This window comes from Arsenophonus endosymbiont of Aphis craccivora, assembly GCF_013460135.1.
Classification (GTDB): domain Bacteria; phylum Pseudomonadota; class Gammaproteobacteria; order Enterobacterales; family Enterobacteriaceae; genus Arsenophonus; species Arsenophonus nilaparvatae.
Genome location: NZ_CP038155.1, coordinates 918,127 through 975,797 on the forward strand (window position 1 = coordinate 918,127; position 57,671 = coordinate 975,797).

A 57,671-nucleotide genomic window follows, 5' to 3' on the forward strand; every position below is an offset into this window, starting at 1 on the left:
CACTGAACGCCGGTGATAACCCACTTTCTTTTTCCACATATCATTACTCCTGCTCAGACGCTGATTCGCCACCGCATGGTTACGTTCATGGTACTTGTCCGGCCAGTATTTCGCTCCGCTTCGCGGCGGGATAAGGGGCCTGATTTTCTTTCTTAGCAACGCATCGTGGTAGTAACAGGCGTCATAAGCACCGTCTGCTGACACTTCCCTGATTTTCCGGTGGGTTTGGTTAATCAGGCCCGGCAGTGCCTGCGCATCTGTCGTTCCGCTGAGCGATAAGTCGGCACAGATAATCTCATGAGTCACACTGTCTGCTGCCAGATGAAGCTTGCGCCACACTCTTCGTCTGTCAGCCCCATGCTGCCTGACTTTCCATTCACCTTCGCCAAAGACCTTCAGACCGGTACTGTCGATGACCAGATGCGAGATTTCACCACGCGTTGGCGTTTTTATGCTGATGTTGACGCTCTTTGCTCGTCTGCTGACCAGCGAGTAGTCCGGACAGCACAGCGGCAAAGACATGAGTTTAAAAATCGAATAAACGAAGCCCTGTAATGCCCGGAGCGACAGGTTAAACACACGCTTCATCATCAGGACAGTGGTAACAGCCATATCGCTGTAGTAAAGCGGCCGGCCACGACCTTCAGGCGAAGAACTGTCAGTCCATCCAGCGATGGCCGACTCATCAAGCCAGACCGTCAGGGAACCGCGTTGTCTGAGTGCCTTGTTGTACGCGGGCCAGTTGGTAATTTTAAACTTTTGCTTTGCCATGGGGACCTGATGTTGAAACGAATTTAGCGATCAGCTCCGCCAATCACCTAAAAGTTCGATTTATTCAACAAAGCCTGTCTTTATATGAAACAAAAACATAAAATATTTACAACAAATTAAATTACTTAAAATTAACAAAAACAAAACAAGAGAAGAGGATGAGTAGCATGAAAATAAGGCGTATTGCATTGTTAATGTTAGTATTTCCCGTCACTAATATTGCCAACGCAGCTGAAATATATAATCAAGATAGAAATAAGCTAGATCTTTACGGAAAAATTGATGTGAGAAATCATATTGGTAAAGGTAAAAGTGGCGGAGATGATTCAAGAGTTCGGGTTGGAATTAAAGGCAGCACCGAAATTTCCGATAACCTTACTGGATTTGGTCAATTTGAATGGGAAACAATGGTTAATAAAACAGAGGATAACCATATCGATAAAAATCGATTAGCCTACGTTGGAATTAATCATAAATATTTAGGTTCTATTGATTACGGCCGTAATTATGGCGTGCTATATCATATTGACGGCTGGATTGATGTCCTGCCAATATTTTTGGATGATGGCATATCAATGCCGGATAATTATATGAACGGTAGAAATAGAAATTTACTTACCTATCGCAACAATAATTTATTTGGCTATATTGATGGATTAAACATTGCATTACAATATCAAGGAAAAAATACGGATAATAATAACTCAGGTGTAAGTACAGCCAAGCAAAATAACGGTGACGGCTACGGTCTATCAGTGATTTATAATACTGATTTTGGACTAAGTTTTGGCGGCAGTTATAGTAATTCACACAATGTCAATAATGACACGGTTAATTACTATGCCAATGGCACACGCGCAGAAACTTGGAGTATTGGTGCGAAATATAATGCCAATAACGTCTATCTGGCATCAACTTATATTGAAACACGTAATACGACACCTTTTGGCTCGACAAATACCAACATTGCACCTAAAACAGAAACTTGTGAAATTGTCGCTCAATATACATTTGATTATGGTTTGAAACCATCATTAGCTTATATTCAGGCTCGATGGAAAGGTCTTGGAGAATATGGAAATAATTACTTAAATAAATTCATATCACTAGGCTCATTCTACTATTTTAATAAAAAATTTGCTGCACTGTTAGATTATAAAATTAATTTATTAAATAAGAATAAATTTACTGAAAATTACGGCATTAGCACTGATAATGTTTTAGGCATAGGCTTAGTCTATTATTTTTAATTATATTTAATATGGCTTTGTTGAATAAATCGAACTTTTAGGTGATTGGCGGATCTGATCGCTAAATTCGTTTCAACATCAGGTCCCCATGGGCTTTGTTGAATAAATCAGAATTAGCCGACAGGATGGCTCCCTCTGCTACACCTGTTATCCGATCCTGACGCTGTGTGGCATACCCAACAACGTCATACGGTTCAGCGCTTTGACCATCGCCATTACTTCACCTACCTGAGCCTCATAGTCACGCCGGCTCAGATGGCCACCCAGCAAAGTTTTTATGCGGAACATCGCTGTTTCTGCCACTGAACGCCGGTGATAACCCACTTTCTTTTTCCACATATCATTACTCCTGCTCAGACGCTGATTCGCCACCGCATGGTTACGTTCATGGTACTTGTCCGGCCAGTATTTCGCTCCGCTTCGCGGCGGGATAAGGGGCCTGATTTTCTTTCTTAGCAACGCGTCGTGGCAGTAACAGGCGTCATAAGCACCGTCTGCTGACACTTCCCTGATTTTCCGGTGGTTTTGGTTAATCAGGCCCGGCAGTGCCTGCGCATCTGTCGTTCCGCTGAGCGATAAGTCGGCACAGATAATCTCATGAGTCACACTGTCTGCTGCCAGATGAAGCTTGCGCCACACTCTTCGTCTGTCAGCCCCATGCTGCCTGACTTTCCATTCACCTTCGCCAAAGACCTTCAGACCGGTACTGTCGATGACCAGATGCGAGATTTCACCACGCGTTGGCGTTTTTATGCTGATGTTGACGCTCTTTGCTCGTCTGCTGACCAGCGAGTAGTCCGGACAGCACAGCGGCAAAGACATGAGTTTAAAAATCGAATCAACGAAGCCCTGTAATGCCCGGAGCGACAGGTTAAACACACGCTTCATCATCAGGACAGTGGTAACAGCCATATCGCTGTAGTAAAGCGGCCGGCCACGACCTTCAGGCGAAGAACTGTCAGTCCATCCAGCGATGGCCGACTCATCAAGCCAGACCGTCAGGGAACCGCGTTGTCTGAGTGCCTTGTTGTACGCGGGCCAGTTGGTAATTTTAAACTTTTGCTTTGCCATGGGGACCTGATGTTGAAACGAATTTAGCGATCAGCTCCGCCAATCACCTAAAAGTTCGATTTATTCAACAAAGCCTATTAAGTATTAAAATTTTTGAGCATCGTTGATAATTATAAAGCGCTTGTTTTTTTATTGGCAACATATCAACTTTTGCTGGAAAAAATCCTCTTTCTAGAAACCAGTGAGTACTTCGGGTTGTTAATACAAAAAGTTTTTCTAAATTTAAATTGTTGGCTTGTAGAGTAATGTGTTTAAGCAGTTTTTCACCCCTTGATAAATTAAGATAATCAGGATGTACAGCCAGGCAAGCCATTTCTCCAGACTTTTCTTCTAAATAGTCATAAAGTGCTACGCAAGCGATGATCATATTTTCTCGCTCGATGATAGTAAATTTGTCAATTTCTATTTCTAATTGCTCACGTGAACGGCAAATTAATATTCCTTGCTGTTCCAACGGTTGAATTAATTCTAATATTTCTGCTATATCATTGATATTAGCTAGACGAATTTGTTCACAATTTTCCATGATAATTTGGCTACCGATACCTTCATGAGAGAAAAGTTCTTGTAATAAAGCACCATTCTCTTGATAGCTTATCAAATAGCTACGACGAACACCTTGCCGGCATGCTTTAATTGCGCTATATAAAAAATGCAGTATGTCAGAATGATTATTTGGCTGTTTTTCCAATTCAGCAATATACTTTTCAGCTTCATTCGGCGAGAGTTCCGATAATCTATTGCCATTTTTATCACTAATTCCTTGTGAAGAGCAAAATCCAATTAATTTTTCTGCTTTTAATTTTATTGCCAATTGTGTTGCGATTGTTTCTGTAGACAAATTAAAACTTTCTCCGGTGACCGAAACAGCAATTGGGCTAATTAATACAATGTAGCAGTTTTTTACATGATGGTTGATGGATACTTCATCGATTCTTCGTATACCTCCGCTATGGCAGTAATCAACACCATCGTCAATCCCTAAAGGTTGAGCAATAATAAAATTACCACTGACGACATTTATATGGGCACTTTGCAATGGCGTATTGTTGAGACTAATTGATAACAGAGCAGTAATATCTAATTGTAATGTCACCGATATAAGGTATTTGCATCAGTGACGCAAATATTTTTATGGTAGATTATAGGATATTGTTGGTTTATGAGTTTTTTATCTATCTGTGGGCGTATGCCGGCTTTGTTGAATAAATCAGAATTAGCCGCCAGGATGGCTCCCTCTGCTACAGCTGTTATCCGATCCTGACGCTGTGTGGCATACCCAACAACGTCATACGGTTCAGCGCTTTGACCATCGCCATTGCTTCACCTACCTGAGCCTCATAGTCACGCAGCCTCAGATGGCCACCCAGCAAAGTTTTTATGCGGAACATCGCTGTTTCTGCCACTGAACGCCGGTGATAACCCACTTTCTTTTTCCACATATCATTACTCCTGCTCAGACGCTGATTCGCCACCGCATGGTTACGTTCATGGTACTTGTCCGGCCAGTATTTCGCTCCGCTTCGCGGCGGGATAAGGGGCCTGATTTTCTTTCTTAGCAACGCATCGTGGCAGTAACAGGCGTCATAAGCACCGTCTGCTGACACTTCCCTGATTTTCCGGTGGGTTTGGTTAATCAGGCCCGGCAGTGCCTGCGCATCTGTCGTTCCGCTGAGCGATAAGTCGGCACAGATAATCTCATGAGTCACACTGTCTGCTGCCAGATGAAGCTTGCGCCACACTCTTCGTCTGTCAGCCCCATGCTGCCTGACTTTCCATTCACCTTCGCCAAAGACCTTCAGACCGGTACTGTCGATGACCAGATGCGAGATTTCACCACGCGGTGGCGTTTTTATGCTGATGTTGACGCTCTTTGCTCGTCTGCTGACCAGCTAGTAGTCCGGACAGCACAGCGGCTAAGACATGAGTTTAAAAATCGAATCAACGAAGCCCTGTAATGCCCGTAGCGACAGGTTAAACACACGCTTCATCATCAGGACAGTGGTAACAGCCATATCGCTGTAGTAAAGCGGCCGGCCACGACCTTCAGGCGAAGAACTGTCAGTCCATCCAGCGATGGCCGACTCATCAAGCCAGACCGTCAGGGAACCGCGTTGTCTGAGTGCCTTGTTGTACGCGGGCCAGTTGGTAATTTTAAACTTTTGCTTTGCCATGGGGACCTGATGTTGAAACGAATTTAGCGATCAGCTCCGCCAATCACCTAAAAGTTCGATTTATTCAACAAAGCCGCGTATGCCATAAACAATAACTAGCCGAATACCTAGACTGTGTAATAAACCGATATCGCTAATGATATGAGCAAAATTTTATCTGCGATAGCGTTACCGTTTAATGTAATAACAAAGGTTTTATCGCGATGTATATTAATATAGGGAACAGAGTGGCGAAATTTATTAACTAAATCAGTACGACGTCCTTTCATATGTTCCTCATATAAATGACTGTTCTTAATGAAAGTATTTTTATGATTTTTGACACCAAATAGCAAGAAGAAATGCATGAAAAATCATCATTATTGCTTCAGAATATATTAGTAGCTAATTATTCATAAAGAGCAATTTATTAATGACAGCTCATTAATGATTGGTTAAAGTTTTCTATAGTTATTTTTTTGTTGTTGATAATATTGAGCGGTTTATAATTATTTGATGCTTTAAGTGGATTTTTCGATGGATCATTCAAATCACGGTTTTTCAAGACGACGTCTTCTGCAAGGTGCAGTGGCTACTATGCTGTTAAGTATTAGTCCATTCGGGCTAGCTTCATCTTCCAGTATAGTTGCTATTCGTATCTGGCCTGCCTCTAATTATACCCGAGTAACGTTAGAATCGAATATTGCTTTAAAATATCGTCAATTTGCTTTATCTGGGCCTGATCGTATTGTTGTTGATTTAGAAAATATGCAGTTAAATAGTGTGTTGCAGGGCATTAGCCAGCAAATCAGTTCACGTGATCCTTATTTAAAATTAGTCAGAGTAGGCCAATTTGATCAAAAAACGGTTCGCTTAGTTTTTGAAGTAAAAACTCATGTTGAACCACAAATGTTTACTATTGCGCCTGTTGCTGGTTTTAAACATCGTTTAGTGGTTGATTTTTATCCTGCTTCAGGTGTTTACACTGATGATGATCCGTTGTTAGCGCTATTAGAAGATTATAACAAAGGTAAATTGGATAATACGTTGCCGGTTAAAGCGAAAAAACCAGCGGGTAAAGCCGGGAGAGATAGGCCAATTATCATCATGATCGATCCTGGTCATGGTGGAGAAGATCCTGGTGCTATAGGAAAATATAAAACGCGGGAAAAAGATATAGTATTGCAAATTGCACGTAGATTAAAAATATTAATTAATCGTGAACCTAAGATGAAAGTTTATATGACTCGTAATGAAGATGTTGTTATTCCTTTAAAAGTGCGAGTTGCAAAAGCGCGGAAAATGCAAGCTGATTTATTTGTTTCTATTCACGCTGATGCCTTTACTAATCGTAAGGCGAGAGGTTCCTCAGTATTTGCATTATCGACCAAAGGAGCAACCAGTAATACCGCCCGTTATTTAGCTCAAACACAGAATGAGGCCGATCTGGTTGGTGGTGTCAGTGTCAGTAACAGTGGTGATAAATATCTTGATCACACCATGTTTGATTTAGTTCAGACGGCGACTATTAATGATAGTTTGAAATTTGGGATAGAAGTGCTTAAACGGATAGGTAACGTTAACAAATTACATAAAAACATTGTTGATCAAGCTGGTTTTGCGGTATTAAAGGCACCAGACATCCCGTCAATTCTAGTTGAAACTGCTTTTATCAGTAATATTGAAGAAGAGCGAAAACTAAAGACAGCAAAATTCCAACAGCAGATGGCAGAATCCATTTTTCGGGGTATTAAAGCTTATTTCGACAACGGCGGAAAACTGGCTTTGCGTTAAGTGAGTTAATTAGATAGATAATAGTCCTGTAGGGAAACTAATTTGATATTTAATGAAAGGTGGTTGCGGGGGTCGGATTTGAACCGACGACCTTCGGGTTATGAGCCCGACGAGCTACCAAGCTGCTCCATCCCGCGTCCGATAGCGGCTCACTATACTCAGGATCAGATCCGATGCAAGTTTTTTTCTTAAATATTGCGATATTTTTTTATATTTTGTACATAAAAGAGACTTGATGATTGTTTTTTGTTCTTTTATGCAAATTAGCCATCATGATTATTGATATACTTTGTCAGCAAAAAATCGATAGCGAAATATGTAATCAACAAACATAAATTCATAACTTTTTTAATGGTCATATAAAAATAGTTATTTAATGATTAGCTTAAATCAGTAAAATATTTTATCGGAAATTATCTTATCAAATGGGGTAGTGTATAATTTATTGCTAATTTAAAAATACAGAATAAGATGCAATTCAGTTGATAAGTATGATAAAGATAATATGCTCTAGTCGTTATCACATGATTGACTATGCCATGCAGATGAATAGATAACGAATTAGTTTTTGTTATCATAATAGATTAATCAGGATTTGAATTAATAAATTAGTTTCTTTTTTATTATTGGTGAACACGCTATTTTTGTTAGCTAAGGTTAGACATGCAATTACTTCTTTCAGATGCTTGGTTGCGGCGCTTCGCAGGTATTGGCCGCCTCTATGGTCAAAAAGCATTAATGCTTTTTGCTCGTTCTCACATTTGTGTTGTTGGTATTGGCGGCGTAGGCTCATGGGCAGCGGAAGCATTAGCAAGAACCGGGATCGGCACTATTACTCTGATTGATCTGGATGATGTGTGCGTGACAAATATTAATCGACAATTGCATGCATTAAGCAACACTATTGGTCAATCAAAAGTTGAAGTGATGAAATCACGTATTTTGCAAATTAACCCTGAGTGTCAAGTTAATATTATTGATGATTTTGTCTCGGCCAGCAATCTAGCTGAGTTGATATCTATTCAATTTGATTATGTGATTGATGCTATTGATAGCATGCGGCCTAAAGCTGCTTTATTAGCTTATTGTCGCCGTCATAAAATACCTGTCGTCACAACTGGAGGGGCTGGTGGGCAACTTGATCCGACACAGATCCAAGTCAAAGATTTAGCAAAAACGATCCATGATCCCTTAGCAGCAAAATTACGTGAAAGATTAAAAAGTGATTTTAAAATAGTTAAAAATAGTAATAGTAAAGGTACATTGGGTATTGACTGTGTTTTCTCAACCGAACAGTTAGTGTACCCACAAAGTGATGGAACCGTTTGTAAGGCTAAAAGTAATGCCGGAGGAACAATGCGTATGGATTGCGCCGCTGGTTTGGGTGCGGCAACGATGGTAACTGCTAGTTTTGGTTTTATTGCTGTTTCTCATGTATTAAAAAAATTGCAGCGTAAAATGATAGCTAGCTAAAAAGTATGAAATAATTTTTTTAATTATTAGCGATCAAAGCTCGTGTTGGGCAATTTAGCGAGTTGATTTTCAGTCTAATCTGTTAAGGCAATAGCGTAATTTTCAGCTTGTTGCCAATTAATGGCTTTAATCCAGTCTATAACAGTGTTGAACGCTAACACTCCGGCAATATTTGGCGTACCTGCTTCAAATCGATACAGATACCTAATCCTATTGGGTCATACAGTTTATGGGCTGAGAAGACAAAAAAATCAATGTCTAAAGCTTGTACATCAATACCACGATGCACAATACCTTGTGTACCATCAATCATGACTAAAATATTATGTTGATAAGCTAGCCTAGTGATAGCCTGAATATCGGGTTATTCACCGGTAACATTCGACATTTAGCTAATGGCAATGATCCGAGTTTTTGTGTTAATAAGTGTTGTTAGGTGTTTAATTTACAGTTGTTTAAGTTCTTATAATGGCCATTTAACGACTTGAGCACCAGTCTGTTCAGCCATTATCAACCATGGGATCAAATTGGCATGATGTTCAATTTCGCTAACAATTATTTCGTCATTAGGTTGCAGGCGAGCGCGAAAATAGCCTTGTGTAATAAAATTAATCGATTCAGTACTACCTTTTGTCCAAATAATTTCCTCGGCTTGATTGGCATTGATCAGTTCAGCAACTTTCTTGCCAGTTTGTTCATAAATATGTGTTGTTGTTTGTGCTGTAGGATTTTGGCATAGATCAACGGAGGTATTAATATGTTATTAGTAATCAACCGTGGCCGCGATCATACTCTTGGGCTTAAGGGCTATTGCTGCGCTGTTTAGAAAAATAGTTTTGTCTTGTTGTTGAGTAGCAGGAAAATATTGGCGAAATTGTGTTATAGAAAATGTTTTTGTCATGAAAACGGCTTTGTTGAATAAATCAGAATTAGCCGCCAGGATGGCTCCCTCTGCTACAGCTGTTATCCGATCCTGACGCTGTGTGGCATACCCAACAACGTCATACGGTTCAGCGCTTTGACCATCGCCATTGCTTCACCTACCTGAGCCTCATAGTCACGCAGCCTCAGATGGCCACCCAGCAAAGTTTTTATGCGGAACATCGCTGTTTCTGCCACTGAACGCCGGTGATAACCCACTTTCTTTTTCCACATATCATTACTCCTGCTCAGACGCTGATTCGCCACCGCATGGTTACGTTCATGGTACTTGTCCGGCCAGTATTTCGCTCCGCTTCGCGGCGGGATAAGGGGCCTGATTTTCTTTCTTAGCAACGCATCGTGGCAGTAACAGGCGTGATAAGCACCGTCTGCTGACACTTCCCTGATTTTCCGGTGGGTTTGGTTAATAAGGCCCGGCAGTGCCTGCGCATCTGTCGTTCCGCTTAGCGATAAGTCGGCACAGATAATCTCATGAGTCACACTGTCTGCTGCCAGATGAAGCTTGCGCCACACTCTTCGTCTGTCAGCCCCATGCTGCCTGACTTTCCATTCACCTTCGCCAAAGACCTTCAGACCGGTACTGTCGATGACCAGATGCGAGATTTCACCACGCGTTGGCGTTTTTATGCTGATGTTGACGCTCTTTGCTCGTCTGCTGACCAGCGAGTAGTCCGGACAGCACAGCGGCAAAGACATGAGTTTAAAAATCGAATAAACGAAGCCCTGTAATGCCCGGAGCGACAGGTTAAACACACGCTTCATCATCAGGACAGTGGTAACAGCCATATCGCTGTAGTAAAGCGGCCGGCCACGACCTTCAGGCGAAGAACTGTCAGTCCATCCAGCGATGGCCGACTCATCAAGCCAGACCGTCAGGGAACCGCGTTGTCTGAGTGCCTTGTTGTACGCGGGCCAGTTGGTAATTTTAAACTTTTGCTTTGCCATGGGGACCTGATGTTGAAACGAATTTAGCGATCAGCTCCGCCAATCACCTAAAAGTTCGATTTATTCAACAAAGCCTATTTAGTCTTCAACAAAAAATAACTAAATAGCCAGACTACTATTTGATATTACACAGAAAAATATTGCTATATGCAGATTAAAGCAAAATAAATACAAATAATTATCAACATTAATTTAATTTTAATTAACAAAGTTGCATTATATTTCCCAAAATTAAAATATATATCACTAAAATTTAATTATTTTATTTTAATCTACTATTAAGATCACATTTTTATATCAATCAACTGACTTTCATTTTTTTATTTTGCCAACCTAGGCTTATATTTTTTCGTTTAGTAAATCAAAAAACATTTTATTCGTGAACAAACTCATAAAAACAAAAATTACCATTAGATAAATATATCTGTTTTTATCTAAAGTTATATGCAAATTGAAACGATTCAGCTTGCATAAAATAAAACCTAAAATAGCTTTTGTGGTTTGACTGTATAAAAACTGCAGCGTTCACTCATTTATGTGAATAGGAGAAAACATGTTTGATGTGCCTAAAAAAGATATCCATTTAGCACAAATTGCCGATCATAAACAACATGCCATCGCACAAGTTGCCCAAGCATTGATCAATGCGGGTTACGTTACGCCAGATTATCTAATCGGTATGCAAAAAAGGGAAAATCAAGCGTCAACTTATTTAGGCAATGGTATTGCGATTCCTCATGGTACCGTAGAAACGCTCCATAATGTATTACAGACAGGTGTACAAGTATTTCAGTTTCCACAGGGCATAGATTGGGATAATGGCCACAAAGCTTATATTGTCATCGGCATCGCCGCTAAATCAGAGGAACATTTAACATTATTACGACAACTGACACATATTCTAAGTGATGAAAATATTGCCAAGCGATTGGCAACCACGACATCAATAGACACAATATATAATATATTGCTTGCCCAAGAGTCGATTGATGACTTCATTTTCAACGCTTCCATGATCTCTTTAGATGTTGATACCGACCATATCATGACACTACAAGCGTTAAATATTAATCACTTACAGGATGCAAATGCCAGCAATAATGATTTTATCGTTGATGTGATCACTAATCCACCGCTTTATTTAGGCCAAGGTATCTGGCTGAGTGATAGTAAAAAAGGTAATCTAAAAACAGCAATGGCCATTGCACGCCCTAAAGAGCCTTTATCTTATCAAGATCATCAACTTTGCCTACTTATCACGCTATCATGCAAAGATAATCTAGCTAATAATACTTTAAATCACCTGGCCAATTTATTGATCGATAAAAAAATAGCGAAATTATTACAAGCATCAAATGCCGTACAAGTATTTAGCTTGCTAACGACTGAAACAAACGAAGAAAAAGAGACACTATCCGTGGAGTTTACGTTAAACAATAAACATGGATTACATGCACGCCCAAGTTCACAATTAGTTAATACAATAAAAAAATTTAATAGCAAAGTCACTATTACTAATTTGGATGGAAGCGGAATTCCCGCCAATGGCCATAATATAATGAGTGTCATTGGATTAGTTGCACGTCAAAATCATCGTATCCAATTTAAGATCAGTGGCCCTGACGCCCAAGCAACCTTACATGCTATTGAACAGGTCATTAGCGCTAATATGGATGAGGAAATTGCATGAAAAGTAAGGTTGCTACCATTACATTAAATCCCGCCTATGATTTAGTCGGTATGCTAGACAATATTGAAAAAGGTGCCGTTAACTTAGTTAAAACCCATGGATTATATCCAGCAGGTAAAGGCATTAATGTTGCTAATACATTAAAAAATCTAAATATTAATGTCACTGTTGGTGGTTTTTTAGGGAAAGAAAATTTAACCGGTTTCCAACAGGATTTTAAGGAACGCGGGATCATAAATCGTTTTCATGTCATCGAAGGTAGAACTCGAATTAATTTCAAATTGACAGAAAAAAATAGTGTAGTTAGTGATTTTAATTTTTCCGGTTTTGAAGTCAACAAACAGGATTGGCAGCATTTTGCTCAAGATTCACTGAGCTGGTTAAGCCAATTTGATATGGTATGTGTAAGTGGTAGTTTACCCAAAGGTATCGATTTAGATGATTTTACTGACTGGATGAAACAGCTACGTGATCAATGTATGTGCGTCATATTTGATAGTAGCCGAGAAGCATTGATTGCTGGTTTAAAAGCCAATCCTTGGTTGGTAAAACCAAATCGACATGAATTAGAAAGCTGGATTGGCCACCCCTTACCTAGCTATCAAGAAATTGCCAAAGCAGCACAGCAATTACGCACTCAAGGCATTGCTCACGTTGTCATTTCCTTGGGTGAAGAAGGTGCAATGTGGGTCAACTCGTCCGGTGCCTGGTTAGCCGCGCCACCGAAATGCCAGGTCGTTAGTACAGTTGGCGCAGGTGATGCCATGGTAGGCGGTTTAATCTATGGCTTAATGATGCAAAAAACCAGTGAGCATACATTGCGTTTAGCAACCGCTATCAGTGCCATATCAGTCAGCCAAGGTAATGTTAGGGGCATGGATCGGCAACAACTGACAAAAATGATGAACCGTGTTGAGCTGATCCCATTTCAAATATAAGGAATATCCTGATGAAAACAATTGCTATTGTCCATTCACCAGAAATGCCACCAAGAACCTATCTTGCTAAGCAAATATTATGTCAACAGATATAACAACAATCCTTAAAATTAACGGATAATATTGCAGAAGCGGAACTAATTATTGTTATTGGTGAAAATATATCTAATGAATACCAATTAACTGGTAAAAAAGTTTTTTTACTGATGAAGCACAGACAATATGTAAGTCAGAAAAAATTCTCTCTATAGCCAAAAAAGCAGCGATTAGTGTGGAAAAGGTCAATTTTAGCAAACCAGCGGCGGCAAAAAATCAGCGTGTTTTAGCCGTGACTGCTTGTCCTACTCGGGTAGCTCATACTTTTATGGCAGCAGAAGCCTTAGAAATTGAAGCTAAAAAGCGCGGCTGGCAAATCAAAGTAGAAACACGTGGTTCGGTAGGAACAGGCAATGAAATTAGCTCAGCAGAGATTAATAACGCCGATTTTATTATTGCTGCTACAGATATTGAAGTTGATTTAACGAAATTTGCCGGTAAACGTATTTATCATACCTCAACAAGTGCCGCCTTAAAAAGAACAGCACAAGAAATGGATAATGCATTAACTACAGCTGAATATTATCAACCTCACAAAGTAAAAAATAGCTCAGACAAGTTAACTGAGAAAACAGCAACTCAAGGCATCTATCGTAATCTACTTACTGGTGTTTCTTACATGTTCCCCATGGTAGTAGCCGGTGGGCTTTGTATCGCTCTCTCTTTTATGTTTGGTTTAGATGCAGCCGAACAACCAGGCACATTAGCTGCTGCATTAATGCAAATTAGTAAACACACTGCTTTAGCCCTCATGGTACCGATTTTATCTGGTTATATAGCTTACTCGATTGCCGATAGAACTGGCTTAACGCCTGGATTAGTTGGTGGCATGCTAGCGGTTAGCACCAATGCCGGTTTTCTTGGTGGTATTATTGCCGGTTTTCTGGCTGGCTATGTCGCCAAATTACTCAATCAACACTTTCCATTACCTAAAAGTATGGTGTCCCTAAAACCAATCTTAATCGTGCCATTGTTCGCCACATTAATAACTGGCTTAGTCATGATCTATATTATCGGTAATCCCGTTTCCTGGGTAATGACAGCTCTTACCGAATGGCTAACCAACATAGGTACAACTAATGCGGTGATCTTAGGTGTTATTTTAAGGTGCGATGATGTGTACAGATATGGGAGGACCAGTTAATAAAGCTTCTTATGCATTTGGTGTCGCGTTATTAAGTGCCCAAACTTATGGACCTATGGCAGCCATTATGGCGGCTGGTATGGTGCCCCCTTTAGCAATGGGCCTTGCAACATTATTTGCTCGTCATAAATTTTCATCTAATGAACGTGAAGGCGGCAAAGCAGAGTTCATATTAGGTCTATGCTTTATTTCTGAAGGCGATATTTCCTTTGCTGCTCGTGATCCGATGCGGGTATTACCTATCTGTATGCTCGGCGGGGCAATTACCGGTGCATTATCGATGTATTTTCATGTAACGCTAATGGCGCCGCATGGTGGGCTGTTTGTTATGTTGATCCCTGGGGTGGTACAACCAATTATTGCTTATCGGTTAGCAATTATCAGTGGGACTTTAATCAGCGCAATATTATATGCGTACTTAAAAAGATCAGAAGTCGACGCTTCATTGAATAAAAAAATACTCAACTAATTATTTTGTCATTAACAAAAAATATATTGTTAATGACAAAAATAATCATTAATCGATATTCAAACTAAACAAAGAATATTGTAGTATCAATCTTACTTACCGGTTCAGGCTCTGTACTAATTTTGATGCCAAATGTCTTAAAATAAATAGATGTCTGATTGCTGACTAAATAGAGATCTCATTTATTTGATATTGATTGTCACTAGCAGCCAATTTACCATTCAACCAGCCACTCACTAACATATGTACATGAGTTAAATCTTTATTTACTCATAAATCACTAAATTTAAATTTAAATTTAGTAAAAATAATCCTATTCTATCAGCAATTAAATCATGTTGATTTACGCTAATATAGATAGATTATATTATTATAATATTTTCTTATTGCTGCCGAAAAGGGCTTTGTTGAATAAATCAGAATTAGCCGCCAGGATGGCTCCCTCTGCTACAGCTGTTATCCGATCCTGACGCTGGGTGGCATACCCAACAACGTCATACGGTTCAGCGCTTTGACCATCGCCATTGCTTCACCTACCTGAGCCTCATAGTCACGCAGCCTCAGATGGCCACCCAGCAAAGTTTTTATGCGGAACATCGCTGTTTCTGCCACTGAACGCCGTTGATAACCCACTTTCTTTTTCCACATATCATTACTCCTGCTCAGACGCTGATTCGCCACCGCATGGTTACGTTCATGGTACTTGTCCTGCCAGTATTTCGCTCTGCTTCGCGGCGGGATAAGGGGCCTGATTTTCTTTCTTAGCAACGCGTCGTGGCAGTAACAGGCGTCATAAGCACCGTCTGCTGACACTTCCCTGATTTTCCGGTGGGTTTGGTTAATCAGGCCCGGCAGTGCCTGCGCATCTGTCGTTCCGCTGAGCGATAAGTCGGCACAGATAATCTCATGATTCACACTGTCTGCTGCCAGATGAAGCTTGCGCCACACTCTTCGTCTGTCAGCCCCATGCTGCCTGACTTTCCATTCACCTTCGCCAAAGACCTTCAGACCGGTACTGTCGATGACCAGATGCGAGATTTCACCACGCGTTGGCGTTTTTATGCTGATGTTTACGCTCTTTGCTCGTCTGCTGACCAGCGAGTAGTCCGGACAGCACAGCGGCAAAGACATGAGTTTAAAAATCGAATCAACGAAGCCCTGTAATGCCCGGAGCGACAGGTTAAACACACGCTTCATCATCAGGACAGTGGTAACAGCCATATCGCTGTAGTAAAGCGGCCGGCCACGACCTTCAGGCGAAGAACTGTCAGTCCATCCAGCGATGGCCGACTCATCAAGCCAGACCGTCAGGGAACCGCGTTGTCTGAGTGCCTTGTTGTACGCGGGCCAGTTGGTAATTTTAAACTTTTGCTTTGCCATGGGGACCTGATGTTGAAACGAATTTAGCGATCAGCTCCGCCAATCACCTAAAAGTTCGATTTATTCAACAAAGCCTAGAAAATAGTAATACTCAATCTACTTTAATGATTTGATCTCTTTTTGATCAAACTTTTGGGTTAATTATGTTAGTTTTCAAAATTCCCCTTAGATTAAATATAATCCTTCAGTTGCCGCTAATTTATCCGTTTATTACTAGGCTTGATTGTCTTTAGCGCTTTTAATTAACCCACTAAGCTGATGCAGCTACATTGGCATAATTTGCCGCTAAACTTCCCATTAGCCAATTGGCCTAATAGATTGAAAATGATAATTGAATAGCAGTTGGTGGCAAGGCTGATTGGAAGCTAAACCGGCTACTTTAGATTGACTTGGATTATGGATGAGTATGTGTTTTTTGGTTGATAACACTTCTTCTAAAAAAATAATTATCTCTTACACAAACTGGAGCAAGATAACAATATTTTGATGTTGTAAATAAAAACTCAGTAAAGTGGTACTACATACTACTTTGTGATTAAGGTATTGAGAATATTCAAGCAAATAATATAATGGATGAATATTAACCGAAGACCGCCAAATAGTTTTACCATTCAATATATTAAATAAAATTTCTAGATGAATATTCCCATTTAATTCTTTCAAAAACAAAGATCAAACTTAACATCAGAAAAATTAGGTGTCATAGTAGAGAAATTAACGTTAAGTATCACCTTGATAAAGGATTTCTATGGCGGTCCCAACTTATGATAAATTTATTGAGCCTGTATTGTGTTTTTTAAAACATCATCCTGAAGGCGTAGCCGCGAAAGTGGTTCATGAAGGTGCAGCAGAACTTTTAGGGCTTGATGAAAACCAACGCTCTGAACTTGTTTCCAGTGGTCAACTCATTTATAAAAATCGTTCAGGTTGGGCACACGATCGACTAAAACGCGCGGGACTTTTACAAAGTTTATCACGCGGAAAATGGTGTCTAACGGATGCAGGTTTAGAATGGATTAAAAACAACCCTTTTCCTCTTAGTAAAGAGCAGATCGACCACCTTGCCTTTGATTTTATAGACGTGAGGTTAAAAACAAATCCAGATGCAGTAAAAGAAATTCGCGATGCGATAGCCATTGATTTGCTGGAAAATTTACTTCAAGTATCTTATAATCGATTTGAAGTGATCGTTTTAGATGTTCTTCACAAGCTTGGCCATGGCGGTCATCGCGATGACCTACAGCGTGTAGGTGGCACAGGAAATGCTGGCATCGATGGTATTATTTCGCTAGATAAGCTAGGACTGGAAAGAGTTTATGTACAGGCGAAACGTTGGCAAACTACTGTCGGACGCCCTGAACTACAAGCATTCTATGGAGCCCTTGCAGGGCAAAAAGCGAAACGTGGTATTTTTATTACCACCTCAGGCTATACCGCTCATGCTATCGATTTTGCCAAATCGGTTGAAGGATTAGTGCTAATTGATGGCAAGCGTTTGGTTAATTTAATGATGGATAATGAAGTTGGCGTTAGCTCACAACTAATTAAACTGCCAAAACTTGATATGGATTATTTTGAACAATAATTTTAACTATCAATTTCTTCAAAGCTTAATAAAGATGACTGTAGGTCTAACATAAAAGATATTGAAGATCACTAGCCTGCACACCATCAGGTTTTCCAGCCAGAAAGTGGAGTACTGGCTCAATAAATTTATCGTAAGTAGGAACTGCCATAGATACATCCCTGATAATGTTTTTATTAGATTGGTTATCAAACCAATCAGCTATAAATTAGTTAGTTGCTCAGCAACCAAATGTACTTGCAACTTATGAAGAAGATGAAGACGAAGATGAACATATACACCACGGTTCCCCATTTTGCTGACCAAGGGAAAATCTAATCTCCACATCATAAATCAGAAAATATCACCCCCGCCATCTAATCCAGCCGCGTTTTTATAATTTCCCATTCCGGCATAACCTGCCCCATTAGCCGATAAAAGAGCTCGCTGTGATTATGTTCGGCGATATGGCACAGCTCATGCAGGATCAGGTAATCGATGCATTCGCGCGGAGCTTTGACTAAATAGGGATTTAGTGTCAGCCGACCATTAGGTGAACAACTGCCCCATTGAGTCTGCATGGTTAAAAGGCGCAGTTGAGGACGTTCACTTACCCATAGCGCCTGCTCAAGCATCGCATCCAATCGTCTGCTAAAGACCTCTTTAGCTCGGATTTTATACCAGTGAATCAACAACTGCCGGACCTTTTCTGCGTCCCCATGGTGCGAAATGACTTCCAGTTTGCCTCGTAGCATTTTTACGCCCCGTGTACTGGCGGGCTCTTCCAAAACCTTTAACTGATATTGTTTACCCAAGTAATAGTGGCTTTCCCCACTAATATATTTGCGTGGAGTGATGTAAGCCAGCTGTTGGCGAAAATCACGCAATTGCTGATAAATCCAACTGCGACGTTTTTTCACTGCATTTAGTACTGCTTGAGCGTCGGCTCCCTCAGGGGCGGACACTATCACCCGGCAATTCGGGTGCACTTTAATTAACACGCGCTCGGTTACCTGGTGGCGGGGAATGCAGTCGAAGTAAATTCGCTCATTACCATAGAGAAAACACATTGAGCGCGGTGAACATTGAACAGACAAAACTTAAATCCCACTCAACCCGACACGGGTAATTTGCACGATCATTTCCACAATCTTTTTGGCTTGTTCCATCCCACCACCAATAACTTTGAACTCTTTAAACATCAATGGCAGCAGCTTCTTACGAATATCCGCCTCAATGTTTTGTGGATTAATCTAGTTTTCTGCAACCGAACGATCAACCAGTTGATCGAGGGTAAATGCCAACTTCACCCACTGTTCCTGTATCTGGGGGTCGGAAATGGTGAAAACCTCCGGCAAAATCTTTCTAAATACGCCAAAATAAGCCTGAGCATGATGATTACCGTAAAACGCATCGGGAATATCACTAAGCTGACGCCTCTGCACTTGCTCTTCGAACTCACGGAACAGCAAATATTGTTTCAGCGGATGGTGAAAAAGCTTTTCTGCTTCCTCAATTGCCTGACGCAACAGTTTAGAAAAAGCCTCCTGCGCGTAGGGGTCGTCATATAGTTGCTGCTCGATCATACGGGTGACGCGGGTTTTAATAATATCGGTTTCGTTGCGGGTTTTCTCCTCACTCCACTCTTCTGGTTGCTGACGTTGCCCCATTAGTCTAACTTCATACACCCCATCAGGCTCGCGGACTTCCACGCCAACCACTTGCTTATTCAACAGTTTTTTCACCTGCTCAGTGTACACGTCGTAATCAATGCGTTCACCAGCATCCTGCTGCACTAGCTGACGAAAGCTGGAGAACTGCTTCACCGTCTCCTTATAGAGACGGCGATCGTCATCACTAAAGCTCTTATCCTCAAAGAAAGTGGCAGATTGCAACGCCACCTTAAGGCAACTGGCAAACGCCGTCAGCGCTTCATAGAAATCTTCAGTACCTTAAGATGGATATCCACCAGTTCGCCGTCATGCTCTTCAATACGCGGTATCAGTACCTGGCGCAGTTGCTCAATGTCATGTTTATTCTTTACAGCCGCAAAAATCGCCCACAGGTTTTTATGCAGTTGGGGCAAACGTTTGTATTCCGTGCTCATCTGGTTGTAAAGGCCTACCAGATCGTTGATGTCGTAACCGCCCTGGGTGCGGGATGCAAGCTTCTGATATTTCTCAATCGTAGTATCCAGCTCGCTAAGAATGCCACGATAATCGATTAACAAGCCAAACTTCTTTTGCGGATGCAGACGGTTAACACGAGCAATCGCCTGGATCAGGTTGTGACCTTTTAGCGGCTTGTCGATATAGAGCACCGCATTCTTCGGCTCATCAAAGCCAGTCAGTAACTTATCGACCACAATCAACATTTTCAACGTGTCGTCTTTTTCAAAACGTTCAATAACATGCTGCGTATAAACCTGCTCATTCTGCGAACCGATATTATCTTTCCACCATTGAGTTACTTCAGGCGTGGTAGCTTCATCAACCTCAGTATTGCCTTCACGGCTATCAGGGGGACTGATGACAACCGCCGATTCAAATAGCCCGGCTTCATCAAGGTACTTTTTATATTTTATAGCAGAAGCTTTGCTGTCACAGGCCAGCTGGCCTTTTAAACCATCGTCAATGTTCTTCACGAAGTGATTGGCGATATCTAGTGCAATCAGGCTGATACGATCGTCGGTACTATAAATTTGCCCCTTTCGGGCAAACTTACGCTTAAGGTCAGTTTTTTGTTCGTCACTCAGACCCTCGGTAATAAGTTCAAACCAGCTATCAATTGCGCGTTCATTAACATCAAGATCAGGAATACGCTCTTCGTAAAGCAGTGGGGTGACCGTTTTGTCCTCTACCGCTCGCTGCATGGTATAGGCATGCACAATAGGGCCAAACTTATTGGTGGTTTTATCTTCTTTCAACAACGGCGTGCCGGTGAAGGCAACAAAGGCAGCATTAGGCAGCGCCTGCTTCATTCGGATATAATTTTCACCCCCCTGGCTACGATGGCCTTCATCAATCAATACGATGATATCCGAGCTGGTATTAACGCATTCAGGCAACCGGGTAGCGGTATTGAACTTCTGAATCAACGAAAAGATGATGCGCTCAGTCCCTTTACCAATCTGCTCCGCCAGCCGCGTGCCGGAGGTAGCGATAGCTGACGCTTTATCTCGCTTCCCTGACAGTTCGCCACCCGAAATAAAAGTGCGACTGAGTTGTTTCTCCAGATCGATACGATCAGTCACTACCACAATACGGCACTGCTTTAGAGTTTCATGTAGGATCAGCATCTTACTCAGGAAAACAATAGTGAATGATTTTCCGGAACCGGTGGTATGCCAGCTAACTCCGCCTTCACGGCCGCCATCAGGTCGATGGGTGTTGATACGTTCAAGCAGGCGCTTTATGCCAAACCCCTGCTGATAACGGGCTACCACTTTACCCACTTTTTTATCAAACAGAGTGAAGAAACGCGTCATCTCCAACAAACTAGTAGGCGACAATAGGCTGATTAACATCTGATCCTGGCCGGTGACAGCCAATTCACCATTAGAAACCAGTTGTTGATACCAGGCCACAACCTCAGCTGAACGATGACTGAACAACCTAGTGAATTGTTCAGTAGAGCACAAGCGATTCTTGATGGCATACATTTCCGCGTCGGAGATGTCTTCTTCGCGCCAGTTTGCCCAGAACTTGGCAGGCGTACCACAAGTAGCATAGCGACCCTCATGACCATTGATGGATAACAGCAACTGGCTATAGACAAACAAATGCGGAATTTCATCGTGGCGCTGATTACGCAGGCTTTGCGAAATCCCTTCATCAATAGTTAGCCCTTTTTTAGCATTGCCATCAGGCCGCTTGGCTTCAATCACAACTAGAGGAATACCATTAATACAGCAAACAATATCCGGCCTGCGTGATTAAATTCCAATGGAACGGGTGACATTGAACTCTTCAGTAAACACATAGCTATTATTGGTAGGGTTATGCCAGTCAATCAGAGCAATCGTAGGATTAGCCTTTTTACCGTCGATAAATTCAGTGACAGAAATGCCATACATCAGGTGGTTATAGAGCCGCTCATTGGCAGTGAGCAAACCTTCATTTAGTGCCGGACTATTTACTTCGGCTACCAAGTTATCGATGGATTTATCAGAAAGTGGGTAATCCCGAACGGCAAAGGTAAAAGTACGCTTCGCCAGTTGTTGGCGCAAAATTTGGCTTAATAACACTTGATCTGGCTTATTACCTCGGACAATCAGCGACGCTTCAGGTGTAAGATATGACCAGCCGAGATTAGAAAGCAATGCCAGCGCCGGGCCTTTAGCGCTGTACTCCTCCTGAAATTTTGGCGGGTGCTGTATATTCATGACTCATCCTTAGCTTTTGGTTTAGCTTGCCACTGCAATAACTCGCTGATATCCCGCTCGCCTTCAGCCTCTTTTAAACGACGCCGCTGTTCAGCAAAATGTTCATATTCAGCCTGGGCTTTGTTGTTTGCCATTTTTTTACTGATTGAGCCTTGCACCTTGCAATAAGTTGCGATCGTTCAATTGCAGAAATTGATCCAGCTTTTCCTGCCAGTCACGTAAAAATATCTGCTGCCGTCGTCGGGCCTGATCTTCGGCAAAATCCAGCCACATATTGACCACCAGGTTTAGTTCATTAATTTCATCTTGATTGAGATAATTTTTGCCGACAGTTACATCTCCTTTGCGCACTTCGCCACCCTTAAAACTGGTCAGCCCCAATGCGGAAGACTAGCATCGGCCCGCTGGTGGATAAGCTCAGCGGCCGTTTTCCCTGTACAAGCGAAATGCAGCTTATTCTGAATGGCCTGGAAAAAACGGCTGGTCTCTTTCAGTGAGGGCTGATAGTCCGCCGCCAGGGCAAAGATTTCCCGTACCCGCAAATAAACACGTCGCTCACTGGCACGAATATCACGGATGCGTTCCAGCATCTCACCAAAGTAATCGGGTATTATCGATGAGCCGAACGGCGGATTTTTCAGTCGCTCATCGTCCATAACAAAACCTTTAATCAGATATTCCTGCAAGATTTGAGTGGCCCATTGGCGAAACTGGGTACACGAGTGGAACGAACACGGTAACCGACTGCCAGTACAGCTTCAAGGTTATAGTGGTCAATCTCCCTAGCAACCTGCCGCTTACCCTATAAACGAACTATCCGGAATTTCCGGATAGTTGAAGTTTGAGCAAGTTCACCTTCAGCAAAAATGTTGACCAGATGTTCATTGATGGTGCGCACATCTTTAGCGTATAGCTCTGCCATTGTTGCCTGAGAGAGCCAGAGCGTTTCCGCTTCAAATCGGCATTCAACCCGCACACGGTCATCGTCACTTTAAAATAGCAGAAATTAACCCGCCGGGGCCAACTGTTTATCCATTATGCCGCCTCCTTTTTCACCCGGCGTTTACCGGTTAGCAGTTGCTGCATCAGGGCTTTTTTTTCTTGTTTTAGGTGGTGGAGTTTTTTTTCTAAAGTGATAGTTTTTTTTCAGACAACCTAAGGACTTTACCTATCTCATGCTGTTCCTCTATTGACGGGTATGAAATCATGACACTTCTGAACCCATCTTGAGATACTACATACCTCTGGCCACTCCCGTCTGCAAGCAATGAAACTTGCCTTCTGAACGAGGGGGTGGAAAAGGCAAATGCTTTAAAGTTTAAATCCCAAACTTCTTTAATTCTGAATCTGACTATATGATAGCTATAGCAACAGCTGTCAATATCAGTTGCAATCACAGCAGACATACCTACTTCATCCCTGGTTTCTGACGATGGAGTGAAGAATACGTCACCCTTCAGTACACTACACCCATCAACCTTAGCATATGGCGCAGTAACCCAATGATTGATGTCATTAGAGAATATGAATGTTTTCTTGAATACGTCGGTGAAATTTAACAAACGAACAGGTATTTCACCTTCTACAATTTTTTTGTCAACACCTGCACTTTTTATTTCTCCAATATCTCGGCTTTGTTGAATAAATCAGAATTAGCCGATAGGATGGCTCCCTCTGCTACAGCTGTTATCCGATCCTGACGCTGTGTGGCATACCCAACAACGTCATACGGTTCAGCGCTTTGACCATCGCCATTGCTTCACCTACCTGAGCCTCATAGTCACGCAGGCTCAGATGGCCACCCAGCAAAGTTTTTATGCGGAACATCGCTGTTTCTGCCACTGAACGCCGGTGATAACCCACTTTCTTTTTCCACATATCATTACTCCTGCTCAGACGCTGATTCGCCACCGCATGGTTACGTTCATGGTACTTGTCCGGCCAGTATTTCGCTCCGCTTCGCGGCGGGATAAGGGGCCTGATTTTCTTTCTTAGCAACGCATCGTGGCAGTAACAGGCGTCATAAGCACCGTCTGCTGACACTTCCCTGATTTTCCGGTGGGTTTGGTTAATAAGGCCCGGCAGTGCCTGCGCATCTGTCGTTCCGCTGAGCGATAAGTCGGCACAGATAATCTCATGAGTCACACTGTCTGCTGCCAGATGAAGCTTGCGCCACACTCTTCGTCTGTCAGCCCCATGCTGCCTGACTTTCCATTCACCTTCGCCAAAGACCTTCAGACCGGTACTGTCGATGACCAGATGCGAGATTTCACCACGCGTTGGCGTTTTTATGCTGATGTTGACGCTCTTTGCTCGTCTGCTGACCAGCGAGTAGTCCGGACAGCACAGCGGCAAAGACATGAGTTTAAAAATCGAATCAACGAAGCCCTGTAATGCCCGGAGCGACAGGTTAAACACACGCTTCATCATCAGGACAGTGGTAACAGCCATATCGCTGTAGTAAAGCGGCCGGCCACGACCTTCAGGCGAAGAACTGTCAGTCCATCCAGCGATGGCCGACTCATCAAGCCAGACCGTCAGGGAACCGCGTTGTCTGAGTGCCTTGTTGTACGCGGGCCAGTTGGTAATTTTAAACTTTTGCTTTGCCATGGGGACCTGATGTTGAAACGAATTTAGCGATCAGCTCCGCCAATCACCTAAAAGTTCGATTTATTCAACAAAGCCCAATATCTCCCAACCTACAACTCTTCCACTCACAATTAAACCTACTCCCATTTTTATCGAGTAGCCGTTTTTTACCTGTTAGCAATTGCTGCATCAACGCTTTTTTCTGCTGTTGACTATTGGCAAGCAGTTGCTCAGTGGTAGCAATCGCCCGATCCCAGGTAGAAAGGATTTGGGCGATTTTTTTTTGTTCAAAAAGCGGGGGACCTGGAACCTGAATTAATTTTACTATACCAGCACTTAGATTTTCTTGACCACCACTATTAGACATTTCTCGGATATGCTCATACTGACTTATCAGAAACCGATAATAATAATCAATTTCATATCCTTCCTTTAGAAGGATCGCTGCACATGCTTGGTTAGTTGTAGCCTCTATTCCTAGCTTTGCAACTTGTCCTCGCGTTTTGCCTTGACCATACATTGCCATGAGAATGGTATTTTTGGGAAAGAGTTTTGCTGATGAATTATTTAATCCATCTACTGTTATCTTCTCCGCTGTATCAATAATTGTTTTAAATTGAACTTCAGCTGTAGTAACCCAAGGGATATTACCATTACAATAGAGCACGTTTTTACGACTTGGCGTTCCCCCAGAAGAAACGGTAGCAATTCTTTCTATTATACTTAATTGCCACCCTTCAGGCACCATCACCCAGCTCCTTTAGATACTTTGCCATTTCCAGCTCCAGTTCAGCCAATTGAGCTTGCAATTGCTTACGCTCGGCACGGACTGCCATCAGATCAATTTCCTGTTCTTCTTCAAAGGTATCAACATAGCGGGTAATATTCAGGTTGTAGTCGTTGTCGCGGATCTGTTGCAGACTGGCTAGATAGGCGTATTTATCGACATTTTCGCCGTCACGATAGGTTTTAACGATTTTGGCAATATTCTCTGCGCTAAGCAGGTTCTGATTTTTACTCGCTTTAAACTCACGGCTGGCGTCGATAAACAGTACCTTATCGTCAATCTTCTGCTTTTTGAAAATCAGGATCGCGGCTGGAATACCGGTACCAAAAAATAACTTTTCCGGCAGGCCAATCACTGCATCCAGCAGGTTTTCTTCAATCAACTTTTGTCGAATTTTACCTTCACTGGAGCCACGGAACAGCACACCGTGCGGCACCACAACGCCCATTCGCCCGGTTTTCGGTTGTAGTGTTTCGATCATATGTGAAATAAAGGCATAGTCGCCTTTGGTTTTCGGCGGCAGACCACGGCGGAAACGGCCGAATTTATCGCTTTCCACATCGCTGTGCCCCCACTTATCCAGCGAGAACGGCGGGTTAGCGGTGACGATATCAAATAGCTTCAAGTTACCTTTTTTATCCAGTAGCTTAGGGTTACGAATAGTGTCACCCCATTCGATCTTGTGGTTATCCTCGCCGTGCAAAAACATGTTCATTTTCGCCAGCGACCAGGTTGAACCTATCGCTTCCTGGCCATACAACTCATACTGCTTGCTGTCGTGATTTTGTACCACTTTTCGGCCACATTTCATCAATAACGAGGCAGATCCGCAGGCCGGATCGCAAATGGTATCGCCCGGTTGCGGATCGAGTAATTCTGCCATCAAATCAGACACTTCCGGCGGGGTATAATATTCACCAGCTTTCTGACCACTATTAGCCGCGAACTTACCAATCAGGTACTCATAGGCATTACCGATGACATCCAAACCACCTATCCGGCTGGGTTTCAGGTCAAGTTCAGCACTGGCAAATTCTGCCAAAAGGTATTTCAGAATGCCGTTCTTTTGCTTCTCTTCACCCAACTTGTCGGTATTGAAAGTGATATCCTGAAATACGCTTTTTCCCGCATCTTTCAGTTTGGTACCGTTGGCTTCTTCAATCGCGTGCAGCGCCTGATCGATACGCTCACCGTTGCCTGGCTCATTGCGGTGCTGAAAAAGCGTATAAAAGCTGGCTTTCTTTGGCAGAACGAAACGCTCGTTCTTCATCATCTCTTCGATCAACTCCGGCTCATCACCATACTCAGTCTTATAGTTATCGTAATGATCCTGCCACACGTCCGAGATGTACTTGAGGAACAGCATGGTAAGAATAAAATCTTTATAAGTGTCCGGGCTGATAGTGCCGCGAAAAATGTCGCAAACGCTCCATAACACCCTATTAATACGATTCTGGTCTATCTTGTTGCTCATAATGGATTAATTCCTAAATAAATTTTGCAAAATTCCGCGTTGCAGCTTCTGACGACTGGTCTGTAGCTGATTAATCAGTTGATCTTCTTGTTCCCATGCCTGCTGTAAGCCAATGATGCTGCGCTGAGTTTCTATTGGCGGTATCGGCAGTTGCACCTTGAGCAGCGCAGATTTTGTCAGTAGCTGAATATTTGTGCCACTACGATGAAACATTTGCTGGATCTTTGGCTGATTAATGATCCAGCACAGATACTCAGGCAACACCGTTTTTGTTTTGATATTGATGATAAGAAATTGATTCGTCGCCACAACGGGCACTTTAGCGCTATAAACCACGGCAATATTGCGATTGCCGCGCGCAGCAACGACGATCTCCCCCGATTCAAGTAACGGGGTAGTAGAATTCTGCTCCCACACCACTGCTGGCAGCGCATTTGGTTCTATTTGCAAACCCTGGGTGAGATCTTTGATCTGCAAAATACGAACGTCGCCCCCTGAGCTTGGTTTTATCGCCTCGCGCAAGGTAAAGCCTGAACGGACATCGGCAATTTTCTCCAGGTTCACTAAGTTTGTCGGCATGCTTACCTCTTAGTTATTGCGCTATTTGTTGCAGCAATATGGTAATCCACGAAGCGGTCTGCTATTTACTTGGTGACGATAATCCAGGCCGACTTGAGAAAAGGCACCAGGCTCCATAGGATTGGATACGTTCGATAAGAGACGAATAGTCACGCTGCTTAGGCAAATGGTAATTAATTTGATATACTGACATAACTTCTATTTCCTTCTGGCAAGTTGGAGTTTAAGTGATCGTTACAGGTGGCCGCCTGTAGCATAACCTTGCTTAACTCTATAGAACTGCTACAGAGATAAAAATAAAACAATATTAATTATCGTGCAAACTTTTCACTGAGTCAAGAAAATAAACGCAGTAGAACCTCTATAGCTTAACACTAATTTAGATTAAGGAACAAAAAATAACAGCGGCCGCTAATCTTGTGACAAAGTAACCACAATCACTAATTAAGGCATCTAACAAAATTGGGTTAGAATCATTAATGATATAAATTAAGAAATAAGCTTATCAATATTCTACGGAATAACCTTTTTTTCCGAACCACATCTAGATAATCCCTGTACCACTACAGCATAAGGCTACGATTCCCAGATACTCAGCATTATGAATATACAAACACTATTGCAGCAAGACATATACTCACACAGACGTTAATATCGGTTGAACTAGATTGATAGACATTGATTAAAAAAACAAAAAAGCCTTGCAGATACTGGAATTTAAAACACAAAAAAAGACATCATCTGATGTCCATAAATGTTTTATGGTGTCAAAGGCCGGACTCATACACATAACTCAACCTCATGATTTAAAATAATTAATAATAAAAGCGATGATGTTATACCAACACAGATACCAACACATAATTTCATTGATTTTCGGCATCGAACCCTGACGAGCATGACTTGGTTAAGATGCCGATCCTATTACTTATCATCTTCCTCGACAGACTCCAAAGCATCAAGCGCAATTCGGACCATCGCAATAGAACCAATACGGATAAAAGCATCTTCCCCATCTTCGTCGGTTAACTGATAGCGCTCTGTTGATTCTGGTTCTAACTCCAGAATGTCAAAAAATGCATTCAATTGACCAACATCTTCAATTCCGTCGTCCTACGATACCTCGGATTCACAGCATAGCTCAATGACTGGGCCGCCGTTCGCCATGGTAACATGGACATTTCCATAACGTCCTTCATTTGCATCGTCACCCTCTTCATCAGGGATAGGTGGAAAACCATCAAACAAAAATTGGTGGAAAATCACTTCTCGAGTATTTAAGGCATAACGATGCTGCTCAGAGTCGAAAACAAAAAAATGCTCACGGCCTGGCACTGCGCTTTCCTGAAAATAAGAGTAAAAACGACGCTTATCAGCCGAGGAAATAGGTAACAGTAAATAATCTTGCTGCCCTTGTAGCCAGAGTTTCACCCACCAAAAGCAATCATCCATTTCAATACCAATAGCGGCAATATTTTCCAGCTCATCGTCACTACGACTACTTTGATTGCGCAATTTCTTCAGCAAGTTATCGCTATCGGGAAAAACAACGATCAACGGCTTCTTTAAGACGGCGCTGATCGCTTGCGCCAGCCCCAACTTGGCCGCAACTTTCCCTGTTTCAATACTCTGAATCTGCTGTTGGCTGGTACCAACCATATCTGCTAATTCACGTTGAGTGATTTATAGTTGGGTACGGAGTTCTTTGATTTTGTTTTGCAAGATGAAATACCTCCTACTTAGAAATAATAGATGCCATTAAAACACATTAATGAGTAAAAAAACACAAAAATGAGTTAAATATCGGTAAGCAATACTCGTTAACGTAAAAGCACTTCCTCATCGTTCTTCTTTTGTATGCCAGCAATCTACGATGTAGATGGCAGTGTCACGGAGCTCGTAGTGAACCTAGTAGTCATTGAATAACACTTTTCCAATTTCCACCTCTGCTTATAAAAACATCATATTTCATTTTGCTGGCAACACCCCGGATAGTGCTTCTCCACGATATCATTCATCTTTTCGACCAGATCCAAACGCTTAAACGCGATGTGCCCACTCTCCTTCTGGAAATAACGAATAGTGAAGAGATCGTCCTCAAACATCTGCGCACGAGGGTTATCACGAATAAAACCCATAAGGATAAACTCCAAGTGCGAGCATCTTTTGCTTACCGCCAAAGCGGTACTGTAAACGCCAGTATTTTGAGACATTCGGATGGACGAGAAGATGCATACCACTGCCCAATCAGCTTGTCTTGCTTATCCGTTGGCTTGGCTATTCTGACTTTGATATCTGTTAGTGCCATGCTTATCTCCTCCCTGTTGGTATAAGCATTATCGAACAGAAAATGCCATCATCTGTAGGTAGATGTGCGTTGAAGTCGGTTGACCTAGAGAGAGTTAATATAACGGAAAAAATGGGTAACTACTGGATTCAAAACACAAAAAAAGACATCACCTGATGTTCAGAAATGTTTTATGGTGCCGAAGGCCGGACTCGAACCGGCACACCCGAAGGAGGTTGATTTTGAATCAACTGCGTCTACCGATTTCGCCACTTCGGCATTGAGGGAGAATCGCGGAAAACGGCCTATTATACTTGTCATCTCGTCAGGCGCAACTGTTATTGTTCAACAATGACGTTAAGTGCTTAAAAAGCAATCATCTATCTGCTTCAGGCAAGCTTTGGTTGCTGGCTGTCAGATAGTGCTCAAACTGTTGTTGTAGCGTTTTAACGAAGTTTTCTTTCAGTTCAGTGATGAAGGCTATTTGTTGCTGGTTGCTGGCGGCGATCTGTTTATCTGCAATGATACTTTTCATCATCTCGGTAACACTTTTTTCCGGCGATAAGTAAAGAATTTCATTACCCATTTCTAGCATTATGCAATTTTGTTGGTGGCTAGTGAGTTTGATATTGCTAAATTTGTCTGACCAATGCTCAGATAATGTGGTTGCCAGCTTTTCCGGTAGGTAAATTTTGCTTTGCTGCTGGAGGTCAACTTTGGCCACTAAATTACCCAGTATCTGCTCAATCACCGGTTCTGTTAATAGAAATTGAATTAATGTTTGCTCTATTTGTGTAATTATATCGTTATAAAGGTTGTGGTTGATGGTTTGGTATGCCTGAATAAATAAGGCAAGCGCAGTAGATGTCTGGCTGATCCCTTGGCAATAACCGTGGATTTTAGCCTGGCTAAATATTTGTTCTTTTTCTGCTTGCGCAGCAATAATTATTTTCTTCGCCTGTTTTTTGGCCTGGCTTATCAGTATTTGATGATAATCATAGCTCTGTTTGGACTTAGCGCGGATCAAGACATTATCTATCGCTTGAGTCAATAATTTTTCAGGTCGTGTAGTAGATAAGAATCTAGTCAACCAGTTAACCACTCTACAAAAAAAATTACTCAACAAGTCAATAGTGTGATTGAAAACGAACAAAAAAAGACCACCAGTCAAAATCAATCTGGTAAAGATATACCTATCCTTACTCCACCGGCAGATAATCTTTTATCTAACGCAGATAATAATGCCTAACTTCTGTTACTGATGAAACAATATCAACAACTTATCGGTAAAAATGAGATTAAAAATCTACGCGAAAATCTAACCCAGTGGAAAATTCAAGCCCAATTGAATAATCAGATTCAACAAGCTAAAAAAGTGGAACAAATCTACCTGAAAATTGAAAAAAACCTCAGCCAGTATCGAGATGATTTTATCGACAGCTGGCTACATGTCGCCAAAAAGTTACATGAACAAACCGAGGCTGATACTAATGCACTGGCCAATCTGTTTGAAAATCAAGGACTCAGCGAACAGTTTAGGCAGGCTATTGCAGGAAAAAATAGACTCACTGACCGGCAAGAGATGAGCAACCTGTTAGAGCAAGAGTTTCCATGGCTTAATTTAGATTTAACTAATATCACACTTTCAGTTGATGAACTCAAGCAAAAAAACTCGCCATCACGCAATTCCTCCAATGCATTGAACGTAATCGTCTGAAACCTATCGTTAGCGATAGCACCAGCCAAACCGATAAAAAATGGCGTGATAATGGTGTTATCCATACCGAATGGTATAACACTGTTCGCTACTAGATGGATGAGGATAAACGGAAATTATATTCTATCTCAGTCGCCCAAGGCGCTTACAAAAGCCTGGTGCAAGATACCGAACATCAGCGTGTTCGACTGGCTGATCTCAAAAACGACACTAACATCGTTAACCAACTTGATGAAGCAGAAAAAAGCCTATTCAGTTTAAAACTAGCTAGCTTTAAAACCTTAATCGAGCTGGAATCACAGCATTTGCCAAGCAGCGCCAAACTCACTTATCTAATGGCCAAAATGCGTGAATTGCTCGGTTCCCTCACCCTAGAAAGTATGAATAGTCAACGGGAAATTTTGCAAGAAATGCAACGAATGACTGAAATTCAGGCAGAAAAACGAGCGCAGGATATTGATGAAAAAATCCGTAAAGCAGAAGAAGCGCGTAAATGGTTGGCGATTGGCAGCCAAATTTTTTCCTGGCTAATTGCCGCGGTTGGGGTGGTCGCCGCCGTCTTTACCTGTGGCGCTAGCCGCAGTCGGCATCGCCTTACTCGCTGCTGATACCATCACCCATGCAGCAGGAGGCGGCTCCTTTATGAATAAAGCATTAGCGCAAGTCGGTGAGTTGATGATGAAAATAGCGCAAGAGATCTCCAACTTTTTATGCAATATCGCAATTAGCGAAGCTAAATTACGGGGAGCATCAGAAAGTGAAATCGCCGAGCTGAAAAAACAGATCAAGGAAATAACCGACATTGTCGCTACCATTATCGTTACAGTAACAATGGTTGCTGCCGCCATTGGCTAAGCGAAATTAGCCAGTGTAGCCGGTAAAATTATCGCTGACAAGCTTAAACGTGCCCTAAATCACTTGCTGGACAAAATGATCAATAATCTATTAACTAACTTAGCACGTATGGTAAGCAACAACACCAGCAAAATGATTGCTATCGCTATCAAACAAGCATTCAATAACTTGCTGGATAAAACCATTAATAATGCATTAATTCATACCATGAAAAATAAATTAGCCCAACATATCAGTGCCTCAGCGATGCAAAAAAGTCTGCTTGGCCTTTCCGTTACCAATGCCAGCACAAATGCTGCCTTAAATCTCCACGCCACTGATCTGGAAGTCGATGTTATTAAACGATTAGGTGATTTGACCGTCATTAATCAAATAATGGCTCAACTGGATAAACTGCTTAGCCAAGTGATGGATAACTTTGCCAAAGAGATGGAAACGATCGCTGAGTTAATGCGTAAAATAGGCGAAATTTGCAGCCAAAGCCTGCATACCGGTAAATATATTACTCATAATTTAAACACTATTGTATAAAAAGGACTTAACCATGACAACTATTACTCCTTCAGTAACTAAAAATTTTATTCCGTCATTAGCGGTAAAGTATGCTAAAAACGCGACGTAATCTAATCAAGTTTCTGACAAATTAGTCTCTCAGCATTTAGCTAACAAAACAGCACAGCTACAGATTGAACAGACAACCAAAGAGCACATCAACCAAATCAATTTACCGCTACTTACACCATCAACAGTGGAAAAAGATGAGCAAGCGTTAATCGATCGTTTAACAAAATTATTGCCTACAGTAATGAATTTATTAGGAATTACTGATGTGCAATTGCTATTGTTATTGAACAAAATATCAGCTACATTAAGAGAACTTAACGCCAAAAGCCGTAACAACGGAGACCAACTAAAAATCACCACCCTACAATCCAGCGAAAAAGTCAAAGATAGTAAGTACACCGAAGCCGGTTCACTATTGACAAGTGCTATCGCGGGTAGCTCTTTAAGTCTGGGAATGACAATCGCCGGTGCATGGATCAGTTATAAAGGGTTGTCGCAAACCACCACCCACAATGTTGGCACCCTACAAAATAGCTCCCTGTTAGCTGGAAATGCCATTAGCAGCTTATCAAACCCAATCAGCCAAATTGCGCAACAACCTCTAGCTTCTGGACAAGTCAAAGAACAGGGTAACCAACGTATTTTAGAAACTGAGCAACAAATGAATAATGCCACCGGAGAGACCCATCAGCGGGAAGAAAATATCAATGACGAGGTAAAAAACAAACTGATACAAATTCTTAATAAAATGATCGAATATAGTCAACAAACTGTATACACTATTTCAGGCAATATTAGAGCTTAATATAATGTTTACTTAATAATCGATGATTGAAACGAGAATTTTTATGGTCACAGCAATAAATTATTCCACGTCACATGCTGCCGGGTTTTCGTCTAGTATAGAGCACAAAAACACTGTGTCTGCATTTATCAAAACCTATACTCAACCTATTCTACCGGCAAGTTTGACTATTTTACCGCCTGAAATAATAAAAGATCATCTCATTTACCTTAAGCCAGATGATAAATTGCAAAACCAACAAAATTTATATTTTTATGTCATAGAGAGATCACTCAACGATATAAAAAATGGCAATAGAGAGATAGACAATGGGATTCAAAATGGCTTTGTTGAATAAATCAGAATTAGCCGACAGGATGGCTCCCTCTGCTACACCTGTTATCCGATCCTGACGCTGTGTGGCATACCCAACAACGTCATACGGTTCAGCGCTTTGACCATCGCCATTGCTTCACCTACCTGAGCCTCATAGTCACGCAGCCTCAGATGGCCACCCAGCAAAGTTTTTATGCGGAACATCGCTGTTTCTGCCACTGAACGCCGGTGATAACCCACTTTCTTTTTCCACATATCATTACTCCTGCTCAGACGCTGATTCGCCACCGCATGGTTACGTTCATGGTACTTGTCCGGCCAGTATTTCGCTCCGCTTCGCGGCGGGATAAGGGGCCTGATTTTCTTTCTTAGCAACGCGTCGTGGCAGTAACAGGCGTCATAAGCACCGTCTGCTGACACTTCCCTGATTTTCCGGTGGGTTTGGTTAATCAGGCCCGGCAGTGCCTGCGCATCTGTCGTTCCGCTGAGCGATAAGTCGGCACAGATAATCTCATGATTCACACTGTCTGCTGCCAGATGAAGCTTGCGCCACACTCTTCGTCTGTCAGCCCCATGCTGCCTGACTTTCCATTCACCTTCGCCAAAGACCTTCAGACCGGTACTGTCGATGACCAGATGCGAGATTTCACCACGCGTTGGCGTTTTTATGCTGATTTTGACGCTCTTTGCTCGTCTGCTGACCAGCGAGTAGTCCGGACAGCACAGCGGCAAAGACATGAGTTTAAAAATCGAATCAACGAAGCCCTGTAATGCCCGGAGCGACAGGTTAAACACACGCTTCATCATCAGGACAGTGGTAACAGCCATATCGCTGTAGTAAAGCGGCCGGCCACGACCTTCAGGCGAAGAACTGTCAGTCCATCCAGCGATGGCCGACTCATCAAGCCAGACCGTCAGGGAACCGCGTTGTCTGAGTGCCTTGTTGTACGCGGGCCAGTTGGTAATTTTAAACTTTTGCTTTGCCATGGGGACCTGATGTTGAAACGAATTTAGCGATCAGATCCGCCAATCACCTAAAAGTTCGATTTATTCAACAAAGCCAGAAAATTATGAAAAAAGAATGGTATACCGCGAAAGAACTCGCTGCTTTTTTAATTTGGTTCGAAGCTTATAAACAATTAACAAAAAAAGAGCGTGAAAAGATTATTAAATTTATTTTACGGGAAGGATTGGAAAAGTTAATTGGTTATATCAATTGTTGTGAAGCGATATTGGTGGAATAAGATAACTCTGGAACAGGATATGAGCTGTTCCAGAGAAGTTTTTATTACGAGGGGCGTTGAATGGAAATGCAAGCCAAGCTGATTAGAGCATCTTTATAAGATGTATCAGGTAAGATATCGAGAGCTTTAATTGCTTTATCAGCTTCCTCTCTAGCTAGGCTGCGGGTATATTCAAGAGAGCCACAGCGTTTCATGGTAATTAATATGATACTGAGTAAATGGCGCCCATTACCTTTTTCTATTGAGTTACGAATAAGTGCAGATTCTTCTGCGGTGCCTTTTTTCATTGCATGAAGTAGAGGTAGTGTTAGTTTTCCTTCATCCAAATCATCGCCAATATTTTTGCCAATAGTGGTGCTATCCGCGTCATAATCCAGAAGATCATCAATCAGTTGGAAGGCAGTACCAAGATAACGGCCATAATCTCGTAAGGCTTGCTGTTGGATTTCATTGGCACCTGATACGATCGCTGATGCGTGTGTCGCTGCTTCAAATAGGCGTGCAGTTTTACTATATATTATTTTCATATAGGTACTTTCGGTGATGTCTGGATTATTACAATTGATTAATTGTGAAACCTCACCTTCTGCGATGATATTTGTTGCATCAGACATCAGCTTTAAAACAGGCATAGAATCAAGCTCTGTCATCATTTGAAATGATCGGGTATAAATGAAGTCTCCGACTAATACACTAGCAGCATTACCAAAAACAGCATTTGCTGTTTTTTTACCGCGCCGCAAGGTGGACTCATCAACGACATCATCATGTAGTAGTGTTGCGGTATGAATAAATTCAACCAATGCTGCTACATTAATGTGTTTTTCTCCTTGATATCCTAAAGCCCTTCCAACCAGGATAGCAATCATGGGCCGAATTTTTTTTCCACCACCGCTAATAATATAGTGGCCCAGCTTATTAATGAGATGGACATCTGAATTTAATTGATTCAAGATTGTTTTATTAACCGCTTCCATGTCTTTTGCGGTTAGATTGATAATTGATTCTAAATTCATTTTATAAATTTGATTTTACCTAAACATAATATTTAGTCAAATGATTTCGTACTGTTAATCTGCCGCTAATTGTACTGTAAAATTAATTACAAATGAACGGCTAAGGAATAAATACACTTCAGAAAGTAGATTTTTTATTATTAGATTGAATTCTAGGCTTGTCTTCTGATGCTTTTTTGCGTAGAATTTGCGCCCTATTGTGAATATTTATAAAATGCACTCTGAAATCAAATATGCTAAGGGAGTGTGTTAAGCGGAGTTTATATGTACGCGGTTTTCCAAAGTGGTGGTAAACAACACCGAGTCAGCGAAGGCCAAACAGTTCGCTTGGAAAAGCTAGACATTGCGACAGGTGAAACTGTTGAGTTCGATCAAGTATTGATGATCGCCGACGGTGATGATATTAAAATCGGTTCTCCTGTCGTTGAAGGCATCAAAGTTAAAGCTGAAGTTATTGCGCATGGTCGCGGTGAGAAAATTAAAATTGTTAAATTTCGTCGCCGTAAACATAGCCGTAAACAACAGGGCCACCGTCAGTGGTTTACTGATGTTAAGATCACTGTTATTGCTTAAGAATTAGGAGATCAGATTAATGGCACATAAAAAGGCTGGCGGCTCAACGCGTAATGGTCGCGATTCCGAAGCAAAACGCCTAGGTGTGAAACGTTTTGGTGGTGAATCTGTGTTGGCAGGTAGCATTATTGTTCGTCAGCGTGGTACGAAATTCCATGCTGGTAGTAATGTTGGTTGTGGTCGCGATCATACCCTATTTGCATTGGCTGACGGAAAAGTTAAATTTGAAATTAAAGGACCAAAAAATCGTAAATATATCAGTATCGAAACTGAATAAGTTTTTTTGATCTTTAAATAGCGTTTAAAAAAGCCCTGCAATGTTGCGGGGCTTTTTATATTACCTTATGTGATACCATCTCTGGGTAAAACTACCATCTAGCGTATAATGTCTAGTATGCGGAGAAAAGATAATGAAATTTGTTGATGAAGCCAAAATATTAGTTACAGCTGGCGATGGTGGCAATGGCTGCGTTAGCTTCCGCCGTGAAAAATATATCCCTAAGGGCGGGCCTGATGGTGGAGATGGTGGAGATGGTGGAGATGTTTATATGTTGGCTGATGAAAATCTTAATACGTTGATCGATTATCGATTTGAAACAATCTTCCAGGCTGAGCGGGGACAGAATGGTCAAAGTCGTGATTGTACTGGCAAACGTGGTCAAGATAAGACCATTAAAGTCCCGGTTGGCACGCGAATACGTGATTTTTTAACCAGAGAAATCGTTGGTGATATGACGCGTCACGGGCAACGTTTAATGGTTGTGAAAGGTGGATTTCATGGTTTAGGTAATACCCGATTTAAATCATCAGTCAACCGTGCTCCCCGTCAAAAAACGATGGGAACGAAAGGTGAAACAAGAGAATTGCTACTTGAATTGATGTTATTGGCTGATGTAGGCATGCTAGGTATGCCGAATGCTGGTAAATCGACTTTCATTCGCTCAGTCTCGGCGGCAAAACCCAAAGTTGCTGATTATCCATTTACTACTTTGGTGCCGAGTTTGGGCGTAGTACGCATGGATAGTGAGCAAAGCTTTGTTATTGCTGATATCCCTGGCTTAATTGAGGGAGCGGCAGAAGGAACAGGTCTTGGCATTCGTTTCTTAAAGCATTTGGAACGTTGCACGATACTTCTGCATCTTATTGATATTTGCCCTATTGATGGTTCTGATCCGGCTCAAAATGCCAAAATAATTGATGCGGAACTGGAAAAATATAGTGAGAAATTAGCACAAAAACCGCGGTGGTTAGTTTTTAACAAAGTTGATCTTTTGACCCCAGAAGAGGCTAATGACCGTATAAAAGCCATTATTGAAGCATTAGGATGGCAAGATAAGTATTATCAGATTTCTGCGGTAAATCAGTTAGGTGTTAAAACACTTTGTTGGGATATTATGACGTTTATCCAAGCCCATCCTCAAAATATATCGGTAGATACTCGTTCCCCACTTTTTGCGCGATAAAAGAGAGATTTGTACCTGCAGGTAGATAATTAATATAGTTTTCAATTGGCGCTGATAGCGGCTGATTGCATATGAAAAGTAGGTTAAATAACCAATATGATCTTCCAATTTTTTTTAAAAAAGCCATAAGTGCTGTATATAAAAGTAGACATAATAGACATACTAAAGTGTAATGCAGAAAAAAGTAAACGGTGACCTAGCATTAAGTGTGCGTTAGAATGGTTAATGAAATGATAGAATAATAAAGTTATAAATTAATAGTTAACAAGGTTTGCCCCCTTTTTTGTTTGCCCAGAATGTTGTTTTGTCAGAAGTGCTAATTTGCTTTAATAACAGAAAAATCAGGAAGATATTTAATTTTTATTTAGGAAAGAATCAGAGGCATTTATTAATGAAACAGATTCCAATGACGGTACGTGGCGCAGACAAGCTGCGTAAAGAGTTAGAATTTTTAAAGAATATTCGCCGTCCTGAAATTATTGCTGCTATTGCAGAAGCACGTGAACATGGTGATTTGAAAGAAAATGCAGAATATCATGCAGCGCGTGAGCAGCAAGGGTTTTGCGAAGGGCGTATCCAAGAAATTGAGGCTAAATTGTCTCATGCGCAAGTTATTGATGTAACAAAAATGAAAAATGAGGGCCGTGTAATATTCGGCGCGACAGTTACCGTATTTAATGTAACGACAAATGAAGATCAGATTTATCGTATTGTGGGTGATGATGAAGCCGACATCAAAGAAAATCTCATTTCTGTTAATTCACCAATAGCTCGAGGCCTGATCGGTAAGACTATGGATGATGTAGAAGTTATCAACACCCCTGGCGGTGAAGTTGAATATGAAATTTTACGAGTGGAATATATTTGATTTTCATTTTATCTTAAAGTGTTATGTTCTTGAGTTAATTCAAAAGTAAAAGAGGCCAAAGCGGCCTTTTTTACCCTGAAGTGGGATGGCATTTTGGTATAAATGTAGAAAACTTATTTAGGTAAAATGATTTTGCGTGCTTCATAAGGGCGATCGAGTATCAAAATTTTACCAATAATTTGCACATTGATAGCATCAGTTTCTCGAACAATAGCGTTAGCTATCAAATTTTTGCTTTCGCGATCTTCGCTCGCTATCTTGATTTTAATAAGTTCATGATATGACAAAGATTGTTCGATTTCAGCTAAAACACCTTCAGTTAAACCATTGTTACCTATCATTACAACAGGGTTTAGATGATGAGCAAGGCTTGTTATATATTGTATTTGCTTTTTATTAAGAGTCATTGTTTTTTGCTTTAGTGGGATTGAAAACGGTACATTCTACCGCCATCTTTTAGTTATCACCATAAATTCTATAATTTTGGTATATCGAAAATGGCAGAGATCAGTGTTATTTTATAAGTATAGTTGGAAAAACAATGGCTAATAAAAAGCGTTCAGCAAGCTCTAGTCGTTGGTTGCAGGAACATTTTAGTGATAAATACGTTCTTCAAGCACAAAAAAAAGGGTTTCGCTCGCGTGCATGGTTTAAATTGGATGAGATCCAGCAGAGTGATAAAATATTTAAACTTGGTATGACCGTTGTTGATTTAGGGGCAGCGCCTGGTGGTTGGTCTCAATATGCAGTAAGCAAAGTTGGCCAGACGGGGCGGGTTATTGCATGTGATTTATTACTAATGGATCCCATCGTAGGTGTTGATTTCTTACAAGGAGATTTTCGGGATGAGCAGATATTGAAGGCATTACTTGAACGAGTTGGTGATAAAAAAGTCCAGGTTGTTATGTCTGATATGGCTCCCAATATGAGTGGGACACCTGCGGTCGATATTCCTCGATCCATGTATCTGGTTGAGCTAGCGTTGGATATGTGTCGCGATGTACTGGCTACTGGGGGAAGTTTTATTGTTAAAGTATTTCAGGGAGAAGGCTTTGATGAATATCTGAGGGAAATTCGCTCTCTATTTTTGAAAGTTAAAATTCGTAAACCAGATGCTTCACTGTCACGTTCACGTGAAGTGTACATTGTAGCGACAGGACGCAAAATATAGTACCCTGTACGTTATTTATTTAACATAGTTGTAATGAAGAGGTTCATCCCTTGAGTGACATGGCGAAAAACCTGATTCTCTGGGTAGTCATTGCGGTAGTCCTGATGTCTCTATTCCAGAGTTTTGGTCCTAGCGATTCGAATAGTCGCAGGGTGGATTATTCTACCTTTATGAATGAGTTAACTCAGGATCAGATACGTGAAGTGCGGATTTCTGATCGTGAAATTAGTGTTAAGAAAACGGATAACAGTCGTTATACGACTTATATTCCAGTGAGAGAGGATCCAAGATTGTTGGATACCTTGCTTGAAAGGCATGTCACCGTCATTGGTGAACCACCTCAAGAGCAAAGTTTCTTAGCGACTATTTTCATTTCCTGGTTCCCAATGCTATTACTAATTGGGGTTTGGATCTTTTTTATGCGTCAGATGCAAGGAGGAGGTGGCAAAGGTGCTATGTCCTTTGGTAAGAGTAAGGCGCGCATGCTGACAGAAGATCAAATTAAAACCACTTTTGCTGATGTTGCCGGTTGTGATGAAGCGAAAGAAGAAGTTGGTGAGCTAGTTGAATATTTGCGTGAACCTGGTCGTTTTCAAAAATTAGGTGGTAGGATTCCTAAGGGAATTCTGATGGTAGGGCCACCGGGAACAGGTAAAACTTTATTGGCAAAAGCCATTGCAGGTGAAGCAAAAGTTCCCTTTTTTACTATCTCCGGTTCAGATTTCGTAGAAATGTTCGTTGGTGTTGGTGCTTCTCGAGTTCGTGATATGTTTGAACAAGCAAAGAAAGCCGCGCCTTGTATCATATTTATTGACGAAATCGATGCGGTTGGCCGCCAACGTGGCGCAGGTTTGGGAGGAGGGCACGATGAACGTGAACAAACTCTTAACCAAATGTTGGTAGAGATGGATGGATTTGAAGGTAATGAAGGTATTATTGTTATTGCCGCTACCAACCGTCCAGATGTGTTAGATCCGGCATTATTGCGTCCTGGACGTTTTGATCGGCAGGTTGTTGTGGGTTTACCTGATGTACGTGGTCGTGAGCAGATTTTGAAGGTTCATATGCGCCGTGTACCTTTAGATCCTAGTGTTGATGCTTCAGTATTGGCACGAGGCACACCTGGTTTTTCTGGTGCTGATTTAGCTAATTTAGTTAATGAAGCCGCCCTTTTTGCAGCACGCGGAAAGAAGCGTGTTGTCACGATGGTGGAATTCGACAAGGCAAAAGACAAGCTCATGATGGGTGCTGAACGTCGCTCTATGGTGATGACAGAGGAACAAAAAGAATCTACGGCTTATCATGAGGCTGGCCATGCGATTATAGGACGTATTGTTCCAGAACATGATCCTGTTCATAAAGTGACAATTATCCCACGAGGTCGTGCGTTAGGTGTCACATTCTTCTTGCCAGAAGGTGATCAAATTAGTGCGAGTCGGCAAAAGCTAGAAAGTCAAATTTCTACGCTTTATGGCGGCAGATTAGCTGAAGAAATTATTTACGGTTCAGAAAAGGTATCTACTGGCGCGTCAAACGACATTAAATTAGCAACTAATCTTGCTCGTAATATGGTGACGCAATGGGGTTTTTCTGAGAAATTAGGGCCATTGCTCTATGCCGAAGAAGAAGGTGAGGTTTTCCTGGGCCGCTCGGTTGCTAAAGCTAATCATATGTCAGACGAAACTGCGCGAGCAATTGATGAAGAGATCAAGGCAATTATTGATCGTAATTATAAACGAGCTCGTCAGATTTTGAATGAACACATGGATATTTTGCATGCGATGAAGGATGCATTGATGAAATATGAAACCATTGATGCAACTCAAATTGATGATTTGATGAATCTCCGTCCAGTTAGAGCTCCAGCTGGCTGGGATGATAATGATAGTAATCCTACTACAACATCCTCATCACAAGGAGAGCCAGAAAAGAATATTTCTGCCGCTCAGGGTGAAGATAATGTGCAAGAAAATGATAATGGAAGTAACACAGAGAATCGTTAATGATCATTGGTTCTCTATGTGAAATGAATAAATGATTGAAACCCCATGACAACCTGGGGTTTTGTTTGGTTGAGTAAGGTGATTATGAAAATTACTGCCCGAAAAATAGAGCTTGATCTTAATTGTCCTGTTGTTATGGGAATATTAAATGTTACTCCAGACTCTTTTTCTGATGGTGGTATATACAATCGTTATGACTATGCGCTCAAGCATGTAGCTAGTATGGTTAACCATGGTGCGGCAATTATCGATATTGGTGGTGAATCAACCCGTCCGGGTGCTAACGAAGTCCGTCTACAGCAAGAACTTGATCGAGTTATCCCAATAATCGAAGCAGTAACTGACCGTTTTGATGTTTGGGTTTCTGTTGATACATCTAAAGCTGTTGTCATGACAGAGGCAGCTAGAGCAGGTGCGCATATTATTAATGATGTTAGGTCGTTACATGAACCGGGTGCATTAGAAGCTGCGGCTGAAACAGGATTATCGATCTGTATTATGCATATGTTAGGTCAACCTAAGACAATGCAACAAACACCCGATTATAAAAATGTGGTTGTAGAAGTAAAGCAGTATTTATCAGATGAAATTGAACGCTGTGAAGCGGCTGGCATTGCGAAAAATCGTTTGATTATTGATCCAGGTTTCGGTTTTGGTAAAAACTTGGTGCATAATTATCAATTATTAGCGAAATTGAATGAATTTCATGCTCTCGGAGTGCCACTACTAGTGGGTATGTCACGTAAATCTATGATTGGTGAACTATTAGATGTACCACTAGAGGAACGGCTTATTGGCGGTATCGCATGCGCAGTTATCGCAGCTATGCAGGGAGCACAGATTATTCGTGCTCATGATGTAAAAGAAACTGTACAGGCTATGAAGATTGTTCAAGCAACCCTTTCAGTAAAGGAAACAGATGATTATGAGTAATCGCAAATATTTTGGCACCGATGGTATTCGTGGCAAAGTAGGAGAAAACCCAATTACCCCTGATTTTGTTTTGAAATTGGGTTGGGCAGCGGGTAAGGTTTTAGCGCGTCATGGTTCTCGTAAAATAATCATAGGTAAAGATACACGCATTTCAGGTTATATGCTGGAGTCATCTTTAGAAGCTGGTCTTGCAGCAGCGGGGTTATCAGCTGCATTTACAGGTCCTATGCCTACACCAGCGATTGCTTATTTAACACGCACATACCGTGCTGAAGCGGGCATTGTTATTTCTGCTTCCCATAATCCCTATTATGATAATGGTATTAAATTCTTTTCGATTGATGGCACTAAATTACCTGATGATGTAGAAGAAGCAATAGAAGCTGAGATGGAAAAACCACTTACTTGTGTTGAGTCTGCCGAATTAGGACGAGCGAGTCGCATTGTTGATGCTGCTGGGCGTTATATAGAGTATTGCAAAGGGACGTTTCCCAGTGACCAAAGTTTAAGTGGATTAAAAATAGTTTTAGATTGTGCTAATGGCGCAACCTATCATATTGCCCCGAATGTTTTAACTGAGCTTGGTGCGGAAGTCATCGCAATCGGCTGTGAACCAAATGGACTGAATATTAATGAGGGCTGTGGCGCGACTGATGTTACGCTATTGCAAAAACGTGTGGTAACAGAAAAAGCGGATATTGGTTTTGCTTTTGATGGTGATGGAGATCGGGTAATAATGGTTGATCATCGTGGTAATAGAATAGATGGTGATCAAATTCTTTATATTATTGCGCGTGATGCACTTCGACAAGCTCAATTGCACGGTGGAGTTGTTGGCACTTTAATGAGTAATATGGGATTAGAATTAGCCCTGCAACAGTTGGATATACCTTTTATCAGGGCAAAAGTTGGCGATCGTTATGTTCTCGAAAAATTACAAGAGCAAGGATGGCGGCTTGGTGCTGAAAATTCAGGCCATATTATTTTGTTAGATAAAACGACAACAGGTGATGGAATTATTGCTGGTTTACAAGTTCTAAGTGCGATGCTCCGTAATAATATGAGCCTTTATGATCTCTGTTGTGAGATTAAATTGATGCCTCAAGTATTAATAAATGTGCGTTTTTCCGGTAGCCATAATCCATTGGCCACAGAAGAAGTTTTAAATGTGGTAAACCAAGTGGAAAAAGAACTAGCAGGTAGAGGACGGGTTTTATTGCGTAAATCAGGTACCGAGCCTTTAATTCGTATCATGGTGGAAGGTGAGAATGAAAAGCAGGTTACCGCCATGGCTAATCGCATTGCTGAAGTTGTCAAGCAAGTGAAATAGGTCATAATATTTTTATAAAAGATCATATGGTTGTATAAGTATTGTGTCGTTTTTCGTCAACTGGCTTTGGAGAACAACTTTTGTTGTTTTTTTCTACAAATAGTACGATGAGATAAAAATAATCTTGCTTGTCAGCTAAGTTTTGGTTAGTATTCAAAACAGATTACTTAAAGTAACGACTTAAGGAGCAAGTTGCAGTAGATAGGTTTTTCCGAACTTTATTGTCAAATAGGTAGTTAGCTATGTACATAACCCTTTTGGTTATCTTTTTATTAGTCTCAATTGCGCTGATTGGTATGGTCATGCTGCAACAAGGGAAAGGTGCTGATATGGGAGCTTCATTTGGTGCAGGTGCTTCTGCAACATTATTTGGTTCATCAGGATCAGGTAATTTTATGACGCGGATGACGGCTATCTTTGCAACATTATTCTTTGTTATCAGTTTAATTTTAGGGAATTTAACTGCTAATCAAAGTGTGACTGGAAGCAAATGGGAAAACATTGGTGAACCTGTTAAAGTTGAGAAACCAGTGGGAGTTCCTACAGCGCCTGTAGCCCCAGCCCCAACAAGTGATATCCCTCATTGATTAAGCAAAAGTTTGTGTAGTGAGGCGGTTTTATTAAAAAATTGTCTTACTGGTGTGCCGAGGTGGTGAAATTGGTATACACGCTACCTTGAGGTGGTAGTGCCTATAAAACGGGCGTACGGGTTCAAGTCCCGTTCTCGGCACCATTTTAAAAGATAGCTTGCGTTTCGCATATTATAAGCGTAAAATTTGCGTAATTTACGAACGCGGGATGGAGCAGCTTGGTAGCTCGGCGGGCTCATAACCCGAAGGTCGTCGGTTCAAATCCGGCTCCCGCAACCACTTCTTAGCATATGATCTATTTCAGGCGTCTTATTGGATTATTTTCGTTTGGAAGAGTGCTGAGTCAGGGGTTAAACCTACTTGCAGTGTATAGGGTCCAGTTGCATAAAGCCCCGGTTTTCGGGGTTTTTTGTTATTTAAAACAGAATTACTGGGCTTTTAGCCCTTTTTTTATGTCTGGGGGTGGGGTTTGTCCACGTTAGAGCAAAAATTAATATCGATGATTTCAGTGCCGGTAGAAGCTCTAGGTTTTGAATTTGTTGGTCTGGAGTTTATTCGAGCACGGGTTTCGACATTACGCGTTTATATTGATAACGAAAATGGTATTACCGTTGATGATTGTGCCGAAGTTAGCCACCAGGTCAGTGCAGTTCTGGATGTTGAAGATCCGCTCTCAGAGCTCTATAACCTGGAGATATCTTCACCAGGACTTGAGCGTCCACTCTTTACTGTTGCACACTATCAGCATTTTATTGGTAAAGAATTGAATTTAATATTAAGAATAGCAATGCAGAACCGTCGTAAATGGCGAGGTATAATTAAAGCTGTTGATGACGAAATGATTACGGTTACTGTGGATGGCAAGGACGAAGTGTTTGCACTAAAAAACATCCAGAAAGCTAACCTGGTACCCCACTTTTAATAAAGTTCAATGAGGCACCTAGGATGAATAAAGAAATTCTGGCTGTTGTGGAAGCGGTTTCTAATGAAAAATCGCTTCCTCGCGAAAAAATCTTTGAAGCGCTTGAAACCGCATTAGCAACAGCTACTAAGAAAAAATATGAACCAGAGATTGATGTTCGCGTTAATATTGATCGTAAAACGGGAGATTTTGATACATTTCGTCGTTGGTTGGTGGTTGAAGAAGTTACACAGCCGACACGGGAAATTACTTTAGATGCGGCAAAATTTGAAGACTCAGAGATGAATTTAGGTGATTATGTAGAGGATCAAATAGAGTCTGTTACCTTTGACCGCATTACCACTCAAACTGCAAAACAGGTTATTGTTCAAAAGGTACGTGAAGCTGAGAGAGCGATGGTTGTCGAGCAATTTCGTGATCAGCAAGGTGAAATCATTACCGGGGTGGTAAAAAAAGTCAATCGTGAAAATATTACCTTGGATTTAGGTAATAATGCCGAAGCGGTAATTTTACGGGAAGATATGTTACCACGTGAAAACTTTCGATCAGGTGACCGTGTGCGTGGTGTCTTGTATGATGTACGCCCAGAAGCGCCTGGAGAGCAGCTATTTGTTAGCCGTTCTCGTCCTGAAATGTTAGTAGAATTATTTCGCATAGAAGTACCGGAAATCGGTGAAGAAATTATTGAAATTAAAGCCGCTGCTCGTGATCCAGGATCGCGGGCAAAAATTGCCGTAAAAACGAATGATAAACGCATCGATCCAGTAGGCGCTTGTGTTGGGATGCGTGGTGCAAGGGTGCAAGCAGTATCAAGCGAACTTGGAGGAGAGCGTATTGATATTGTTTTGTGGGATGATAATCCTGCACAATTTGTGATTAATGCGATGGCGCCAGCTGACGTTGCCTCTATTGTCGTTGATGAAGATAAATGTACGATGGATGTTGCCGTTGAAAGTAGTAATTTGGCTCAGGCAATTGGCCGCAATGGACAAAATGTTCGCTTAGCTTCCCAGTTACTGAAAAAGCATCGTGTAGATGACAGATGGGAATTGAATGTAATGACCGCGGAAGAACTTGAAGCTAAACATCAAGCAGAGGCACATGCATCTCTTGATTCTTTTGTTAAGCACCTTGATATTGATGAAGAATTCGCTACTGCTCTCGTTGAAGAAGGTTTTTCTACATTAGAAGAATTAGCTTATGTACCAATCAACGAACTATTAGAAATTGAAAGTCTTGATGAGACAACGATTGAAATTTTGCGTGAAAGAGCGAAAGCAGCGCTGACGACATTAGAATTGGCTCAAAAAGAGAGTATGGGGGATAATCAGCCAACTGAGGATCTGTTAAATCTACCAGGTATGAATCATGCTTTAGCAATGAACCTAGCTGCTCATGGTATTTGTACATTGGAAGATCTTGCCGAGCAGGGGATCGACGATCTGAGAGATATTCAAGAAGGGCTGAATGATGAACAGGCTGGTGAAATTATTATGGCTGCGCGCAATATTTGCTGGTTTGGCAACGATCCAAAATAATTTGTAGCAGGAAAGAACAGAATGGCAGATAAAACTGTAAAATCATTGGCAGCAGAGATTCAAACTTCAGTTGAACGCCTGGTACAGCAGTTTGCTGGTGCCGGGATAAAGAAAACTGAAAATGATGCTGTTACTCAAAATGAAAAAGAAACTTTACTTGCATACTTAAATCGTGAAGATGGGACGACAGGTAACCAGACTGGCAAATTAACACTACAGCGAAAAACTCGCAGCACACTAAGTGTGACGAGTACTGGCGGAAAAAGTAAATCAGTCAACATTGAGGTCCGTAAAAAGCGCACATATGTTGACCGCGATGCCTTGGAAAAAGCGAAAGCTGAAGAACAAGTGAAGCATGAAGCGGAAGAGCAAGCAAAGCGCGAAGCAGCGGAAAAAGCGAAAGTGAAACAAAGTAAAAATAATCCCAAAACAGCTAAATCCAGTCAAGATTCGGCTGCTTATACTGAAAAACAGCGTCGCGAAGATGAGGCAGCAGAGCTTAAACGTAAAGCTGAAGAAGAGATGCGACGTAAGGTTGAAGCGGAAGCTAAACGCGTTGCCGAAGAAGCTCGTCGTATGGCAGAGGAAAACTCCAATCGTTGGAGTAGTAATGACGAAACGGAAGATAATGCAGATTATCATACTACGACTTCTCGTCATGCTCGTGAAGCAGAAGATGAAAATGATGCCCAAGAAGAAGGCCGTCGCGCCCGAAATCGAGCTGGAAAGGCTACTCGGCAGAAAAAAAATAATAAACATTCTGAAAAAGCTGATCGCGAAGAAGAGCGAGCGGTTGGTCGTACGAATAAAACCAAAGGTAAACAGAAAAAAACCAGTTCATTACAGCAGAGCTTCACAAAACCGGTTGCGGTTATTAACCGTGATGTTGTGATTGGCGAAACCATCTCGGTTGCTGAATTAGCGAATAAGATGGCAGTCAAAGGCTCACAAGTTGTCAAGACCATGATGAAAATGGGCGCTATGGTGACCATCAATCAGGTTGTTGATCAAGAAACAGCGCAACTTGTGGCAGAGGAAATGGGGCATAAAGTTATTTTACGGCGTGAAAATGAGCTGGAAGAAGCGATTTTAAATGATCGTGATACCGGTGAAGCAGTTGCAGAACCTCGGGCGCCAGTCGTAACCATCATGGGACATGTTGACCATGGTAAAACTTCATTACTTGACTATATTCGTTCAACTAAAGTTGCATCGGGTGAAGCTGGCGGCATTACGCAGCACATAGGTGCCTATCATGTTGAAACAGATAAAGGCATGATTACCTTCTTAGATACACCAGGACATGCTGCATTTACTTCAATGCGTGCTCGCGGTGCTAAAGCAACGGATATTGTTGTTTTGGTCGTTGCGGCGGATGATGGTGTGATGCCTCAGACGATAGAAGCTATTCAGCATGCCAAGGCCGCTAATGTGCCGGTTGTCGTTGCAGTTAATAAAATTGATAAACACGAAGCTGATCCTGATCGCGTCAAAAATGAGCTGTCGCAATATGGTGTTGTGGCTGAAGAGTGGGGTGGCGAAAATCAATTTATCAATGTATCTGCCAAAAAAGGGACAGGTATTGATGAATTATTAGAAGCTATATTATTACAAGCTGAAGTATTAGAACTCAAAGCGGTTCGTACTGGAATGGCAAGTTGTGTTGTTATCGAGTCTTATTTGGACAAAGGTCGCGGTTCGGTTGCGACGATTTTAGTTCAGGAAGGCACCCTTAATAAAGGTGACATTGTATTATGTGGTTTTGAGTATGGCCGTATTCGTGCAATGCGTAATGAATTAGGTGAAGATATTCAGTCTGCAGGGCCATCGATTCCGGTTGAAATTCTGGGGTTATCAAATGTACCTTCAGCAGGCGATGAAGCAACGGTCGTCCGTGATGAAAAGAAAGCGCGTGAGGTTGCACTTTATCGTCAAGGTAAATTCCGAGAAGTAAAATTGGCACGCCAGCAGAAGTCAAAACTAGAAAACATGTTTGCTAATATAGAATATGGTAAGATTTCTGAGTTAAATATTGTATTAAAAACCGATGTACAAGGTAGCTGTGAAGCCATTACTGATTCGTTGCAAAAATTATCAACTGATGAAGTGAAAGTGAAAATTATTGGTTCAGGTGTAGGTGGTATTACAGAAACCGATGTTACATTGGCTGCTGCTTCTCATGCAATTATCATTGGTTTCAATGTCCGCGCCGATGCTGCAGCAAGAAGCATTGTTGAAAGTGAAAATTTGGATCTACGCTATTATTCGGTTATTTATAGTCTTATCGATGAGATCAAACAGGCGATGAGTGGTATGTTGGCGCCTGAATATAAACAGCAAATTATCGGATTAGCCGAAGTCCGTGATGTGTTTAAATCACCTAAGTTTGTGGCCATTGCTGGTTGTATGGTTGTTGAAGGCATAATCAAGCGTAATAACCCTATCCGTGTATTGCGGGATAATGTGGTTATTTATGAAGGTGAATTGGAATCATTACGTCGCTTTAAAGATGATGTCAACGAAGTACGCAATGGCATGGAGTGTGGTATTGGTGTGAAGAATTATAATGATGTACGTGTAGGTGATATGATAGAAGTATTTGAAATCATTGAAGTGAAACGTTCTATTGATAATTAATGCCTGCTTTATTGATGCTTATTAAAAGGCCATAACATCAGTTATGGCCTTTTAGTTAAAGAGTTATAGATAACCATTTAGATCGGGTATATTGGTTATCGATTGTTGCGAGGGGATTAATTCTATTATGATAAATAATAGTTAATATTTATTTTATATAAAAATCAAATAGATATAAGTATTGAATTTTATTTTTCTAATATATATCATAATAATTAATGGTCATTATATTTTAGTTTTACCCTTGTGAGGAGATATCATAATGGCAAGAGAGTTTGGTCGTGCTCAGCGTGTTGCCCAGGAAATACAAAAAGAGATCGCCATTATTCTTCATCGAGAAATTAAAGATCCACGTGTTAAAATGGCTACTGTCTCAGGGGTGGAAGTTTCTTGTGATTTGGCTTATGCCAAAGTGTTCGTGACTTTTTTAAACATATCAGCAAAAGAACATGAAACAGATATGGTTAAAAATGGTATTAAAGTATTGAATGGTGATATGGCGAAACATATTCGTTCTTTGTTGGGTAAAGCGATGCGTTTACGTATTGTTCCTGAATTAACTTTTTTTTATGATAGCTCTTTGGTGGAAGGTATGCGTATGTCTAATTTAGTTAGCAACGTGATCCGTGATGATGAAAAGCGCCGTCATACTACAAAAGATGATAAAGAGAGGAAGTAATGAGGCATCGTCGTGGTCGTGAGGTTCACGGAGTATTGTTATTAGATAAACCGGCAGAACTTTCATCTAATGACGCTTTGCAGAAAGTACGTCGTTTATTTAATGCAAAAAAAGCCGGTCATACAGGAGCACTCGATCCTTTAGCAACCGGCATGTTACCGATTTGTTTGGGGGAAGCAACTAAATTTTCACAATTTTTGCTTGATTCTGATAAACGCTATCGGGTTATTGCTCGTTTAGGGCAGCGTACTGATACTTCAGATGCGCATGGTAAAATAATTTGTCAACGCCCTATCGAAATAACACAACTGCAACTTGATAAGGCACTAGATAAATTTCGTGGTAATTTAATCCAAATACCGTCTATGTATTCTGCGCTTAAATATCAGGGTAAGCCACTTTATGAATATGCCCGTAAGGGGATTACTATTGAACGTGAAGGCCGACAAATTACTGTTTATGATTTACAATTTGAGCGCTGGCAAGAGAATGAACTGGAATTAACAATTCATTGTTCTAAAGGAACTTATATACGAACTATTATTGATGATTTAGGTGAATTGTTGGGTTGTGGTGCTCATGTGATTTATCTAAGGCGCTTACAGGTAGCTAGTTATCCCAGTGAACGTATGGTAACAATAGAACAATTATATACGCTTAAGCAGCAAGTGGAATTAGGGACAACTTCTCTGGAGGCACAATTAGATCCTTTATTATTACCAATGGATACAGCAGTTAATCATTTTCCTGAAATCAATATTTCATCGATTGTTGCAAGCTATTTTAAACAAGGGCAAGCGGTTGTTGTTGCTAACCATCGGCTTTCCGAAGGTAATAAAGTTCGCGTAACAGAAGGTGATATGCATAAATTTATTGGTATCGCTGAGATCGATGAACAAAATATGATAGCACCTCGTCGTTTAGTGGTGGAAAGTGTTTGATAGGATTTAGATGTAATCTTGCGTTATGAGTAATTGAAGCGTAAAATAAGTGAGCATTTGTTTGGGAAGGCTGAATTAGAGATTGGCTTTCGTTATGTTTAATGGAAAATTTGGAGTTATTTATGTCTCTAAGTACTGAAGCGAAAGCGCAAATTATCTCAGACTATGGCCGTGATAAAAATGACACGGGTTCTAGTGAAGTTCAAGTTGCTCTATTGACTGCGGAGATCAATCATTTGCAAGGTCACTTTGCAGAGCACAAGAAAGATCACCACAGCCGTCGAGGGCTGTTGCGTATGGTTGCTCAGCGTCGTAAGCTATTGAACTATCTTAAGGGTAAAGATGTTGCTCGTTATACCACACTTATTGAGCGCTTAGGATTACGTCGCTGATTAGTTGGTTTCAAAAGAAAAGGGGCCTACTGGCCCCTTTTCTGCTAGAAAGCGGAAAAAATTTTTAGAATTGGTTTACACTTACAAAATGATTTTAGGAAATAGATTTTTGTCAATTTATTTCTAAATAATGTGAGCTTCTTTAGCTACAACCGGTTCGCGCGGCTAATGAGAATACTGAATATTTTTACTTATTTTGTGAATATCAGTATTCTCATTAGTCGCGAGGATGTAGCAAGAAAGGAAATATTGGTGTTGTTATATAAATAAACAGCTATTAAAAGGGTATTATTTTGCTTAATCCTATTGTTCGTAAATTTCAATATGGCCAGCATACCGTCACTATCGAAACGGGTATGATGGCGCGTCAGGCGACTGCTGCAGTTATGTTTAATATGGATGATACAGCCGTATTTGTCACTGTTGTTGGGCAGAAAAAAGTGACAGAAGGGCAGGATTTCTTTCCACTGACAGTTAACTATCAGGAGCGATCTTATGCTGCCGGCAGAATCCCCGGTAGTTTTTTTCGTCGTGAGGGTCGTCCTGGTGAAGGTGAAACACTGATAGCCCGGCTGATTGATCGTCCACTTCGTCCCTTGTTTCCAGAGGGATTTGTCAATGAAATACAAATTATTGCTACGGTTGTATCCATTAATCCGCAAGTGAATCCAGATATTGTTGCTATGATCGGCGCTTCTGCTGCATTATCTATATCGGGTATTCCATTTAATGGTCCAATTGGTGCAGCTCGTGTTGGTTATATTGATGACCAGTATGTTTTAAATCCCACCGTTGATGAATTGAATAGCAGTCGCTTAGATTTAGTTGTCGCAGGTACGTCGAGTGCGGTACTAATGGTAGAGTCTGAAGCTGATTTATTGACGGAAGAGCAAATGCTTGGTGCGGTTGTTTTTGGTCACGAGCAACAGCAAATCGTGATTGATAATATTAATGCCTTGGTAGCCGAAACAGGTAAAGAAAAATGGGATTGGCAGCCTGAAGCGATTAATGAAGAATTACATAATCGTATTGCTCAATTAGCTGAAGAGCGGTTAGGTGATGCTTATCGTATTACTGAAAAACAAGAGCGTTACACTAACGTTGATGCAATTAAAGAAGATGTCGCTAATGCGCTTTTGGCGGAAAATGAATCTTTAGATGTTGCTGAGATAAACGACATTCTTTCCGGTTTAGAGAAAAAAGTTGTCCGTACTCGGGTATTAAAAGGTGAACCGCGGATTGATGGGCGAGAAAAAGATATGGTACGTGCACTTGATGTCCGTACGGGTGTATTACCTCGTACCCATGGTTCAGCATTATTTACGCGCGGAGAAACGCAGGCGTTGGTCACGGCAACTCTTGGTACTGAACGTGATGCGCAAGTTATTGACGAGCTGATGGGTGAATATACCGATCGTTTTCTATTCCATTATAATTTCCCTCCTTATTCAGTAGGTGAGACAGGCATGGTCGGTTCACCAAAAAGGCGTGAAATTGGCCATGGGCGTTTGGCTAAGCGTGGAGTATTGGCGGTGATGCCGAATCAGTCAGAGTTTCCCTATACTGTACGTGTAGTGTCTGAAATCACTGAATCTAATGGATCTTCTTCTATGGCTTCCGTCTGTGGGGCATCACTAGCATTAATGGATGCCGGTGTTCCAATTAAGGCAGCGGTAGCAGGTATTGCAATGGGATTAGTGAAAGAAAACGATGATTTTGTTGTGCTTTCCGATATCTTGGGTGATGAAGATCATTTAGGCGATATGGATTTTAAAGTCGCGGGTAGTCGTGAAGGTATTAGTGCTCTGCAAATGGATATCAAGATCGAGGGCATTACGCGTGAAATTATGCAAGTTGCGTTAAACCAGGCAAAAGGGGCTCGTGTACACATTTTAAGTGTTATGGAAGAGGCTATTAATGTCCCTCGTGAAGAGATTTCTGAGTTTGCGCCACGTATTCATACTATGCAAATCAATCCTGATAAGATCAAAGATGTAATAGGTAAAGGTGGTTCTGTCATTAGAGCATTGACTGAAGAAACCGGTACTACGATTGAAATTGATGATGATGGTACCGTAAAAATTGCTGCAACCGATAGTTCTAAAGCAGAAGCGGCTATTCGTAGTATTGGAGATATTACCGCAGAAGTTGCAGTTGGTCGTATCTATCAGGGCAAAGTCACACGTATCGTTGACTTTGGTGCTTTTGTTGCTATTGGTGGTGGTAAAGAAGGGCTGGTGCATATCTCTCAGATAGCAGAAAAACGAGTTGAAAAAGTTACTGATTACTTACAGTTAGGTCAGGAAGTGCCAGTCAAAGTATTGGAAATTGATCGGCAGGGTCGTATTCGCCTTAGTATTAAAGAGGCGGTTTCTGCTGAAAAGCCGTCTGAAACAGAAACACAGATTTCTGCAGAATAATTTGACGTAAGGCTCGGTGTCCTGTAAAAAGAGCACCTACTCAGTGTTTTTAATAGCTGAGTCTCCGGTAATTGTGGGGATTGACGGGATATATTGATTAGTTTCTGTCTTTGGGAGAAGAAAATGAATTCTTTTCTGCGCTGGCTTTATACTGCTGCTATTGTTTTTATTGTCGGTTGCAGCAGTGAAAACTGGCGTAAAAATGAAGTCTTTGCTGTCCCATTGCAACCCAAATTGCAACAAGAAGTAATATTGGCTCGTATGGAGCAGATCCTTGCGAGCCGGTCGTTGTCCGATGATGAATATGCACAGCTTTTATATGAACGCGGTGTGTTGTATGATAGTCTCGGATTGAGGGCGTTAGCGCGCAATGATTTTACCATGGCGCTAGCTATACGTCCTGATATTCCGGAAGTTTTTAATTTTCTGGGAATATATTTTACACAGGCAGGCAATTTTGATGCTGCCTATGAAGCGTTTGATTCTGTTTTAGAGCTTGATCCAACTTACAATTTCGCGCGCATGAATCGGGGTATTGCACTGTATTATGGTGGGAGATATCGATTGGCGCAGGGTGATCTGCTGGCATATTATCGACAAGATACAAATGATCCTTTCCGCAGCTTATGGCTTTATTTAGTGGAGAAAGAGATAAAACCAAAAATGGCGCAAGCCAATTTCTTATCTCGTTATAACCAAGCGGAAAAAGGGCAATGGGGCTGGAATATAGTTGAATTCTATTTAGGTAAAATCAGTGAAAAAACATTGATGGTTCGTCTGAAAGAGAATTCAACAGATAACACTTCGCTCGCTGAGCATCTTAGTGAAACTAACTTCTATTTAGGTAAATATTACCTAAGTCTGGGGGATAATGATAACGCTATAGCGTTATTCAAGCTTACGGTAGCTAGCAATGCACATAGCTTTGTTGAGCACCGCTATGCTCTTTTGGAACTGGATTTGTTAGGTCAGGCACAAGACGACCTTTCAGAATCAGGCTAACAGTAGCGACGAACATATCATCACTGCTTTTTTAAGTCTTCATCGATTGTGATGAGGGCTTGTTGTTCGTTTAATAACATAATTTGAGCCAGTTCACATTTTAAATGAAAATGACAGAAATTTTTTTCGCAGAGTTATGTAAACTGGCCGCCATAATAAATGAGGCACTTTTGCATGACTAATGAGACTGAAATCTCTTTTGCTGATTTAGGTTTATCAACACCGATTCTTTCTGCACTAAATGACCTTGGTTATGAAAAACCATCGCCAATCCAGCAGCAATGTATCCCCTATTTATTAGATGGGTGTGACGTATTAGGTATGGCACAAACCGGTAGTGGTAAAACCGCCGCTTTTAGTTTACCGCTATTACATAATATAGATATCACATTGAAAGCCCCTCAAATCTTAGTGTTGGCACCAACGCGTGAGTTAGCCGTACAAGTTGCGGAAGCCATGGGTGAATTCTCCAAACACATGCGTTCAGTAAATGTAGTCGCACTTTATGGTGGGCAGCGTTACGATTCGCAACTACGCGCACTAAGGCAAGGCCCACAAATTGTAGTAGGAACTCCTGGTCGCTTATTAGATCACTTGAAACGAGGGACGCTAAATTTATCCCATTTACGTGGCTTGGTTCTTGATGAAGCGGACGAAATGTTACGTATGGGGTTCATTGAAGACGTTGAAAATATCATGAGTCAAATCCCAACCGAGCATCAAACGGCACTATTTTCTGCCACAATGCCGGAAGCGATCCGTCGTATTACTCGTCGTTTTATGAAATCACCAAAAGAGATCAGCATTCAATCCAGTGTGACGACGCGTCCAGACATTACCCAAAGTTATTGGTCTGTCTATGGCATGCGTAAAAATGAAGCATTAGTTCGTTTTTTGGAGGCTGAAGATTTTGATGCGGCAATTATTTTTGTACGCACTAAAAATGCCACATTAGAGGTTGCTGAAGCGCTTGAACGTAGTGGCTATAATAGCTCGGCTCTAAATGGCGATATGAATCAAGCTCTACGTGAGCAAACTTTAGAGCGTTTGAAAGATGGCCGTCTTGATATATTAATTGCCACCGATGTCGCAGCACGCGGTCTAGATGTTGAACGTATTAGTTTAGTTGTTAATTATGACATACCGATGGATGCAGAATCTTATGTGCATCGAATTGGTCGTACCGGTCGAGCAGGTCGTGCTGGGCGTGCTATTTTGTTTGTCGATAATCGTGAACGTCGACTACTACGCAATATTGAACGTACCATGAAGCAGCCAATTGCCGAAGTTGAGTTACCAAGTTCTACGCTGTTAAGTGAACGTCGCCAAGCTAAATTTGCTGAAAATATTCAAAAGCAATTAGAAAGCGGTGATTTAGAAAAATATCGTGCATTACTGGCTAAATTAGTTGTTGATGATGATCTGGATATGGAAACCTTAGCTTCCGCACTATTAAAAATGGCGCAAGGTGATCGGCCGCTAATATTGCCACCTGATCCTGTTCGTCGTGCAAAACGTGAATTTAATTCACGTGATGAGCGTCGTCGCAGTAACGGCACTTCTGAACGTAGTCCGCGTCGCGAGCGTCGTGATGTCGGTGATATGGAATTGTACCGTATTGAAGTTGGTCGTGATGATGGCGTTGAAGTTCGCCACATTGTCGGTGCAATTGCTAACGAAGCAGATATTAGTAGTCGTTATATTGGTAATATTAAATTGTTTGCTTCACACTCAACAATAGAGTTACCAAAAGGTATGCCAAATGAATTACTTAATCATTTGACACGTACACGTATTTTGAATAAGCCAATGCAAATGCAATTGTTAGGTGAAGCACAACCGTTTGAACGTCGTGGTAACGGTGTGCAGCGTAATGGTGGTGAATTACGTGAGCGAGGACGTCGCTTTGGTAA

At 41.4% G+C, this 57,671-nt stretch carries 45 protein-coding genes, 4 tRNA genes and 11 pseudogenes (2 of these 60 only partly in view); 35 read left to right on the plus strand and 25 right to left on the minus strand.

Features of this window, described 5'->3' with window-relative positions; translation table 11 throughout:
* Positions 1-771, minus strand: partial view of an IS5 family transposase gene (locus E3U36_RS04900; RefSeq protein WP_180817293.1) — the 5' portion only. The gene continues 153 nt to the left of window position 1, outside the view; 771 of the gene's 924 nt are visible here — the first part of the coding sequence; it begins with the start codon at positions 769-771; its stop codon lies beyond the left edge, outside the window.
* A 167-nt stretch (positions 772-938) separates the two neighbouring features.
* Here E3U36_RS04900 and E3U36_RS04905 point away from each other — a divergent pair, with 167 nt between their 5' ends.
* The gene (locus E3U36_RS04905) at positions 939-2,021 is read left to right on the plus strand and encodes a porin (protein ID WP_180817294.1); all 1,083 of its coding nucleotides are present in this window, start codon (positions 939-941) and stop codon (positions 2,019-2,021) included.
* Between the two features lie 147 nt (positions 2,022-2,168).
* On the opposite strand, the gene E3U36_RS04910 is transcribed toward E3U36_RS04905, so the two are convergent.
* From E3U36_RS04910 to E3U36_RS04925, 4 genes and pseudogenes are all read right to left on the minus strand, one after another.
* The gene (locus E3U36_RS04910) at positions 2,169-3,092 is read right to left on the minus strand and encodes an IS5 family transposase (protein ID WP_180817295.1); all 924 of its coding nucleotides are present in this window, start codon (positions 3,090-3,092) and stop codon (positions 2,169-2,171) included.
* A 64-nt stretch (positions 3,093-3,156) separates the two neighbouring features.
* Positions 3,157-4,286 (minus strand): annotated as a pseudogene (argA, locus tag E3U36_RS04915) (amino-acid N-acetyltransferase); the annotation flags it as partial.
* 56 nt (positions 4,287-4,342) lie between these two features.
* Positions 4,343-5,266: pseudogene (locus E3U36_RS04920) on the minus strand (IS5 family transposase).
* 75 nt (positions 5,267-5,341) lie between these two features.
* A pseudogene (locus E3U36_RS04925) lies at positions 5,342-5,535 on the minus strand (amino-acid N-acetyltransferase); the annotation flags it as partial.
* A gap of 247 nt (positions 5,536-5,782) precedes the next feature.
* Here E3U36_RS04925 and amiC point away from each other — a divergent pair.
* Positions 5,783-7,039, plus strand: coding sequence for an N-acetylmuramoyl-L-alanine amidase AmiC (amiC, locus tag E3U36_RS04930; RefSeq protein ID WP_180817296.1), 1,257 nt, complete (start codon positions 5,783-5,785; stop codon positions 7,037-7,039).
* 60 nt (positions 7,040-7,099) lie between these two features.
* On the opposite strand, the gene E3U36_RS04935 is transcribed toward amiC, so the two are convergent.
* A tRNA-Met gene (locus tag E3U36_RS04935) sits at positions 7,100-7,176 on the minus strand.
* Between the two features lie 526 nt (positions 7,177-7,702).
* Between E3U36_RS04935 and tcdA the strand changes: the two genes are divergently transcribed.
* Positions 7,703-8,512, plus strand: a complete 810-nt coding sequence (gene tcdA / locus E3U36_RS04940) for a tRNA cyclic N6-threonylcarbamoyladenosine(37) synthase TcdA (RefSeq protein WP_180817297.1) — start codon at positions 7,703-7,705, stop codon at positions 8,510-8,512.
* A 74-nt stretch (positions 8,513-8,586) separates the two neighbouring features.
* On the opposite strand, the pseudogene E3U36_RS13175 reads toward tcdA, so the two are convergent.
* The 3 genes and pseudogenes from E3U36_RS13175 to E3U36_RS04965 all read right to left on the minus strand — a co-directional run bounded on the left by E3U36_RS13175 (position 8,587) and on the right by E3U36_RS04965 (position 10,399).
* A pseudogene (locus tag E3U36_RS13175) lies at positions 8,587-9,269 on the minus strand (aminotransferase class V-fold PLP-dependent enzyme).
* A 6-nt stretch (positions 9,270-9,275) separates the two neighbouring features.
* On the minus strand, positions 9,276-9,413 hold the full coding sequence (locus tag E3U36_RS04960; protein ID WP_180817298.1) for a hypothetical protein: 138 nt from the start codon (positions 9,411-9,413) through the stop codon (positions 9,276-9,278).
* A 62-nt stretch (positions 9,414-9,475) separates the two neighbouring features.
* Positions 9,476-10,399, minus strand: a complete 924-nt coding sequence (locus E3U36_RS04965; protein WP_180817299.1) for an IS5 family transposase — start codon at positions 10,397-10,399, stop codon at positions 9,476-9,478.
* A gap of 553 nt (positions 10,400-10,952) precedes the next feature.
* Between E3U36_RS04965 and fruB the strand changes: the two genes are divergently transcribed.
* The 3 genes and pseudogenes from fruB (at position 10,953) to fruA (ending at position 14,736) form a co-directional block, all read left to right on the plus strand.
* Positions 10,953-12,089 carry a fused PTS fructose transporter subunit IIA/HPr protein gene (gene fruB, locus E3U36_RS04970; protein WP_180817300.1) on the plus strand — a complete coding sequence of 379 codons (1,137 nt, stop codon included), beginning with the start codon at positions 10,953-10,955 and terminating at the stop codon, positions 12,087-12,089.
* The gene (gene fruK / locus E3U36_RS04975) at positions 12,086-13,027 is read left to right on the plus strand and encodes a 1-phosphofructokinase (RefSeq protein ID WP_180817301.1); all 942 of its coding nucleotides are present in this window, start codon (positions 12,086-12,088) and stop codon (positions 13,025-13,027) included. The genes fruB and fruK overlap by 4 nt, the downstream gene beginning before the upstream one ends.
* 11 nt (positions 13,028-13,038) lie before the next feature.
* A pseudogene (gene fruA, locus E3U36_RS04980) lies at positions 13,039-14,736 on the plus strand (PTS fructose transporter subunit IIBC).
* Between the two features lie 456 nt (positions 14,737-15,192).
* Here the strand turns inward: fruA and E3U36_RS04985 are convergent.
* The gene (locus E3U36_RS04985; protein ID WP_180817302.1) at positions 15,193-16,116 is read right to left on the minus strand and encodes an IS5 family transposase; all 924 of its coding nucleotides are present in this window, start codon (positions 16,114-16,116) and stop codon (positions 15,193-15,195) included.
* 748 nt (positions 16,117-16,864) lie between these two features.
* Here E3U36_RS04985 and E3U36_RS04990 point away from each other — a divergent pair.
* Positions 16,865-17,701 carry a restriction endonuclease gene (locus E3U36_RS04990; protein ID WP_180817303.1) on the plus strand — a complete coding sequence of 279 codons (837 nt, stop codon included), beginning with the start codon at positions 16,865-16,867 and terminating at the stop codon, positions 17,699-17,701.
* A 356-nt stretch (positions 17,702-18,057) separates the two neighbouring features.
* On the opposite strand, the gene E3U36_RS04995 is transcribed toward E3U36_RS04990, so the two are convergent.
* From E3U36_RS04995 to E3U36_RS05050, 12 genes and pseudogenes are all read right to left on the minus strand, one after another.
* Positions 18,058-18,777: a M48 family metallopeptidase gene (locus tag E3U36_RS04995; protein WP_439647280.1), complete on the minus strand. Its 720-nt coding sequence runs from the start codon at positions 18,775-18,777 to the stop codon at positions 18,058-18,060.
* A 3-nt stretch (positions 18,778-18,780) separates the two neighbouring features.
* Positions 18,781-22,064, minus strand: a pseudogene (locus E3U36_RS05000) (type I restriction endonuclease subunit R).
* A pseudogene (locus tag E3U36_RS05005) lies at positions 22,061-23,040 on the minus strand (virulence RhuM family protein). The pseudogenes E3U36_RS05000 and E3U36_RS05005 overlap by 4 nt, the downstream one beginning before the upstream one ends.
* A gap of 710 nt (positions 23,041-23,750) precedes the next feature.
* Entirely contained in the window at positions 23,751-24,674 is a 924-nt protein-coding gene (locus tag E3U36_RS05010) for an IS5 family transposase (protein WP_180815966.1), read from the minus strand.
* Positions 24,675-24,738: 64 nt separating this feature from the next.
* A complete protein-coding gene (locus tag E3U36_RS05015; protein WP_180817305.1) occupies positions 24,739-25,401 on the minus strand; it encodes a restriction endonuclease subunit S in 663 nt (220 codons plus the stop codon).
* Entirely contained in the window at positions 25,391-26,914 is a 1,524-nt protein-coding gene (locus tag E3U36_RS05020) for a type I restriction-modification system subunit M (RefSeq protein WP_180817306.1), read from the minus strand. The genes E3U36_RS05015 and E3U36_RS05020 overlap by 11 nt, the downstream gene beginning before the upstream one ends.
* Before the next feature lie 6 nt (positions 26,915-26,920).
* Positions 26,921-27,493: a restriction endonuclease subunit S gene (locus E3U36_RS05025; RefSeq protein ID WP_180817307.1), complete on the minus strand. Its 573-nt coding sequence runs from the start codon at positions 27,491-27,493 to the stop codon at positions 26,921-26,923.
* A gap of 924 nt (positions 27,494-28,417) precedes the next feature.
* Positions 28,418-29,176 (minus strand): annotated as a pseudogene (locus E3U36_RS05030) (helix-turn-helix transcriptional regulator).
* A 285-nt stretch (positions 29,177-29,461) separates the two neighbouring features.
* Positions 29,462-29,631 (minus strand): annotated as a pseudogene (locus E3U36_RS05035) (DUF4942 domain-containing protein); the annotation flags it as partial.
* Position 29,632: 1 nt separating this feature from the next.
* Positions 29,633-29,801: pseudogene (locus E3U36_RS05040) on the minus strand (Arm DNA-binding domain-containing protein); the annotation flags it as partial.
* A gap of 173 nt (positions 29,802-29,974) precedes the next feature.
* Positions 29,975-30,059 (minus strand) — tRNA-Leu (locus tag E3U36_RS05045).
* 97 nt (positions 30,060-30,156) lie between these two features.
* Entirely contained in the window at positions 30,157-30,807 is a 651-nt protein-coding gene (locus E3U36_RS05050) for a hypothetical protein (RefSeq protein ID WP_180817309.1), read from the minus strand.
* A gap of 234 nt (positions 30,808-31,041) precedes the next feature.
* On the opposite strand from E3U36_RS05050, the gene E3U36_RS05055 reads away from it, so the two are divergent.
* From E3U36_RS05055 to E3U36_RS05080, 6 genes are all read left to right on the plus strand, one after another.
* Positions 31,042-31,497 carry a hypothetical protein gene (locus E3U36_RS05055; protein ID WP_180817310.1) on the plus strand — a complete coding sequence of 152 codons (456 nt, stop codon included), beginning with the start codon at positions 31,042-31,044 and terminating at the stop codon, positions 31,495-31,497.
* A gap of 158 nt (positions 31,498-31,655) precedes the next feature.
* A complete protein-coding gene (gene sctE, locus E3U36_RS05060) occupies positions 31,656-32,105 on the plus strand; it encodes a type III secretion system translocon subunit SseC family protein (protein ID WP_180817311.1) in 450 nt (149 codons plus the stop codon).
* A 34-nt stretch (positions 32,106-32,139) separates the two neighbouring features.
* On the plus strand, positions 32,140-32,352 hold the full coding sequence (locus tag E3U36_RS05065) for a hypothetical protein (RefSeq protein ID WP_180817312.1): 213 nt from the start codon (positions 32,140-32,142) through the stop codon (positions 32,350-32,352).
* A 75-nt stretch (positions 32,353-32,427) separates the two neighbouring features.
* Positions 32,428-32,883: a deoxyhypusine synthase family protein gene (locus E3U36_RS05070; protein ID WP_238337522.1), complete on the plus strand. Its 456-nt coding sequence runs from the start codon at positions 32,428-32,430 to the stop codon at positions 32,881-32,883.
* Between the two features lie 217 nt (positions 32,884-33,100).
* Complete coding sequence (locus E3U36_RS05075; protein WP_180817313.1) at positions 33,101-33,721, plus strand: hypothetical protein; 621 nt, start codon at positions 33,101-33,103, stop codon at positions 33,719-33,721.
* A gap of 115 nt (positions 33,722-33,836) precedes the next feature.
* Complete coding sequence (locus E3U36_RS05080) at positions 33,837-34,058, plus strand: hypothetical protein (RefSeq protein ID WP_238337523.1); 222 nt, start codon at positions 33,837-33,839, stop codon at positions 34,056-34,058.
* A gap of 41 nt (positions 34,059-34,099) precedes the next feature.
* Here the strand turns inward: E3U36_RS05080 and E3U36_RS05085 are convergent, their stop codons facing one another.
* Positions 34,100-35,023, minus strand: a complete 924-nt coding sequence (locus E3U36_RS05085; protein WP_180817315.1) for an IS5 family transposase — start codon at positions 35,021-35,023, stop codon at positions 34,100-34,102.
* On the opposite strand from E3U36_RS05085, the gene E3U36_RS13400 reads away from it, so the two are divergent.
* Positions 35,017-35,280, plus strand: a complete 264-nt coding sequence (locus E3U36_RS13400) for a hypothetical protein (RefSeq protein WP_304488605.1) — start codon at positions 35,017-35,019, stop codon at positions 35,278-35,280. The genes E3U36_RS05085 and E3U36_RS13400 overlap by 7 nt on opposite strands.
* Positions 35,281-35,324: 44 nt before the next feature.
* Here E3U36_RS13400 and ispB read toward each other — a convergent pair whose 3' ends face one another.
* Entirely contained in the window at positions 35,325-36,296 is a 972-nt protein-coding gene (ispB, locus tag E3U36_RS05095; RefSeq protein WP_180817316.1) for an octaprenyl diphosphate synthase, read from the minus strand.
* Between the two features lie 264 nt (positions 36,297-36,560).
* Here ispB and rplU point away from each other — a divergent pair, with 264 nt between their 5' ends.
* From rplU to greA, 4 genes and pseudogenes are all read left to right on the plus strand, one after another.
* Positions 36,561-36,869, plus strand: a complete 309-nt coding sequence (gene rplU / locus E3U36_RS05100; RefSeq protein ID WP_180817317.1) for a 50S ribosomal protein L21 — start codon at positions 36,561-36,563, stop codon at positions 36,867-36,869.
* Between the two features lie 19 nt (positions 36,870-36,888).
* A complete protein-coding gene (gene rpmA / locus E3U36_RS05105) occupies positions 36,889-37,146 on the plus strand; it encodes a 50S ribosomal protein L27 (protein ID WP_180817318.1) in 258 nt (85 codons plus the stop codon).
* Positions 37,147-37,279: 133 nt separating this feature from the next.
* Positions 37,280-38,308, plus strand: a pseudogene (gene cgtA, locus E3U36_RS05110) (Obg family GTPase CgtA); the annotation flags it as partial.
* Between the two features lie 415 nt (positions 38,309-38,723).
* Complete coding sequence (gene greA / locus E3U36_RS05115; protein WP_180817541.1) at positions 38,724-39,200, plus strand: transcription elongation factor GreA; 477 nt, start codon at positions 38,724-38,726, stop codon at positions 39,198-39,200.
* A 113-nt stretch (positions 39,201-39,313) separates the two neighbouring features.
* Here the strand turns inward: greA and yhbY are convergent, their stop codons facing one another.
* A complete protein-coding gene (gene yhbY, locus E3U36_RS05120; protein WP_180817320.1) occupies positions 39,314-39,607 on the minus strand; it encodes a ribosome assembly RNA-binding protein YhbY in 294 nt (97 codons plus the stop codon).
* Between the two features lie 134 nt (positions 39,608-39,741).
* Here yhbY and rlmE point away from each other — a divergent pair, with 134 nt between their 5' ends.
* From rlmE to E3U36_RS05205, 17 genes are all read left to right on the plus strand, one after another.
* Positions 39,742-40,371, plus strand: a complete 630-nt coding sequence (gene rlmE, locus E3U36_RS05125) for a 23S rRNA (uridine(2552)-2'-O)-methyltransferase RlmE (RefSeq protein WP_180817321.1) — start codon at positions 39,742-39,744, stop codon at positions 40,369-40,371.
* A 59-nt stretch (positions 40,372-40,430) separates the two neighbouring features.
* Positions 40,431-42,374 (plus strand): ATP-dependent zinc metalloprotease FtsH, encoded by a 1,944-nt coding sequence (gene ftsH / locus E3U36_RS05130; protein ID WP_180817542.1) that lies wholly within the window; start codon positions 40,431-40,433, stop codon positions 42,372-42,374.
* Between the two features lie 84 nt (positions 42,375-42,458).
* Positions 42,459-43,307: a dihydropteroate synthase gene (gene folP / locus E3U36_RS05135; RefSeq protein WP_180817543.1), complete on the plus strand. Its 849-nt coding sequence runs from the start codon at positions 42,459-42,461 to the stop codon at positions 43,305-43,307.
* On the plus strand, positions 43,300-44,637 hold the full coding sequence (glmM, locus tag E3U36_RS05140; RefSeq protein WP_180817322.1) for a phosphoglucosamine mutase: 1,338 nt from the start codon (positions 43,300-43,302) through the stop codon (positions 44,635-44,637). Before folP ends, glmM begins: the two co-directional genes overlap by 8 nt.
* Before the next feature lie 242 nt (positions 44,638-44,879).
* On the plus strand, positions 44,880-45,224 hold the full coding sequence (gene secG, locus E3U36_RS05145; protein WP_180817323.1) for a preprotein translocase subunit SecG: 345 nt from the start codon (positions 44,880-44,882) through the stop codon (positions 45,222-45,224).
* A 56-nt stretch (positions 45,225-45,280) separates the two neighbouring features.
* Positions 45,281-45,370: transfer RNA gene (locus E3U36_RS05150), tRNA-Leu, on the plus strand.
* Positions 45,371-45,429: 59 nt separating this feature from the next.
* Positions 45,430-45,506: transfer RNA gene (locus E3U36_RS05155), tRNA-Met, on the plus strand.
* 190 nt (positions 45,507-45,696) lie between these two features.
* A complete protein-coding gene (gene rimP / locus E3U36_RS05160; protein ID WP_180817324.1) occupies positions 45,697-46,149 on the plus strand; it encodes a ribosome maturation factor RimP in 453 nt (150 codons plus the stop codon).
* 23 nt (positions 46,150-46,172) lie between these two features.
* On the plus strand, positions 46,173-47,687 hold the full coding sequence (gene nusA / locus E3U36_RS05165) for a transcription termination factor NusA (protein ID WP_180817325.1): 1,515 nt from the start codon (positions 46,173-46,175) through the stop codon (positions 47,685-47,687).
* A gap of 21 nt (positions 47,688-47,708) precedes the next feature.
* The gene (infB, locus tag E3U36_RS05170; RefSeq protein WP_180817326.1) at positions 47,709-50,324 is read left to right on the plus strand and encodes a translation initiation factor IF-2; all 2,616 of its coding nucleotides are present in this window, start codon (positions 47,709-47,711) and stop codon (positions 50,322-50,324) included.
* A gap of 262 nt (positions 50,325-50,586) precedes the next feature.
* A complete protein-coding gene (gene rbfA, locus E3U36_RS05175; RefSeq protein WP_180817327.1) occupies positions 50,587-51,003 on the plus strand; it encodes a 30S ribosome-binding factor RbfA in 417 nt (138 codons plus the stop codon).
* A complete protein-coding gene (gene truB / locus E3U36_RS05180; RefSeq protein ID WP_180817328.1) occupies positions 51,003-51,944 on the plus strand; it encodes a tRNA pseudouridine(55) synthase TruB in 942 nt (313 codons plus the stop codon). Before rbfA ends, truB begins: the two co-directional genes overlap by 1 nt.
* Before the next feature lie 122 nt (positions 51,945-52,066).
* Complete coding sequence (gene rpsO / locus E3U36_RS05185) at positions 52,067-52,336, plus strand: 30S ribosomal protein S15 (protein WP_180817329.1); 270 nt, start codon at positions 52,067-52,069, stop codon at positions 52,334-52,336.
* Positions 52,337-52,629: 293 nt separating this feature from the next.
* On the plus strand, positions 52,630-54,756 hold the full coding sequence (gene pnp / locus E3U36_RS05190) for a polyribonucleotide nucleotidyltransferase (RefSeq protein WP_180817330.1): 2,127 nt from the start codon (positions 52,630-52,632) through the stop codon (positions 54,754-54,756).
* 123 nt (positions 54,757-54,879) lie between these two features.
* Complete coding sequence (gene nlpI / locus E3U36_RS05195) at positions 54,880-55,758, plus strand: lipoprotein NlpI (RefSeq protein WP_180817331.1); 879 nt, start codon at positions 54,880-54,882, stop codon at positions 55,756-55,758.
* Between the two features lie 110 nt (positions 55,759-55,868).
* Positions 55,869-55,940: a protein YrbN gene (yrbN, locus tag E3U36_RS13190; protein WP_366212778.1), complete on the plus strand. Its 72-nt coding sequence runs from the start codon at positions 55,869-55,871 to the stop codon at positions 55,938-55,940.
* Positions 55,933-57,671, plus strand: partial view of a DEAD/DEAH family ATP-dependent RNA helicase gene (locus E3U36_RS05205; protein ID WP_180817332.1) — the 5' portion only. Its footprint extends 91 nt past the window's final position; the window shows 1,739 of its 1,830 coding nt (coding positions 1-1,739); its start codon is at positions 55,933-55,935; its stop codon lies off the right edge, out of view. The genes yrbN and E3U36_RS05205 overlap by 8 nt, the downstream gene beginning before the upstream one ends.

What these genes read in the sequence shown, in the direction of transcription:
- E3U36_RS04905 (WP_180817294.1), top strand. Translation starts at nt 939, where the DNA reads ATGAAAATAAGGCGTATTGCATTGTTAATGTTAGTATTTCCCGTCACT.
- E3U36_RS04910 (WP_180817295.1), bottom strand. Translation starts at nt 3,092, where the DNA reads ATGGCAAAGCAAAAGTTTAAAATTACCAACTGGCCCGCGTACAACAAG.
- amiC (WP_180817296.1), top strand. Translation starts at nt 5,783, where the DNA reads ATGGATCATTCAAATCACGGTTTTTCAAGACGACGTCTTCTGCAAGGT.
- tcdA (WP_180817297.1), top strand. Translation starts at nt 7,703, where the DNA reads ATGCAATTACTTCTTTCAGATGCTTGGTTGCGGCGCTTCGCAGGTATT.
- E3U36_RS04960 (WP_180817298.1), bottom strand. Translation starts at nt 9,413, where the DNA reads ATGACAAAAACATTTTCTATAACACAATTTCGCCAATATTTTCCTGCT.
- E3U36_RS04965 (WP_180817299.1), bottom strand. Translation starts at nt 10,399, where the DNA reads ATGGCAAAGCAAAAGTTTAAAATTACCAACTGGCCCGCGTACAACAAG.
- fruB (WP_180817300.1), top strand. Translation starts at nt 10,953, where the DNA reads ATGTTTGATGTGCCTAAAAAAGATATCCATTTAGCACAAATTGCCGAT.
- fruK (WP_180817301.1), top strand. Translation starts at nt 12,086, where the DNA reads ATGAAAAGTAAGGTTGCTACCATTACATTAAATCCCGCCTATGATTTA.
- E3U36_RS04985 (WP_180817302.1), bottom strand. Translation starts at nt 16,116, where the DNA reads ATGGCAAAGCAAAAGTTTAAAATTACCAACTGGCCCGCGTACAACAAG.
- E3U36_RS04990 (WP_180817303.1), top strand. Translation starts at nt 16,865, where the DNA reads ATGGCGGTCCCAACTTATGATAAATTTATTGAGCCTGTATTGTGTTTT.
- E3U36_RS05010 (WP_180815966.1), bottom strand. Translation starts at nt 24,674, where the DNA reads ATGGCAAAGCAAAAGTTTAAAATTACCAACTGGCCCGCGTACAACAAG.
- E3U36_RS05015 (WP_180817305.1), bottom strand. Translation starts at nt 25,401, where the DNA reads ATGGTGCCTGAAGGGTGGCAATTAAGTATAATAGAAAGAATTGCTACC.
- E3U36_RS05020 (WP_180817306.1), bottom strand. Translation starts at nt 26,914, where the DNA reads ATGAGCAACAAGATAGACCAGAATCGTATTAATAGGGTGTTATGGAGC.
- E3U36_RS05025 (WP_180817307.1), bottom strand. Translation starts at nt 27,493, where the DNA reads ATGCCGACAAACTTAGTGAACCTGGAGAAAATTGCCGATGTCCGTTCA.
- E3U36_RS05055 (WP_180817310.1), top strand. Translation starts at nt 31,042, where the DNA reads ATGAAACAATATCAACAACTTATCGGTAAAAATGAGATTAAAAATCTA.
- E3U36_RS05065 (WP_180817312.1), top strand. Translation starts at nt 32,140, where the DNA reads ATGAATAAAGCATTAGCGCAAGTCGGTGAGTTGATGATGAAAATAGCG.
- E3U36_RS05070 (WP_238337522.1), top strand. Translation starts at nt 32,428, where the DNA reads ATGATCAATAATCTATTAACTAACTTAGCACGTATGGTAAGCAACAAC.
- E3U36_RS05085 (WP_180817315.1), bottom strand. Translation starts at nt 35,023, where the DNA reads ATGGCAAAGCAAAAGTTTAAAATTACCAACTGGCCCGCGTACAACAAG.
- ispB (WP_180817316.1), bottom strand. Translation starts at nt 36,296, where the DNA reads ATGAATTTAGAATCAATTATCAATCTAACCGCAAAAGACATGGAAGCG.
- rplU (WP_180817317.1), top strand. Translation starts at nt 36,561, where the DNA reads ATGTACGCGGTTTTCCAAAGTGGTGGTAAACAACACCGAGTCAGCGAA.
- rpmA (WP_180817318.1), top strand. Translation starts at nt 36,889, where the DNA reads ATGGCACATAAAAAGGCTGGCGGCTCAACGCGTAATGGTCGCGATTCC.
- greA (WP_180817541.1), top strand. Translation starts at nt 38,724, where the DNA reads ATGAAACAGATTCCAATGACGGTACGTGGCGCAGACAAGCTGCGTAAA.
- yhbY (WP_180817320.1), bottom strand. Translation starts at nt 39,607, where the DNA reads ATGACTCTTAATAAAAAGCAAATACAATATATAACAAGCCTTGCTCAT.
- rlmE (WP_180817321.1), top strand. Translation starts at nt 39,742, where the DNA reads ATGGCTAATAAAAAGCGTTCAGCAAGCTCTAGTCGTTGGTTGCAGGAA.
- ftsH (WP_180817542.1), top strand. Translation starts at nt 40,431, where the DNA reads ATGGCGAAAAACCTGATTCTCTGGGTAGTCATTGCGGTAGTCCTGATG.
- folP (WP_180817543.1), top strand. Translation starts at nt 42,459, where the DNA reads ATGAAAATTACTGCCCGAAAAATAGAGCTTGATCTTAATTGTCCTGTT.
- glmM (WP_180817322.1), top strand. Translation starts at nt 43,300, where the DNA reads ATGAGTAATCGCAAATATTTTGGCACCGATGGTATTCGTGGCAAAGTA.
- secG (WP_180817323.1), top strand. Translation starts at nt 44,880, where the DNA reads ATGTACATAACCCTTTTGGTTATCTTTTTATTAGTCTCAATTGCGCTG.
- nusA (WP_180817325.1), top strand. Translation starts at nt 46,173, where the DNA reads ATGAATAAAGAAATTCTGGCTGTTGTGGAAGCGGTTTCTAATGAAAAA.
- infB (WP_180817326.1), top strand. Translation starts at nt 47,709, where the DNA reads ATGGCAGATAAAACTGTAAAATCATTGGCAGCAGAGATTCAAACTTCA.
- rbfA (WP_180817327.1), top strand. Translation starts at nt 50,587, where the DNA reads ATGGCAAGAGAGTTTGGTCGTGCTCAGCGTGTTGCCCAGGAAATACAA.
- truB (WP_180817328.1), top strand. Translation starts at nt 51,003, where the DNA reads ATGAGGCATCGTCGTGGTCGTGAGGTTCACGGAGTATTGTTATTAGAT.
- rpsO (WP_180817329.1), top strand. Translation starts at nt 52,067, where the DNA reads ATGTCTCTAAGTACTGAAGCGAAAGCGCAAATTATCTCAGACTATGGC.
- nlpI (WP_180817331.1), top strand. Translation starts at nt 54,880, where the DNA reads ATGAATTCTTTTCTGCGCTGGCTTTATACTGCTGCTATTGTTTTTATT.